We start from the raw sequence: 57,671 nt of genomic DNA on the forward strand, positions 1-57,671 counted from the left end.
TAACTAACGTTAGGGGGTGTTTTTTATGGCGTGGAATTTTCAGACAAAAATAACAGATATTAATGTTAAGCAGTTCACTTTCCTAAGGAATAAAGCTGGTATTACGAATTGATAAAATATATTATTTCGAGTAAATTTTTGTACAAAAGTCTTAATCGTATTGTAAGGCTAAATATTAAATAAGATGGAAATTATTGTTATGACATATTTCAAGGGTTTAAAAAAAATCGGGGTAAATACAACAGTATTAGCAACATCAGTTGCATTGGTTGCTTGTGGAGGGGGAGGGGGTGGATATTATGGAAATAATAATTCATCTGGGGATAATAATAGTAATGGAAATAATACAGGGGGCAATCAGTCGGAAACTGATACTTCGAAAGTAGCAGATAGTCTTAATATTATATTGCAAGATACAGAAGGCAAGACTTTACAAATTGCACAGGACAATAGTCAGGTTAAAGTTGCCGTTAAAGTTCTGAATGTCGATAAAGGTGGTGTTGCTGGCAAAGATGTTCGTTTAAGCATTGCTGATTCTGACAAATTAGGTGTAGCTAGCACAAATTCTAAAGTAACATCTGATGCAAACGGTGTTGCAGTCTTTACTCTGAATATTCCTGTATTACAAGCGGACTCAGGTAAGGTTCAACTCACAGCTGTTGTTGATGGCACCAAGATTTCTATTCCATATACTTTAAATATTAAAAAAACGACTACAATCGTAAGTGATTATAATCTAAGTGTTCCGCAGGGAGCGACCCTAAATTTACCAAATGGTTCTGTTGATCTTCCTGTAGTGGTTACGGATACTAAAGGTGGAGCAAAAGCAGGACAGACAATTGAGTTAAGCCTTCCTCAGGAAATGAATGGTAAGTTTGCTATAGAGCCTGGTTCATCTATTACAACTGATTCGCAAGGTAAAGCAACTTTCAAAATAATTCCAAATGCGGGACTTACAGCTGGTGATATTTCAGCATTTATTGGAAGTTCACAGAAACTCACGTTTAAACTGATTGATGAAAATCGTGCCGAAAAGCAAGAGGTGACTTCTTTAACTTTTAAAGATACTTCTAAAATTGTTAATGTTTTAGAGGTTATTACGCCAGAAGCTTCAATTAAAGCAAAAGCAGGTACGGCCAAAGTTCGTGTCTTTGCTAAAAATAGTAATGGTGATGTTTTATCAAATACTAAAGTAAAGTTAGCTGTTGATGCTATTGCAGATTCTTATGGTGTGAAACTTGATAAGATAGAAGCTATAACCAATACACAGGGTTATGCAGAATTTACGCTAACTAGTAATTCAGATTACCCAATCGCCTTGGCTCAACATGGAATTGAGCTTACAGCTACTTATACTGAAAATAGTCAGAATATTAATGGTAAGGCAACCGTTCAAGTTGTAACTGCAGACGAAACAGTAGAAGATCAAGAGGCGATTCAACGGTTAGAAGTTGCGTCATCATATAAAGTTAATGCCGTTGATGGTGTTGTTGAAGTTAAAGTCAAAGCAGTTAACTTTAAAGGATTAGGAGCTTCAAAGGGTAAAATAACACTAAGTTTAAATTCGGAAGCTCAATCGAATGGGGTAACATTTGAAGGCGCTGCAACTCGAGATATAAATGAAAATGGCTTTGTTACCTTTAAATTAAAAACAATTACTTCAGTCCCAAAACCGACGCAAAAGACAATCGATGCGCTAGTGAATGCTGGAATTATTGCAACATTTAAGGCTGGTAATAATGTTGAGAATAAAATAGAAATTTCTGTAGAGGATGCAGCAATTTCGACAGAGGCCCTACAATATTTGCAGATAGATCCTATTCTTGAATCATTTGATCCAAAAAAAGATCAAACAATTACAGTTAAGGTAAAAGCTATTGGTATTAAAGGTAGCCCTTTAAAGAATGAGAAAATTCTTTTCAACTCCTCAAACGAACAGTTACAAAGTTTAGGTTTGAGCTTGAAGGATCAGGCTGAGAAACAAACTGATGATACAGGTTATACTACTTATACTTTTGAATATAAATATAATACAAAACCAGAGCAACAAAATGCTGCAAATGAAGGGATTCTTTTAACGTTTTCTTCTATTTCTGATTCAGCAAAGACGCAAGCAGTTAAGTTAAATTTTGCTACACGTGATTTACCAGAACTTGATTATCTATCAGTTGATACGGATGGTGTTAAATCTATTGTTTTAGGTGTTGAAAAATTAATTACAGTAAGAGTAAAAGCAGTTAATAAACAAGGTAATGCCTTAACTAATCAAGAAGTTGGTTTAAGCGTAACAGATAGTATTTCACTCACAAAAGGAGTGTCATATGGATCGCCAACAAAGGTTACAACTGACAGTAATGGTACTGCTATATTCAATTTAAAAGTTAAACCTCAAAATCAAAGCGATTTTAATACTTTAATGCAAGGTATTGATATAAAGATTACTCCTACTGGAGCAGATACGAAATCTGTTTCGAGACATATTGAGTTATCTGCTTTAACTGTTGATGCTGAAGTGGATAGCAAAGTTGAACAGTTGATGATTGATCCAATTGTAAATGCATATAGTTCTGTACAGAATCAAAATATCGTGGTTAGAACCAAGGCATTAGACAATAAAGGTAATCCTTTAGTTAACGCACGTGTAAATATTACGCCATCACTATCGAACGCTGACATGAAAACGTTGCAGTTGAGCTTAGTGAGCCAAGCTGAGCAGATAACAGATGCGGAAGGTTATGTGACCTTTACATATAGTTATAAATATGATGGCACGCCAGAGCAGGCAGTATTAGCACACTCTGGTGTGGAATTTACTGTGAGTTCAGCAATTACAAATAAAATAGATAAAGTTGGGATTAAGTTTACTTCATTGCCAAAAGTATTGGATTACTTGAATGTAGCTATATCTAATTATGCTGTAACTTTAAATGGTACGGCAAAAGTAATTACCATTACAGTAGATGCTAAAGATATAGATGGTAATGTATTGCCAGGCCAAGTCGTTGGAATTGGCTTAAATGAAGCAGCTTTGCCAAATGGCGTGACACTTCTCACACCGACTTCAAAGGTCACTGATAGCAATGGTAAGGCAACATTCCAGATTAATATTGATCCAAAAACAGCAACTCAAATAGATAATTTAGATGCAAATGATTTGACAGTTGCAATTGTGGGGAAACGTCCAGATGGTACACAATATTCCGCTGTACAGAAAATTGAGTTATCTAAACCTACTGTAGTACTTCAAGATTTGGCCAATCTAGAAATTACTTCTGTAAATCCGAATCTTTCAGTTTTAGGTGGTGAAACGCGAGTTAAAGTAATCGCAAAAGATGCGGCAGGTAATGCAATTCCGAATACACCAATCACAGTTGCTTTATCTTCTCTAGTTTCTAGTCGTGTGTCATTAAGTGGCGTACCAACAACAACTAATAGTAAAGGCGAAGCTGAATTTACTGTCACTGTTTCTGAAGGTAAATATGATGAGAGCCTGATCAAAAATGGCATTATTTTTGCCATTGTTGGTACCAACTTGAATAATGGTGATCGCCTACAACAAACTAGTTCAATTGGTATTACTGCGCCTGCAAATTCATTAAATCCACGTTTGGTAGCTGATGTAAAAACAGTAACTGCGGGACAAACTGTAAAAGTTTATGCTTCTGTTAAAGATGAAATGGGGCTTAATACTGCAGCAGGCATTCCAATGCGTTTAAGTCTCAATTCAGAAGCGACTGCCGCTGGCGTAAAATTATCCAGCGAAGCTGTAGTTATACAAGCAAATGGTTCAGTTGCAGTAGATTTGATTATCCCTAAAGGGGTAAGTTCAGCAACATTAAGCTCCATTGTAGTGACAGGAATAATTCGCGACCCTCGTGGTAATGAAATCCCAACGAATTTAACGTTCACTGTTCAGGATGCAATCAATCCATATCATTTAACAATTGATAGTAATCGCGTGTCACTTAGCTCTGCAGGAGATACTGCATTAGTCACGGTGAAATTATTAGATAGCAATCAGGGTGGGGTTGCAAATCAACCTGTAACTTTATCTATTGCTGACCCTAGAACGGCTACTTCAATTAAAGGATCATCACAGATTGTGACGAATGAGTTTGGTGAGGCTGTATTTGAACTTTCAATGAAAGCAGTTGCTGGTTTAGTGTCTCCAATTCCAAATATTGTACTGACGGCAACTCATACTAATGAAAATGGTGTGGCGGTTTCACAGAATTCACAGCTTCAAGTTCATACACCGACAGCCCTAGCGCCACAACTTGATTTAAAAATTAAGGCATCTAAAGATAAGTTAAATGTTCGTGGTGATGCTGTAGATGTTTCAGTCCTTGTTACTGATATGAATGGCTCAAGCCAATCAGGCAAGGCGGTTACCTTAACAATTCCAGCTTACCAACAAAATGGAGCGTATATTAAGGGAGCCTCGACGCTTGAGAGTGATACAAATGGTTGGGTGAAATTTACTGTAGTAATAGACGAGTCTTTACGTGCAACTGGTTATGATTTTGTAACGAATGATCTAGTTGTTGAAGCTGTAGTAAAAGATACTCAGAATACTGAACGTCGTCAAAGTTATACAGTAGATGTTGTCCCATCAGAGGTTCCTGTAACGATTGGCTCAATTGATGTTAATGTGAATCCAACACAAATAGGTTCAACCAATAATGGTATTTATTATACCTTAGAAGGTTCGGTTCAATTATTAGATGTAGATGGTAAACCTGTCGCAAATCAGGATGTTGTATTAGACACTCGTCCGACATCATATTCATTAGGTAAATGGTTGTTTGCTATTCAAAAAGATCCTTGGGATCGAACAGTAACGCCATTCAAACTAAAAGGTGAATATCCATTTAATGATTTAAAAGCTTGGGTTAAGCCTGGAGATGATTACTATGCATTAAGTGGAGCTACTCCAGATTTAGGTACAACAAATAATACAGTATACGGTTGTGCAATTAATCCAGCTTCTACTTCATGGGTAGCAAATGGTAAAGCTTTACGTGTTGTCCGTTTGATAGGTAGTGACGCAAATCATCCTGCAACAGCTACTTACCGCACAGATAACTATGGGCGTTTTGACTTCCAAATTGAATACCCTAAAGCAAATGCACATTGGTTGAATGTCCAAATTGGTGCAAAAGCAACTCTTGCGCAAACCCCAGTTCGTGGCTATACCAATTTTACTTTACCTGCATTGAAGTCTGATTTTGCTACGGATGGTAGTTATGCACCTAATGAAATCAGTCCTTACAATACTCAGTCAATGACATGTTCTGACTAAAAAAATAAGAATAAAAAAACAGCACTTCGGTGCTGTTTTTTTATAAACTTGTACCCACACTCACCGTCGCTGTCGGGCGAACTTGGAAAGAGCTACAAGCTGAGATAGAGAGGATACATAACAGGACAATGGCGAGTTTTGACATGGTTCTTGATCTATTGAAAAAGAACCATCATCTTATAAATAGAAAGGTTTCACTATTTGGATCAGGTAATAAAATGTAATGAATTTAGTCGTCCAGTAAATCCATTTGTTTAGCAATCTGATATAAATTATTTGAACGGTTACCGGTACGACAGAACATTAAAATTGGTTTTGGCAGTTCATTATAATGATTGGCGAATGTACGGACATCGAGTTCAGTGATTTGCCCAGCAACAACCGGTTGATAGACATAGTCTAGACCTGCACTGCGCGCAGACTCTTCGATTTGGGCACTTGTAGGTTGTTCAGGACCACCTTCCAGATCTGGACGGTTATTAATAATCGATTTAAATCCTTTTTCAACCACTTGCTCAACATGCTCAGGGCCGATTTGACCTGCAAAACCAACATTCTCTGTCATCTTGTCACTCCAAAAACAAACAAAACATTTTATGCTCTATCATAGCATTAAGCTCGATCTTGAGTTTAAATGTCTATAGTAAATAAGTGATGATAATTAAAAGATAAGGCAATGGAGCGCGCATGCATACCTATACCGTTGAGCCGTTGTATGTTGCAAGTGGTGATGAAACCATCGCTGCGGATTTCTATTTACCTAAAGCCAATACCAAAGCTGCTGTGATTATCATGGCGCACGGCTTTGCAGGTTTGCGTCAATTTAAACTGGTTCAATATGCACAGCGTTTTGCCCAAGCAGGTTATGCAGTCATTTTATTTGATTATCGTTATTGGGGCGGCAGTACAGGGAAACCACGTGAATTGGTTTCACTCAGTGCCCAGCTTGATGACTGGAAAACCATGGTTCAATATGCTTCGAATTGCAAGCTGATTGATAGTCGACGGATTATTTTATGGGGAACCTCGCTTAGTGGTGGATATGCCTTAAGTTTAGCAACAGACCTGAAAAACATTCAGGCGGTCATGGTACAAGTCCCCTATGTTGATGGGGCTGAAACGGCCAAGCTTTACCCTTTGCAACGTTATCCCGAAGCATTAAAGCGTTCCAGTCAGGATTATATGGGCTCTAAGATGGGCTTGGTACCTAAAACCTTACCTGTGGTCGATCAATATCGACTGTGTTTCCTACCGACTTCAGATAGTTACTACGGATATCACTCGATTGTAAATCCAGATTATTACTGGAGTGGGGAAGTTCCTGCACGGGTGTTCTTTAATTTGATGCGTTATCGACCGATTCAGTTTGTACGGAAAATTAATATCCCTGTTTTATTTATTGCCGCCAAGCATGACTCCCTGATTCCAATTGAATCGAGTCGAGAAGCTGCGACCAATATTGCGCCATTTGTGAGCTATCATGAGTGGGAAATGAAACATTTTGATGTTTATCATGGTTCTTGGTTTGAAAAAGCAGTCACAACCCAATTAGAATTTTTACATCAACATATTGGAGTGATGTAGATGATTATTGTCTGTGCATCATGTGGTGCAAAAAATCGCGTACCCGAAGAAAAATTAGCAGTTCATCCTAACTGTGGACAATGCCATAAAGCGTTATTGCCTTTAGAGCCGATTGAACTGAATGAACAGAACTTTAGTAATTTTATCAGTAATTCAGATTTGCCCGTACTGATTGATCTATGGGCAGAATGGTGTGGTCCTTGTAAAATGATGGCACCTCACTTTGCTCAGGTCGCTAAGCAAAATCCCTATGTGGTTTTTGCCAAAATTGATACCGAAGCCAATCCACGTTTAAGTGCTGCATTTAATGTGCGGAGTATTCCGACTTTGGTCTTGATGAATAAAACCACGGAATTAGCGAGAATCAGCGGGGCATTACGTGCACCCGAGTTACAACAATGGCTAGACCAGCAATTACAGCAACACCAAGGACATTAACATGAGCGAACGCCCAACTCATCCAGAAGGGACTTTATCACTACAAAACATTGCCATGCCCGCAGATACCAATTGGAGTGGTGATGTTTTTGGCGGCTGGATTGTCTCTCAGATGGATCTCGCAGGAGCGATTCATGTTGAACGTTTTAGTAAAGGTCGTTGTGCGACGATTGCGATTAATCAGATGACCTTTTTGGTACCTGTTAAGGTCGGGAATGTGATTAGCTGTTATACCAAAATTTTGAAAGTTGGCAGTAGTTCAGTACAAGTCCAAATTGAGGTATGGAACAGTCATGATGATTCTCGTGAACCAGTACGTATTACCGAAGGCGTATTTACCTTTGTTGCGGTGGATGTGAATGGCAAGAAACGTTTGATCTCAGAAGAGATTAAACAGGCATTTGCAGCAAGCTAAGTTCTCTTTTATCGAGTGAATGAAGCCAAGACTATTTTTGATTTGGAATGAAGCATGGCAGAAGAATTAGTTTTGCAGCAAGGCCATAAGGCTGAGCAATATCAAAGTATCCTCCCTCAGATTCAGGCAATTGTTGAAGATGAAAGCGATGTGATTGCCAATCTCGCCAATATCTGCGCGGCGTTAAAACAGCAATTTGGCTGGTTTTGGATTGGTTTTTATTTAGTCAAAGACAATGAATTGGTGTTAGGTCCATTCCAAGGCCCAATTGCCTGTACCCGTATTGGCAAAGGCCGCGGCGTATGTGGTGCGGCATGGCAACAGCAGCAAGTGATTGTGGTACCTGATGTGGATCAGTTCCCAGGACATATTGCTTGTAGTTCTGCATCAAAATCGGAAATTGTTTTACCGATTATGAAGGCAGGGGAGTGTGTGGGCGTGTTGGATATTGATAGTGATGAACTGAATCAATTTGATCAGATTGATGCAGAATATTTGCAAGAGCTGATGCTGATCATTGAAAAATTTATTTAAGTATTTAAAAAATAAAGCCCAAATCAGTTTGGGCTTTATTTTTTTGTGTGCTGTTTAGAACATGGTATTGGAATTCTGGCTCTTTTCAGGAATATTTTGTATGACATCCCAATGCTCTACAATTTTTCCATTTTCTACACGGAATATATCAATAATCGCTCGACCTCGATCGCTGTCATTCTCTGTAGAATGCACATGCAGGACGACTAAATCTCCTTCAGCAATTGCTTTCTTGATGACATTCTTTGCCTGAGGGTTATTGCTAAATTTTTGGCTAAAGAAGTTTACAAATGGTGCCTTACCGTAAGGTACATTCGGATTATGTTGAATATATTGATCCCCAATATAACGATCGGCATATTGTTTCACTTGGTGTTTTAAGAAAACACCTTCATAAAAATCGACCACGATTTTCTTGTTTTGTTCAGCTAAAGATGGGATCTGTTTGGAAGGGATCGAAGCCGAAGCATTAGCGGCGAGCACTTGAGCAGAATAAGTCGCGAGGTTGAGCGCAATAAAAAAATGAGAAAGCAGACGTATTTTTTTCATTTTTAGCATCAGAACACAAAAAGTGATCTTTGCATCCTGATGCTAATACTGTCACTAGAATAGTCTAGGTCAGTTATTATTTTTTACGTTTTGGTAACCAAGCCCAAAGCATTTGGCATTGGATTGGTTGATTGCCTGCATCATCAATCACGGTCACTGGCACCAATAACTCGCCTTTATCATTATCCGCAATAAACTTTTGTTGATCTGCTGATAATGTTGCAGTTGCTGTTAAACCGCCTTGAGCAACTTTTAAATAGTCAACATGCAATGATTTGATCAACAAAATTCGATCATCTGGTACATGTAAACCAGTTAAAAAGCCCGTTGCCGTTTCAGATAATAAAGCCATCGCAGCAGCATGAACGCCTTTAATATGATTCTGCATATTGCGTTGGTTTTCAATGCGAACAGTAACATGGTCTTTATCCACTTCTAAATAGCGAATATTTGCTGTTCCAACCATCGGAACCACACGACCAAAAGCTTTGCTCCAGAGCGTGCTACGGATTCCTTTCGGAAATTTAGACGTGGTTTTAACCAGCTTATAAAGGCGGTTATCTTTTGCCATAGTGAACCTATTGCTTAATCTTTGAAATTATTAAATTGCAGTGGCAGACCAAATTGTTGTTCACGTAAAAAGTTCATGACTTGTTGCAAAGTATCGCGCTTTTTATCCGTGACACGGATTTTGTCTCCTTGGATAGAAGATTGCGCTTTGATGCCACTTTCTTTAATGGCTTTATTAATTTTTTTTGCAGTATCTGAGTCAAGTCCATCTTTCAGCTTGATCACTTGCACCACATTTTTACCAGAAGCTGTGGCTTTTTGCGGATCTAAAGCTTGTACATCAATTTTACGTTTATAGAAGTGATTTTCGAGCATGGTATAAACTTGCTCACATTGGAAATCGCTTTCAGTTGAGATTTTGATTTCTTTATTTTTCTCATTTAACTCAATTGAAACGTCTTGTCCACGAAAGTCAAAACGTGTTGCGATCTCTTTTTCTGTATTTTGTACAGCGTGATTAACTTCAAATAACTCTAATTCAGAAACAATATCAAAAGAAGGCATGGTTAGACCTTTACAAAGGGAAAGAATATTTGAGATGCTAAGGGGGTTTTCTTCATTTGCCAAGTGTTGTTTACATCAAAGGAGTGCACAATGATCCGTAAACAAGAAATTACAACATTTGAGTTCCCAGAAGGCGCTGTCATCTGGGATGTCCGAGATACCAAAGCGTATACAGAGGCTCATGTTAAAGGGGCGGTGAATCGTCCAATTACTGATATCACTGCGGATAGTTTGACTCAAGTTGCAGCGGATCAGCCGATTTATATTTTATGTGGTGGCGGAAGTAAAGCACCGCGTGCAGCAGAACTGTTAGACGGTATGGATGGTTCTCGTGAATATGTTGTGTTAATGGGTGGCACACGCGCAGCGCGTGATGCAGGCTTGCCTTTAGAACAAGGCGCTTAAAGCACTCAAAAGATTGGCCAAAATACAGCTGTATTTTGGCCAATTCAAAATTTTAGATGTCAGTTATTTTAAAATTAAAAGATATTTAACCAGAATAATACGGTTTTTTTGCTTTAATCTTCTTTTGAAAACGCTGTGGATTGAGTTTATCCAATAATGATTGTGGAATTGGACAAAGTTCTCCGAGTACTAAAGCCGCTAATACTTCGCTACACAACGGCGCAAACAAGAATCCCTTTGAACCTAAACCTGCAAAAGTATAGATTTGCTGGTGATTTTGCATTTTTCCAACTAGAGGAAAGTAATCCAGACTTTGTGCACGCACAGATGCACGGCCTTGCCATGTTTCAGTGGATGGAAGCTGTTGCGCATATTCAGGGAAGACACTGTGGATAAGTTCGTAGTTATGCACATGATCTTCTGCTAAAACTTCAACATCGTCTCGATTGGGATAAAAAGATGCACCTAGAATCAATTGAGCGGCATCCAGTTGCATACAATAACCGCCATAACTATAGGCTTGATCTAGAGCTAAAGCGTGCTCGCGATTCTCAACCCAGCTGACTTGTCCACGAATTGGTTTTAACACGGGGTAGTTTTCAAACAGCTCAGCACTTTGCTTGGCACAACACACAATCACATCATCGGCTGTTGCGATGAGCTGTTGATCTTGCCAAAGCTCTGTTTGGTTGTCTGCGCTATTTAAGCGAGAAATTTTTGCCTTTTCGATTTTGATATTCGGATGGTGCAAAATTTCATCACGCAGTTGCTGTGGAGAAACTGCACCAGCCTGATGTAGCGTCAAGCTTGGATAATCAGTTTCAGGTATTGCATCTTGCTGATCTTGAGTGGATAACACGCCCGAAGGATACTGTTCCGATAAGCTGAGTAATTCATCCGCATTTTTTAAAGCCATTTGTTGGACTTGAATGGGTCTAAATGCTTTGAATCTAGGATAAAAATTCAATGCATGTTGCCAGCTTAAGGTCATCAAATGTTCATGTGCCTGTTCAATTGAACACAGCTTAGGATTGAGTAGCGCAAGGGGGTTGCCTGATGCCCCGGAGAGAGGCTCATTTTGCTCGTAGATCGTGACTTGATGACCACGTTGAGCAAATGCCCATGCTGTGCTTAAACCTGCGATTCCAGCGCCAATGATGGCAATTTGACGAGGTCTTGAATTGGAAGCCGTTGGTGCTAGTTTAGATTGAACCTTAATTTCTGGTGCTGCATCAGTAGAATCGGTTAGCGCTTGTGACGAATCAGACCAAATAGCTTTTAACATTTCACGTTTATGACCGAAACCACGTGGACGGCTAATCTGCACACCATGTTGTTTCAGTCCACGTTTCAGCACACCGGCAACACTAAAGGACGCAAAGGTCGTTCCAAACTCAGATAAACGCACGATGTGATTGAGTACATTTTCCTGCCACATATCTGGATTGCATGATGGAGCAAAACCATCGAGAAACCATGCATTCACGGCTTGAGTCTTCGGGATACTTGGAAAAATATCCTGAGCATCACCCAACCATAAATCAATACTAAAACGTTCTTCAGGAAAACTTAAGCGATGGCAGCCTGCGATAGGCAGGGGATATTGTTGAATCAGCTGTTCTGCAAGTGGCTTAAGTTCAGGCCAGACATTCAGTGCACGAATCAGATCAGCTTTATTGAGTGGAAATTTTTCAACACTGATGGTATGTAAGTGGCTGTGATTATCTGGACGAACCTGCTGCCAAAGTTGCCACAGGGTCAGAATGTTTAAGCCCGTACCAAAACCTGTTTCGCCAACACAAAAGTATTGAAAATCTTTTAGTTCTGATAGGCGTTCAGTTAGGTCATTACCATTTAAAAACACATGGCGTGTTTCAAGTAAACCGTTATCTTTGGAAAAGTAGACATCGCCAAACTGTTTAGAAATGGGAACTTCGATACCATCGACCAGTTCCCAGTCTAATTCGGCTGTTTGTAATTTTGCAGATTGAGACATAAATAAAATGTTGGGATTTACCACTGACGACGACGTTTAGTGTGAACATAACTGGCAATTAAGAAGCCGAGAATGACACCCACAGCAATGGTCATTGCGCCATATAAAAACATTTGCGCACTGCGTTCACTTTGTAATACTTGAACTTGTACGGTCAGGTTGTCATTTTTTAACTGTAATTCTTGGTTCTGCGAAAGTGCTTCTAAATTGGCATGTTCCAGTTGCTTCAAGCGGCTGGCTTGATCTTGAATCATGGCTTTGACTTTTGCATCTTGCTGCTGTTTGGCTTTGGCAATTTGTTCAGCGGTCAAAGGTTTGGCTACTGCTGTGGTTGCATTGGTTGGCGCAGCAGTTGTGGCATTGGGTTGCACTGGGGTTGTGTTGGCTGCTGGAGCCGCAGGTGTTGCTGGCTCAACTGCCCATGCAGGAGAACTAAATAAACATAAAGCCAATACGCTTTTTAAGACAACTTGCATGATTTACCCTTTTGGAAAAGCTTTGTTGAAAGGTTTTACCTCAATATTTGAGTAAATCCCTTCTTTTAAAAATGGCTCTTCCTGAATCCAAGCATCTAAGGATTCACGACTATCAAACTCGACAATGATGGTACTGCCCAAAAAACCAGCTTGTGGATCATTTGGATCTTTCGGATGCGCACCAGCCGCAATTAAACGTCCTTCATCATCTAACTTTTGTAGACGTTCAATATGTTGTGGGCGGGTGGCTAAACGTTTTTCCAAAGTACCTTCGCGATCAGTACAAGTCAGCACAAAATATGGCATGGCAGTAGCTCGATGATTTAAAATCTATTCAGTGGTTTTAAAATGCTTTCTTAAGAAAAACAGTATAGCAGCTAGGTAACTGATAGAAACGATAATATCGCCAAAAGCAGTGAATTCGCCCCAATATTTTCCTTGCATGTAGACAAAACCAAAGAAGAAATGCAAAGCCGCAAGTAAAAAGAATTGACCACACCATGCCCAGTTCAACTTTAACCAACCTTTAGGGCTGAGCTCTAACAACGAGCCTAAAAGTTTTTGGATAATTGGCATACGTTCTTTATTGAATAGTGGCGTAACCAGAAAGCCTAATCCGATACCGATATTGATGATGATCGCCTTCATTTTAATATAGGTCACATCACTAAAGATCAGGGTAATTCCACCAAAAACGACCGACATGACGACAATAAACCACTGCATTTTTTCCAATTTAAATTTTTGGAAAAAGAACAAACAGCCATAAACCACTAAGGTTGAAATGAGTAGCGCACATGTTGCAACAAGGATATGATTTTGATCGAGATTTCCAGAGCTACCCACCAACTGTAGCAAAGGATGATGACTATCTTTAGGATCAGTGGTTTTATAGAAATAAAAGAAGATAATAATTGGAAGATAGTCGAGCAACGCTTTCATGTTACAGTACGATGATGAAATAGGTCAGATAGCATAATACAAACCATGTTCGGTGTCGATTTACACACACATACACTCATTTCCGATGGTACCTTCTCTCCTGAGCAACTGGTACAGGCTGCTGTTGATTTAAAAATCCACACCCTTGCCGTGACAGATCATGACACTATGGATGGCTTGGGGCGTGCGCAAGACTATGCACAAGCTCATGATATTAAAATCATTTCTGGTGTGGAAATTTCTAGTCAATGGTCTCGAGCAAATACCAAGAAGAGTTATGGCGTACATATCGTTGCCCTGAATATGCAAGATGAAGCACCGATCAAGGCGATGCTGGAACAACAGAAAAAAGTCCGTGCCGAACGGGCAAAAGTGATTTGTCAGCTCTTAGAAAAATGTATCGATTTTGATATCTATCCTGATGTGATTGCCCAAGTGGAGGGGGAAGCAGATCGTGTCACTCGAACCCATATTGCCAAAGCTTTAGTCGAAAAGAATATTGTCAGTCGCCCACAGCAGGCTTTTGACCGTTTTCTGAAAGAAGGTAAAAAAGCCTTTGTTAAATTTGAGGGGATGGGTTTAAAAGAAACCATTGATGTGATTCATGCCAGTCAGGGTTTCGCCGTGCTTGCTCATCCGACCCGTTATGACCTGTCTGCCACCAATATCCGTTATTTGATTGAACTATTTGCTGAATCAGGTGGCGATGCTGTGGAACTACCACCAAGTATCGAACCTGCTTCGACACGTCAAATGGTCGATCGTATGATTCAACAGTTTGATTTAGCTGTTTCGATCGGCAGTGATTTTCATGGCGAGAATATGCCGTGGATTAAATTGGGACAGACACCACATCTTAAAGAGGGGCAGAAAGGGATTTGGGAAAGCTTTAAACCATCGGTGATATGAAAAAATTAGAACTTTGCCTCATCCTTGTTTTTTTCATGCTGCTTGCATGGGGCGTGCAATGGATGTTTCATGGTTTTGCAGGGGTATCCTAATCAATATTGCAAGGTGAAGATTAGTCTGACGTACTAATTTTTCATCATTCACGCTGCTGAAAGTAATCGACTAAATAATCCAAGAAGCGTTGTACTTTTGGCGCCATCAGCTCCCGATGCGGAAATACTGCATAAATTGCCGTAGCTTCAACAGGATAGTCAGGTAGAACTTGTACTAATCTTCCTGAAGCGAGATCTTCAGCCACATGCCAGATCGAATGATTGGAAATGCCAAGACCTGCTAAGGCCGCTTGCCGAACGCCTTCACCTGAGTTGGTTGCAAAATATCCCTCGACATGAACCTGTTCCACTTGACCTTCTGCATTGATCAAATGCCATTGATCGGTCAGACCATGGCCATGCTGTTGCAAGATACAACGATGTAACTTCAGATCGGACAAGGTTGTTGGCACACCATATTGTTGTAAATAGGCGGGAGAAGCACAGAGTAAACGTTGATTTGTACTCAACCGTTTGGCAATCAAGCTTGAGCTTTTTAACTGACCAATGCGAATGGCCAAGTCCATACCTTGCTGAATAAGATCGATGTTTTGATCATTCAGATCTAAATGAATTTTCAGTTCAGGATGCAATAGTGCAAACTCGGCAATCACAGGCATCAAAACTTTTGTGCCAAAGGTCGCGGAGGTGGTAATCCGAAGTGTACCTGTGAGCGGCCGATCTTTAAGCTTTAATGATTCTTGCAAGTGAATAAAATTAGCAATCCAATGTCGACCATGTTCAAGCAAAACACGACCTTCATCGGTTAAGGTCAGTTTCCGCGTGGTGCGATGAAACAAGCGCAATTGTAGGTTTTGTTCTAAGCGCTGCAATTTCTGACTGGCAACTGACACTGAAATATTAGCGTCCTGAGCGGCTTTACTGATTGAGCCTAAGTCTGCCACTCGAATAAAAAACTCAAAATCTTCTGTATTCATTATCAATAAAATCAGAAAAGTATTTCTTGATTATCGTGGTTTTTCCAACAAATCCCTAGGGGTATTTTTGTATCTAAGCCATCATATGTTTAAGAGACAGATCATGAAATATCATTTTTTAGGAAACTCGGGTTTAAAGGTTTCAGAGTTGGGATTTGGTGCAGGGACCTTGGGTGGGCAGGGACAAATCTTTGCTGCTTGGGGACAAGCCAGCCAAACTGAGGCCAATCAGATGATTCGCGCTGGTTTAGATGCAGGCATTAATTATTTTGATACAGCAGATGTGTATTCAGATGGAGAGTCTGAACGAATGCTGGGTAAGGCACTTGCATCAGAACGGCAGCATACTATTATTTCGACCAAAATCGGTATTCGTAGTTCAGAGCATCTAAATGATGCAGGATTTAGTCGACATTATTTATTGTCCGCAGTTGAACAGTCCTTAACTCGATTGGGAACGGATTATATTGATGTATTACAGCTGCATCAGTTTGATAGTTTTACTGCATTGCCTCAGTTAATGAAAACACTTGATGAACTGGTCCGTAGTGGCAAGGTACGTTACATCGGTGCTTCGAATTTTGCAGGTTGGCAACTGATGAAGGCGCAGGCCATTGCTGAGCAATATGGCTATGAAAAGTTTGTGGTCAATCAGGTTTATTACTCATTGATCGGTCGTGATTATGAATGGGAGCTGATGCCCTTAAATGATGACCAACAAATTGGTGCGGTGGTATGGAGTCCTTTAGGTTGGGGCCGATTGACGGGTAAATTTGATCGGGAGAATCCGATTCCAGCACAGAGCCGTTTACATGATACAGCGCAATTTGCGCCACCAGTGAATGAAGCGCATCTCTATGCTGTGATTGACGTGCTAAAGCAGATTGTAGTTGAAACTGGCTATACGATTCCGCAAATTGCCTTAAATTGGTTATTACAGCGCCCAACGGTATCCAGTGTATTGATTGGTGCGCGTAATCAAACCCAACTGCAAGACAATCTTGTTGCCAAGGATATTCAACTGTCGATTGAACAGACCGAACGTTTAAATCAGGTCAGTGCGGTCTATCCGCCTTATCCTTATTATCCCTATTGGAATGGACAGTTTACCGAACGCTTTAAGTCCATAGTCCCGTCACAATTTATTTAACTGATGTTAAGTTAAAAAATGCCCTCATTGGAGGGCATTGAAATTAGAGCAGGTTATGGTCATGCGCCTGAATTGGCGGTGGGGTTGGTCGACCTAAAGTTCCAAGGAGTTCAATTTCAATTGAACGGACCATCGCATCCAGCGGTAAGTCGTTGCTTTGTGTGCCGAAAGGCTCTTCTATTTCAGTGCTTAAAGCATCCAGACCTAAAAAGGTATAGGCCAAAATACCGACCAATAGTGGTGTCACCAAGCCCAATAAAGAGCCAAGACTGAATGGCAACATAAAGCAGAAGAAATACACAGTACGATTCAGTAAAACCGAATAGGCGAATGGAATGGGGGTATTCGCGATCCGGTCACAACCTGTTTGCATTTCACTTAACGCGGCCACATGGCGGTTCATCTGGGTATAAATAATATCCGAGATTTCGCCTTCTTTCATCGCCTGTAACAGTTCCCATTGAATCAGACTCAAGGTGTACTGCGGCGCATTATGCTGCTGATAGAGTTGGGTCAAGGCTTGTTGGCTCAGACCACTGGTTTCAGTCAGCTCGGTTGGATTGGCGGTTTGATGACGCAGACGATCACGCAGCACATTGGCAAATACAATCACATTTTGAATGATACGTTCACGACGTGCCTGAGTCAGCACGCGGCAATCGCGGTCAAAATGGCGTGCCGTGGCAATCAACACACCCCAGAGTTTACGTGCTTCCCACCAGCGGTCATAACAAGCGGTATTCTTAAATCCCAAGAAAATGGACAGCACCACACCAATCAACGTGAAGCCGACTAATGGAATTTCCGGGAAACGATATAGATTGACATACTCGACCCCGCCAATGATGGCAGAGATCAGCATCACGAAACCGAGAGAGGGCAAAATTTTGGGTAAAATTGTCCCTCGCCATGAGAATAAAACTTTAAAAATACTCGGCTGGTCACGGACAATCATGTTATTTGAATCATTAATTTTATGTCTTGATATTCCTGTTTGATTTAAGCTTTGTCAAGGCGAGATTGCTTGGTTTTAATAGGGTTGAGTAGTTGTTGTTCAGAAAATGAAAAATAGCCTTCTGGTGAAATAATAAAATGATCGATCAAGTGAATTTCCAGCAGTTTACAGGCTTGTTTGAGCTGTTGGGTTAGATAAATATCTTCGGTCGAGGGTTGGGCAGTGCCATAGGGATGATTGTGTGCCACCACGATTTGACAGGCCTGTTGTTGCAGGGCATAGCGTAGGGTTTGATTCAGTGAAACAGCGCAGGAATGATGGGAGCCAAAGAACAGCTTTTTAAAATGCAATTTTCTGAGTTCGGCATCTAAACACAGCACCGCAAAAACTTCCTGTTTTTCACCTTGCAGTTCATAGCGTAAATAGTCGAGCACTAAGGTTGAAGTATCTAGACAAAGCCGTTGTTGCTGGAAATGATTATTCAGATAACGCCGTCCAAGTTCCTTTACCGCCATCAGCTGCGCATATTTGGTGGAGGCAATACCATTAAATTGTGATAAATCTTCAAAATTGGCATCAAATATCAAATTAAGTCCGCCAAAATGTTGAATCAAAAGACGCGCCAATTCCACCGCAGAGTGCTGTTTTGAGCCTGAACGCAGAAAAATCGCCAACAGTTCCGCATCGGATAAGCTTTGCGGTCCTTGGGATAAAAGTCGTTCTCTTGGGCGCTCTTGTTCAGGCCAAGTTTTAATAGATTGATTCAACCGTCAATTTCCTTTTGATTTTATTGTGATTATTTTTTTAACAGGCAAAAATAATTGCGCGTCTTTTCCTTTTATATTGCGTCATGTCAACACGATTTTCGATCATCGTCCGTGCTGAAATGTTGAGGGTGCTACTTGGGTATCCACTTATTTAATGCTATTGTGAGCGCCACTGCAACAGTAAGGTATCCTGTTTGTGAGCTTCGATCTAAGTGTTATTCCCCATAAAAACATTATATTAGCGGTTACAGGTGGTATTGCTGCCTATAAAAGTGCCATCTTGGTGCGCCGTTTAAAAGATTTCGGTTTTGATGTCCGTGTGGTCATGACCCATGGCGCACAAGCATTTATTACCCCACTTACTTTTCAAGCACTTTCAGGCAATCCTGTGCATACCGAATTGCTTGATCCTGAAGCCGAAGCAGGCATGGGACATATCGAATTGGCACGTTGGGCCGATTTGGTTCTGGTGGCACCTGCCAGCTGTGACAGCATTGCAAAATTTGCCAATGGCTTGGCAGATGATCTGCTCAGTACTTTATATCTGGCAACCAAAGCACCTGTATGGGTTGCACCTGCCATGAATCAGCAAATGTGGGCAGCAAAAGCGACACAGCGCAATTTGCAAACCTTGGTCGAAGATGGCGTTCATGTGATCATGCCAGATGCAGGCGAGCAAGCCTGTGGTGATGTGGGGTTAGGCCGTATGCCTGAGCCTGAAGATTTGGCTCGTCAAGTTGCAGCCTATTTCCATAAAGCACAACGTGCCTTGGCCGAAAAATTCGGTTTGTTAGCTGGAAAGCGCGTCACCATTACCGCTGGGCCAACGCGTGAAGCGATTGACCCTGTACGTTATATTTCTAACCACAGCACTGGCAAAATGGGCTTTGCTCTGGCAGCGGCGTGTTATGCAGCAGGGGCAAAAGTCACCTTGGTGGCAGGACCTGTCAGTTTGGATACACCGAATGGTGTGCAACGTATGAATGTCAGTTCTGCAATGCAGATGTTGGATGTCAGCATGAATCAGCTTAAAGAGGGCTGTGACATCTTTATCGCAACAGCAGCTGTGGCGGATTATCGTGTGGCACAAGTGGCTGAGCATAAGATTAAGAAAGCAGGTGATGAGCTCGCGGTGGCTTTGGTGAAAAATCCAGATATTGTAGCGACCATTGCACAGCAGGAACAACGTCCATTCATGGTTGGCTTTGCTGCTGAAACGCAAAATGTTGAAGAATACGCTGCGGGTAAACTGGTGGCGAAAAAACTGGACATGATTGCCTGTAATGATGTGTCACGTCCAGATATCGGTTTTGCCTCAGATGAAAATGCCATGACCGTGTTTTTTGCCCAGTCTTATCACATGAAAAAACGTGAGTTGGAAAAGGCATCAAAACAAGAGATTTCGCAGCAGTTGGTTGAGTCGATTGCCGATGCTTTACGCCGTCGCCTATAAAGTCTGAACCCGAACTTTTTTATCAAAATGCAACGATTCCGTTGCATTTTTTATGTATGCTAAATCAGCAATTGCCATTGGTGCTTTGAAGTCAAAGCACGATGTTTTGCATCAAGAAATTAAGCATAGCCACAGTTTTTGATAGGATATCCTAATGATTAAAAAAACTTTAGCCACCGTTGTGATGTTATCCGCGTTTGCATTTAGCCATACGGCAATGGCTGCGGGTTTAGAAGATGACATGAAAACGCTGGGCAAGAATTATAAAGCGTTTAACCAAGCTGCAACGCCACAGGCCGCTACAGTAGCTTTGGATAATATGCGTGCTGCTGCGACCCATTCAAAACAGTATAAATTGGCGCCGAATACCACTGAAAAAGTGCCAGCCTCTACCGCTTTATTTGACCAAATTATTGTAGAAATTGATAAAGCCAAATTGCTGGTTCAAGCGGGCAAGCTGGATGACGCCAAAAAGCAAGGCAAAAAGATTGCCGAGTTACGTGACCAAGGGCATAAGTATTACACCCACTAATATATAAGTGATAGGTGATAACATGATAGAGCCGTACTTCCAAGAAGTACGGCTTTTTTCATCGGGATTTGAGACGCTAGAAAGACAAAGCTGAGACTGAGCATGATTCAGATTTTCATGGAATGGCAAAGTTGCTACAGTGAAAACATGAATGATGAGAGGTGATGATATGTCCTCACAACAACGTAATTATGAGCGTATTGCTCAAGCGATTCAGTATATTCAACAGAACTTTCAGCAACAGCCACAATTGGATGAAGTCGCTGCACATATTCATTTAAGTCCTGCACATTTTCAGCGTTTATTTACTGAATGGGTCGGTACCAGTCCGAAAAAGTTTTTGCAATATATTAGTGTTGAGCATGCCAAGAAGATTTTAAAACAAGAGCAGGGCAGTATTTTTGATGCAACCTTTGCCACAGGACTGTCCAGTACCAGTCGATTGCACGATCTATTTATACAGATTGAAGGTATGACCCCAGCCGAATATAAACATGGTGGACAGAGCCTGACGATTCATTATCAATTCGCAGAGACCTTGTTTGGTGAAGTACTGATTGCATCCACACATAAAGGCATTTGTGCACTGAGTTTTGTGGACAATCAGGCTGATGCTTTGCAGCAATTAACAGCACAATTTCCTCAGGCTGAGTTTATTCAACAGAGCGATGCATTTCAACAAAGTGCGTTAGCCTTGTTTCAAAAAGAGCAACCACAATTGGCAGAGATTAAACTGCATTTAAAAGGCACCGAGTTTCAGCTTAAAGTATGGCAAAGTCTGCTCAAGATTCCGATGGGGCAGCTCTCTACCTATGGTGAGTTGGCCAAGGCAATTGAGCATCCCAAAGCTGCCCGAGCGGTCGGCACCGCTATTGGTAGTAATCCTGTGGCATTCCTGATCCCGTGTCATCGGGTGATTCAGTCTACAGGGGCTTTTGGTGGCTATGAGTGGGGAACATTGCGTAAAACAGCATTGATCGGTTGGGAAGGTGTGCAAACTCATGCAGCCATCTGAATTGACACAAATCCAAACCGTGATTGATAAGATTCAAACAGCGGATTGGGATGATATTACTGAGCAAATGCACCAACAGGGCTTTGCCCTGATTGAGCAGGTTCTATCGACCGAGCTATGTGAAATGCTGAAACAGTCATATCCACAAATTGAACTTTATCGTAAAACGGTAGAGATGCAGCGTTATCGTTTTGGTCAAGGTGAATATAAGTATTTTACTTATCCTTTGCCAAATTTGGTTGAGCGGATACGGCATGAGATCTATCCCTATTTGGTACCGATCGCGTATGCATGGTTTAGGGTGTTGAAGCTAGAAGGTTCATTTCCATCATCACATTCTGAATTTCTACAGCAGTGCCATCAACAGGGACAAACGTTGGCAACGCCACTGATTTTGAAATATGGACAAGGCGGCTTTAATACGCTTCATCAGGATTTATATGGTGAGGTGTATTTCCCGATACAGTTGGTGATTGTATTGAGTCAGCCGAATGTGGATTTTAGGGGCGGAGAACTGGTCTTCACCCAACAAACTCCTAGGGCTCAATCTAAGGCTATGGTGATGCAGCCACAGCAGGGTGATCTGTTGATTTTCACCACCCAATTTAAGCCTGAAAAAGGCAGTCAAGGCTATTATCGGGTGCAGATGAAACATGGTGTCAGCCCAATTCATCAAGGGGAGCGTTATAGCTTAGGCATCATTTTCCATGATGCGGTGAGTTAGTCTGATGTGGCGGCATCTAGAATTAACGCAGACCGAGCTGCATCTGAAACTAAAACAGCAGGAAATTTTGTATGCTGGAAACGTACAGCTTAAAATTTATGGCAGATTGACCTGTGCTTCAGGGAAGCGCATGCTGAGAAAGAATCGGGTATTTTTTGTCGATGAGCAAGAAGCAATTGCACAAGGTTTCCGACCGTGTGGACATTGTATGCAGCAAGCCTATAAGAAGTGGAAAGATGCAACTATTTGATATTGAAGCTGATCCAAAGCAGAATCATTTGCCTTATGACGGCACGGTACAGTACTACGGCAAAGTGGTGCAGACCGCGGCGGCAGATCATTATTTTGATCAACTGATGCAGACCATTGCATGGGAAAATGATCAGGCACTGATCTTTGGAAAGTTATTGACGACTAAACGTAAAGTAGCGTGGTATGGAGATCGACGCTTTGAATATACCTATTCCAATATGAATAAATATGCCTTGCCGTGGACACAGGAATTACTGGAGTTAAAACAACTGGCCGAAAATTTAACGGGGGAGACATTTAACTCTTGTTTGCTCAATCTTTATCATAGTGGTGAAGAGGGGATGGCTTGGCATAGCGATGGTGAAACGGATTTAAAAAAAGATGGCGCGATTGCCTCATTTAGTTTTGGTGCCGAGCGTAAATTCGCATTTAAACATAAGCAGAGCAAAGAAAAAGTCGAACTTTATTTAGAACATGGTAGCTTATTGGTGATGAAAGACACCACGCAGACCTATTGGTTGCATCGCCTACCGCCGACCAAAAAAGTCAGTATGGCACGGGTGAATCTGACTTTTAGAACCATTGTGGAATAAGGCTACTCAATATTAAACATAGTGATAGAGCTCAACATCTGAAAACGTTGCATTAAAAGCCTCAATCAGGTGATTAATCTGCTGAGTTTGGTCGGGAACCAGCATCCAATAAGGATTTTCATTCGAGATCAGCAGCAAGGCCAGACCATGTTGTTCTGCAACCGCATAGATATTGTCAAATAAAATCGCATAGATATGTTCAGCAAAATCAATTTCATTCTGCTGTTCTGGAGCGCTCTCTGCATATTCAGCGAAGACTTGTTCAACCTCAGCTTCAATACGATTATTCAGTTGTTCAATATCGACTTGGGCTTGTTGTAGTTGATAGCACTTGTCGGTGTCATTGTCATAGTATTCTTTTAACTCAACATATTGAATGTTGGAATGTAAGGTGTTGGCCCAATTGATAAATTGATGAAAATCGTGTGCATGAGCAGGATGAGGAACCTGTGTTAGTTCAGGAAAGACCTGTTGGCATAGCGGATAAAGTGTTGTGGTCATGGTTTATTCTCGTTTTATTCGGATCTTTTTTATTATGATAAAAAAACCACAGCAGTTGCTGTGGTTTTTTTGATTCAAGGCTAAAGCCTTATGCTTGACCTTGCGCATCTGCATCCGCTTGTAGGCGTTGCATGTTTGCTTCAAATTCAGCATCAAAGTTGATTGGTGTAAGCAGCAATTGCGGGAAGCTACCTTTAGTCACTAAATCATTGACCGCTTCACGTAAGAACGGGAACAAGATATTTGGGCAGTAAGCACCTAAGATGTATGGGAGGCGATCTTCTTCTACACCATCAACCAAGAAAATCCCTGATTGAGTTACATCAACGATGAACGCAGTTTCATTTTCGTTGTTTGCTTGAACCACAACTTTTAAAGACACTTCGTAGTGAGTTGGATCAATTTTTTCTGCTGCAGAAGATAAATTGATGTTCAGTTCAGGTTGCCATTGCTTGGTAAAAACTTGTGCACCTGGAACTTCAAAAGAAATGTCTTTGGTATAGATACGTTCTAACGCGAGTTGTGGTTGAACTTGTTCTTCGCTCATTGTTTTTCCTTAAATCTTGGATTTAGATGTTGTTAAGCTAATAATTGGTCGAGTTTCCCTTCACGCTCTAAAGCATAAAGTTGATCAAAACCGCCAATAAATTGGTCTTTGATAAAAATTTGCGGCACAGTACGGTGATTGGTACGTTGCATTAACTCAAGACGAACTTCTGGTGCTTCATTAGAAAGATTAATTTCTTTATAAGCAACGCCTTTACGCTCAAGTAATTGTTTTGCGCGTACGCAATATGGGCAAGAAAGCGTTGAATAAATGGTGACGTTTTGCGTAGTCATTTTATCTCTCCTTAAGCTTTGGTTTTGCTTTTCACTAAAGGTAAGCCTTGAGCTTTCCAGTTGCTAATACCGCCGTCTAAGCGGTAGCTGTCGGTATGACCAACTTTCTGCAATGCTGAGCCTGCAACCTGACCTAAGTTACAAATGAAGACCAGTGGACGATCACTTGCTTTTAATTCATCGATATGACTTGTAATCTGGCTGTATGGAATGTTACGACTGCCACTGATGTGTCCATCACGGAAATCTTTTCCATCACGTAAGTCGATCAAGATGGCATTTTTTGCCTTGACCAAAATACCTAGAGATTGTGGTGAAATTTTACGACCATTGCGTTGCCCTTCTAAAATAAAGAACAACACGATTAACACGCCGAGCGCACCAAATAAGAAGGGGTGATTCCCCATAAACTCTAACCAGCGTTCCACAAGTCACCTAAAGTTAAAATCAAAATTGACCCTGAGTATAACTTATCTCAATGGTGATCAAAATCTTTAGTTCAAGGGCAAGCAGCGAAGAAAATTAACTTTTTTGCTGTGCTTCCTGAATTTCATCCAGTAAACGTAAATAGCTGTCTAAACGGCGCGGCAAAATTTCGCCAGCATCAACCGCTTGTTTCAGCGCACAATTTTTCTCATGGGTATGGGTGCAGTTACGGAACTGGCATAGCCCTAAATGCGCTTCAATCTCTGGAAAACCGGTACGAACCTTTTCTAAACTGAGATGCCACAGCCCAAATTCACGGATTCCTGGGGAATCAATCAACGCACCGTTTGTTCCAAATTTAATCAAACGTGTCGATGTTGTTGTGTGCTGACCCAGTGCCGAGTTCTCAGAAATGATATTGGTTTTCTGGGCCGCATCGGGAACGATGGTATTGATCAGTGAGCTTTTTCCAACACCTGACTGCCCCACGAAAGCCACCGTTTCATTATCAATGCGGTTTGAAAGCACAGATAAGTCACCTTGCGAATGACAAATCAAGGTTTCATAACCTAAAGATTCATATTCACTGAGCAAGGTGAGAATCGGGTCATTTTCAGTCAGTAAATCTGATTTATTCAGGACTAACAGTGCTGGAATATTGGCATCGGCACAAGCGACCAGATAGCGGTCAATCAATGTGGGTGCAGGTTCTGGTAAAGGTGCAAATACAATCACAATCAAACTGATATTGGCTGCGACGGGTTTCACTTTGTGATAACGATCGGGGCGGGTCAGGAGCGATTGTCTTGGATAAATCGCGGTGATAATGCCTAAACCGGTAATCGGATCAGCCTGCCATTTAACTCGATCGCCTGTGACCAAAAGTTCTAGGTTGGTACGGGTATGACAACGCCAAACACTGTCGAGTTCAATCGGTTTCCAGAACGGTTCTGGCTCACCTTCAGCCACTTGTGGTTTTTCAGGGTGCTGTTCAGGCACAGATAAAGCTTGTACTTCGAGTTGACGACCATAATGCTGAACAACCAGTCCATCCAGATCTTGCGATGTGTCAATGTCGTCTTGACGTGATTTATGCTGTTTCTCAATACGACGCTGCTGTTGTTCGGTTAAACGACGCTTACGAATTAAAGCCATTCATATCCCAAAAAATCCACACTTTGAAGACCGCAAAAATAGCACGAAGCCACTATAGAATTACAGCCAAGATGTAATTAATTTGCTACTATTGATGTTTTTAAGCACTTTAGAATCGCCATCCATGAGTAGCACCCCTGATACACGATTAATTTGGATCGATCTGGAAATGACAGGTCTTGATACCGATAACGACAAGATTATTGAAATTGCAACAATTATTACAGATGACCATTTGAATATCTTGGCTGAAGGACCTGTTTTAGCGGTACATCAATCTGATTTGATTCTAAATGCGATGGATGAGTGGAATACCAAGCAACATGGCCAGTCGGGTCTGATTGAGCGGGTACGCCGTAGTAAACTTAAGGCTCAAGATGCTGAACAGCAAACCCTTGAGTTCTTAAAGAAATGGGTGAGTCCAAAATCATCACCAATGTGTGGTAACTCGATTTGCCAAGATCGCCGTTTCTTGCATCGTTTGATGCCTGAATTGGAACAATTCTTCCATTATCGTAATTTAGATGTGTCTTCGGTGAAAGAGTTAGCGAAACGCTGGAGACCTGAAATTATGAGTGGTTTAAAGAAAAATGCATCTCACTTGGCGATGGATGACATCCGTGATTCGATTGCAGAATTGAAATACTACCGCGAATACTTTTTTATCATGAATAACGATAAGTAATCGATTATTGGGTAATACATAAAAGGAGCTGAGGCTCCTTTTTTAATGCGTGAAAAAATTTGGGCTTGCTCAAAAAATCGCTTAAACTCGATGTTTAATTGCAAACTATAAAAAAGAGAGCGTACATGCAAAGTACTAACCCTATTTTAACACGGGTAGAAACCTATCAAGATTTGGCTGAGCCAATGACCATTCAGGGTGCGATTCAAAAATCCGTCCTGTTGACGGTGATTGCAGCTGTTTTAGGCATGGCCTTATTTTTCTACTGTGCGATGACAGCAAATCTTTCGATTGCCTATGCTGCAACAATTATTGGCGCAGTCGGTGGTTTAATCCTTGCCTTGATTACCACATTTAAATCCAATACTGCACCAGCTTTAGCCATTCCTTATGCCTTATTTGAAGGGGCGTTTTTAGGTGGCGTATCGTTTATTTTCCAGTTGAAATATCCAGGTGTTCCTTTACAAGCATTGCTTGCGACTTTCGTGACCACATTGGTTTTATTTGCCTTATATAAATTCCAAGTGATTCGTGCCACTGAAAAGTTTAAAGCGGTTGTGATTTCTGCCTCGATTGCCATTGCCTTGGTATTTGTGGTGCAAATCATTTTACGTTTGGCTTTTGGTTCAAGTATTCCTTATATCTTTGAAAGCAACTGGTTGGGTATTGGCTTTGCTGCCTTTGTTGCGGTGATTGCTTCATTAAATCTGATCTTGGATTTTGACTTGATTGAAAATGCGGCTGCACAACGCGCACCAAAAGCATTTGAATGGATCTGTGCCATCGCCTTATTGGCAACATTGGTGTGGATGTATTATTCATTCTTGCGTTTATTGAGTCTGTTACGCGGTGATGATTAAGTTCTGATCCAAGTAAAAAATACAAATCGTCTTCAAGTGGAGGCGATTTTTTTATGCAAGATTGTAAAAAAGATGGTTTATGCAATTCCGCAATGCGCTGATTATTGGCATCATGTGGTGAAAATTTTTCGAGTGAGAATAAGATGTCACAAGGACTTTTAGCTGGTAAACGTTTTTTAATTGCTGGTATTGCAAGTAAATTATCGATTGCTTTCGGTATTGCTTCTGCGTTACACCGTGAAGGTGCAGAGCTTGCGTTTACTTATCCAAATGAAAAGCTGAAAAAACGTGTCGATGATTTTGCAGCACAGTTTGGTTCAACACTGGTTTTTCCTTGTGATGTTGCTGTAGACGCAGAAATTGACGATGCTTTTGTTGAATTAGCAAAACACTGGGATGGTTTAGACGGTGTAGTGCATTCAATTGGTTTTGCACCAGCGCATACGCTTGATGGTGACTTTACTGACGTGACCGACCGTGATGGTTTTAAAATTGCACATGACATTAGTGCTTATAGCTTTATTGCGATGGCTCGTGCAGCGAAGCCATTATTACAAGCGCGCCAAGGTTGTTTGTTGACTTTGACTTATCAAGGTTCTGAGCGTGTGATGCCGAACTATAACGTGATGGGGATGGCAAAAGCATCACTTGAAGCGGGTGTTCGTTATTTAGCATCAAGCTTGGGTGTAGATGGTATTCGTGTCAATGCAATTTCTGCGGGTCCAATCCGTACTTTGGCAGCTTCAGGCATCAAGTCTTTCCGTAAAATGTTAGATGCCAATGAAAAGATTGCGCCGCTAAAACGTAATGTGACCATTGAAGAAGTGGGCAATGCAGCATTGTTCCTTTGCTCGCCATGGGCTTCGGGTATTACGGGTGAAATCATGTATGTTGATGGTGGTTTCAATACGGTTGGTATGAGCCAAAGCATGATGGATGATGAATAATTAGATTGCTCTAAATTATTTGATAAAGCCGCTTTTATAGCGGCTTTGTTTTTTAGCAACATAGTAGAATTCTAAAAATATAACTCATCTTTTGAACTCATTTATTATGTTTTTCTATACTGTTAAACCATTGTTGCATTTAAATTATATAGGGAAGTCAATTTCATTGGGGATTGTTTAATTTTAATTTAATATCTCATGCTACCTATTTAAATAGCTTTAGAATGAAAATAAATTAGATGAAATATTATTGTTCTAAGTTTCTGATAATGTAATATTTAGGTGGAATAAAATGAATAATTATTAATACTTAGGGGGAATAATGTTTTGGTTAATCGTCGTTTTTGTTGTTGCAATTATGATTTATTGGGGAGTAGACCGAATTGAAAAATCAGAAAAGCAAAAACAAAATACTCAATCAAGTTTGGAACATGAACTTCGACAACAACTTATAGATGCTGATATTGAATATACCGAGGAATCGTTACAGGCTCTAACGCAGAATTATCAAATTTATCACAGCGCATTTGCCTATTTTGATGGTGATGGCGTGCCACAAGATTATAAAAAAGCTTATGAACTCTGGTCTGAGGTCGCTGAAATTTTTCCCTTGTCGAATGTGTTAATGGGTACGATGTCACTGGATGGTTTAGTCGCTGAGAGAAATCCTAAACTTGCCTTGGAATATTTTCATAAAGCGTTGGAATTAAATGAAGAATGTCATGAAGCGATGTTTCAAATTGCTCGATTGTATGAGCTCGGAGAAGATGTTGTTCAAGACAACCAATACGCTTTTCAGTTGTATCAAAAAGCAGCTGATCTAGGTAATGTAGATGCTGAAAATCAGTTGGCGTGGGCTTTTTACGTCGGGTTGGGCGTTACTAAAAATCAGGTTAGGGCGTTTATTAAATGGTTGGCATTAGCCGAGAATGGACATGTAGATGCACAGCGATTAGTTGGAATCTGTTGTTATTTTACGGGGCATGGCACAAACCAAAATTTTGAACAAGCATTTTATTGGATCAAGCGTGCAGCTGAAAGTAATAACCTTGAGGCAATTGCAAATCTAGGTATGTTGTATATGTATGGCTTAGGAACCTCTGTTGATTTTTCGCAAGCTCAGCATTGGCTACAAAAGGCTGTTGATCAAGGGCATATACAAGCCACAATTGATCTAGGTAGTGCATTGCTAATGGAAAATGACTTGGATAGGGAAAATGTTCAACGTGCAATTGTATTATGGGAGAGCATGCTTGACACAGAAGGTCATCAGCAAGTTATAGATAACTTAGGTTTATTATATTTATATGGTTGTCAAAGCATTCAACCAAATGCACATAAGGCGTTCCCTTATTTACAGCAAAGTGCTGAGTTAGGTAGCTTGGCTGGTTCTGTTGGCTATGCAGTATGTTTGGTTGAACTTGAGCCTAGCCCCGAGAATATCCAAAAAGCACAAGGATATATTCAGAAAACATTGCTTGATTTAGAACAGTTCCAAAGTTCTGATATTTCTCAACAATCGATACTGAATTTATTGGGGTTGGTATATATTGAAGGAAAAGTTTTTGACAAAGATATCCATAAAGCACTGGACTATTTTGAAAGAGCCGCGCAATTCAATCATCCTTCATCACAATATCGACTCGCAACACTTTATGCAGAAGGCGTAGATGTTCATCAAAATGATGACAAAGCATTTTTCTGGTATCAAAAAGCAGCGCATGCTGGTGTGATCGAAGCACAAAATAATCTAGGGGCATTCTATGCTTTAGGGCGTGGTGTAACTCAGGATTATGAACAAGCCTGTTATTGGTTCATACAAGCAATGCAAAAAGGGGATGCTTCTGCAATCAATAATATGGGAGAAATGTATGAAAATGGATATGGAGTAGAGCAGAATTATTCAGAAGCTTTTACCTTATTCGAGCAAGCAAATAAGAAAGGCAATATCGACAGTAGTTTTAATCTTGGCAATCTTTATTACTATGGTCGTGGGGTTTTAGCAGACCAAGAAAAGGCGAAAAGCTATTATCAGCAAGCCGCATCTCAAGGTTTTGAAAAAGCGATACAGCAATTAGAACGCTTATGAAGAATATAAAGCCGATATTGAGTATTTAAAATATCGGCTTTATACGTTTAGATGGGATTACTCTTTAACAGGGCTTCCACCCATGGCTTGCATTAATGTCACATAGGCATTGTATTGATTCTGCTTGGTTTCCACCAAGCTGAGTCGTGCATTACGTGTGGTTTCCTGCGCATCCAGTAAGTTCTTTAATGCAATCGCACCATTGCGATAACGCACTTCGGTTAAACGTTCTGTCTTATCTGCCAGCTCGACATTACGTTGCTGTAACTGTACTTGCTGATTCAGTTGAGTGCGATTAGATAGCGCATTTTCCACATCGGCAAAAGCTTGATACAGCGTTTGACGGTATTGGGTAATGGCTTTTTCATACTCAAGATCACTGATCGCAATGTCTTTCTTCATATCATTATATTGAAGAAAGGGTAGGCTAAGGCTCGCACCGAGTGTCAAAGCAGGGTTCTTTAACAGTTGAGTCAAAGACGTGCTTGAAGAACCAACATTCCCAGTCAAATTGATTGAAGGGTAATAGCTGGCTTTAGTTGCATCTTTATTTGCTAAAGTCTTGCGTAGGCGTAGCTCAGATGCTTGTAGGTCTGGGCGACGCGATAAAATATCAGCAGGGAGTCCGACCGCGATATTTGGTAGAGCATTGCGAGGTAACTGTGCAGGTTCTTGAATATTCAGTTGTTGTACAGGTTCATGCAACAGGACTGCAAGGGCAGTACGTGCTTCAACACGCTGCTGTTCAATCTGACTGAGACTGGCTTTTTGGCTTTGCACTGATTGTTCAGCTTGGGTGAGGTCCAAACCAGATACTGCACCTGCTTTATATTGCGACTGTACCAAAGAGTAGGTTTTTTGAGTTGAGGCGAGATTCTGCTGAATAGTTTGATAGCGTTCATTCAGATAGCCCAACTGCCAATACAGTTTTGCTGTTGTGCCAACTAGACTTTGTGCTGTCGCTTGTAAATCTTGCTCAGTGGCTAAAGCTTCCCATCGGCTTGCTTCGGTTTGACTGGCAAGCTTACCAAATAAATCGAGTTCATAGCTGACGCCTACGCTGGTCGATAAACCACGGTCAGAGCCATCGCCAGAACGCAGATCATAATTATGACCCGCAGAGACACTTGAACTGGTTCGAATCCCTTGTTTATTTTCAGCGAGACCTGCTTGTAGTCGGGCTTGTTGCAGGGTGATGCCTGCGACACTTAAGTCGCTATTTTTAGCCAACACTTGATCGACCAATTGATTCAACTGGGTATCGTTAAATAGCGTCCACCATTGATCAGTTAAATTGATACTTTTACTTTTTTGTGCATTGTACTGGAACTGTTGCGGCACTTGGACGGTTGGTGCGTTATAGGGTGTTTTGACGACAGCAGAACAGCCAGCTAAGGAACCAGTGAGTACCAGTGCAAGTCCTAATTTTGTGAATTGAAAAGACATACTCAAATTCCTTATTCTCTCGCTAAAGCAGCAACTGGATCGAGTTGTGCCGCATTTCGTGCTGGCAAGAAGCCAAATACAATACCAATCATGCTTGAGCAGACAAAGGCTGCGACAATCGAGGTGGTTGAATAACTCATCTCAATCACGCCTTTGGCAAAGTGTCCGATGATTTGTCCAATCCCTAAAGATAGCAGTACACCCAAGATACCGCCCAGTAAACAGACCAGAATTGCTTCAATCAGGAATTGCTGCAAAATATCACTTTGACGTGCACCGACTGCCATACGTACCCCGATTTCTTGAGTCCGCTCGGTCACAGAAACCAGCATAATATTCATCACGCCAATACCACCCACCACCAAGGAAATGACGGCAATCGCTGAAATCAGCAAGGTCATGGTTGCAGTGGTTTGCTGGATGGTTTCACGAATACTGTCAGAGTTTTGGGTAAACACATCTTGAGCACCGTGACGTTGTTCCAGCAAGGTTAGAATCGCGTTTTCAGCAGCGCTACTTGGGTATTCATCTTTGATACGCACGATGATGCTACGTACATTGGATTGCCCCAGCATACGGCTCATGACCGTCGAGTAGGGCAGATAAACATTCAGGCTGTCTGAATTCCCCATAAAGCCTTGCTGGGCATCAATCACGCCGATAATCCGACTTGGAACACTACCTAATAGCAGCACTTGACCGACAGGATTGGTGCCATCGGCAAAGAAGGTTTTTTCAGTATTGGTATCAATCACCACATCTTGGGCGCGTTCAGTCACACTTGCCTTATCAAAAGGCTGTCCTGATTTAAAGGTCATACCACGGACATAGAAGAAATCAGAACTGACCCCATTGACCGTTGCTGCTGCCTCAGTATCTTTATAACGCAGGGTTAAACTGGTATTGGCAGAAGGGCTGACCCCATCGACATAGGGCTGTTCAGCCAATGCTTCGGCATCGGCAGGGACTAGTGTTTTGACTTGTGAGGTTCGTGAGTTATCACCAAAGCCACGACCTTGATACACGGTAATGGTATTGGTGCCCAGACTACTAATATTTTCTAAAATTTGCTTTTGTGAACCATTTCCCAGTGCCACCACCGAAACTACGGATGCGATCCCGATAATAATCCCGAGCATGGTCAAAAAAGTACGCATACGGTGCGCATTCATGGCGAGCAATGCCATACGGAAGGCTTCACCAAGACGATCGAAGAACGAACGCCAAGCAGAGGTTTTCTTTTGCGGGTTACGCTCTAAGGTTTGATGCTCCAGTTCGGGGTCATTATGTTCAGGCGTGTTGGCACGGTCGGAAATAATATTACCGTCGCTGATCTCAATAATTCGGGTCGCATTTTTCGCGACATTGAGATCATGGGTGACCAGAATAATGGTATGGCCTTTGGCATTCAGCTCACGCAAAATGCGCATTACTTCGACACCACTGTTCTTATCCAATGCACCTGTGGGTTCATCGGCAAGAATCACATCACCACCATTCATCAACGCACGTGCAATCGACACTCGTTGTTGCTGACCACCAGATAGCTGGCTTGGGCGATGATGCAAACGTTCTTCTAACCCTAGTTCGGATAGTAGTTCAGCAGAACGTTCTTGGCGAAGATGACTGTCTACACCCGCATAAATTGCAGGAACCTCAACGTTACCTGAAGCACTGAGATCACCCAATAAGTGATAACGCTGGAAAATAAAACCAAAATATTCACGGCGTAATTGTGCCAGTTCATCTGGTTCTAATTGGCGTGTTTCTCTACCATTGACCTTGTAACTTCCTGCGCTGGGCTTATCAAGACAACCCAAGATGTTCATCAAGGTGGATTTACCCGAACCCGATTGCCCGACAATCGCAACCAACTCACCTGCATAAATTTTTAAATCAATGCCTTTGAGAATCTGTACGGTGCCTTCACCCGCAGGAAATTCACGGGTGAGCTGACTGACCTCAAGCAGTGGTTGTGATGAATGTGTTTGATTTTGAGTCATATTACATTCTCATTGCACGTTGATTGCTACGTTTGGCTGCTTCATTTGAACTGTCTGAGGCATCTGCAATCACCACTTGATCACCTTGTTTTAAACCTTTAAGCACTTGTGCGGTGACACGGTTATTCAGGCCAATCAATACTGGTTGCGGCTGAGCCGTACCATCAGCTTGTAAGACACGAACCATACCTGTTGAAGCTTTGCCTTGTGCAACCAGCGCTTTTTCTTCTTCACTGAGCTCTAGGCGTTTTGGACGTTGTGTCTTGTCAGCATCCGGTTTTTTCGCTTGATCAGCTGATGAAGCACCATTGGCCTGGCTACCTTTAGCACGGTTACCACGTTGAGTTTGGATGGCTGCCGCAGGCACAGTCAGTGCATTTTTTGCTTCTGCCAACACAATATAAACCTGTGCGGTCATATCAATACGAAGTTTGCCGTCTTCATTCGGTACATCAAATAAAGCGTTGTAGTACACCGCAGCATTCGACGTTGATGAACTGCTGCTACTGCTGGTTTCGGTATTAATCGAATTTGGTGCAGGTTCCACTTGGCGCAATTTAGCGTAATGTTTTTTATCGCTATTGCCTAAAGTGGTGAAATACACGGTTTGACCTTGTTCAACTTTCATGACATCGGCTTCAGAAATCTGTGCCTTGATGGTCATGGTATCGAGTTTTGCTAATTTCACGATGGTCGGTGCAGTTTGGTTGGCGTTTACGGTTTGACCTTCTTCCGTCACAATCGCCACAATGGTGCCATCCATCGGTGCCACGATACGGGTATAACCTAAATTTTCTTTTGCCGTAGCCAAGGTTAGGCGAGATTGCTCGATTTGTGCATTAATCGAGGTAATTTGTGCCTGAGCTGTTTTAAAGTTTGCCAACGCACTTTCGAGTTCAGCACGCGAAGTGGCATCTTGGCTATACATGGCTTGTTGGCGTTTATATTCCGCTTCAACCTTGGCTAAATTGGCTTGCTGTACTGCCAACTGCGCTTGTTGATTTTTAATACTGGCATCTGCTGTTTTGAGTTCGTTCTCTTGGCGAATCGAGTCAATTTGCGCAATCAACTGACCTTGTTTGACTTGGTCACCCAATTGCACATACATTTTTTTCACCTGACCCGATACCTGTGCACCGACACTTACCATTTTGGTGGCTTCCAGTACCCCAGTTGCCAATACCGAATCTTCGATATCGCCGCGAGAGACTTCAGCGCTAATATATTGTGGTGCTTGGGCTTTAGGTTTGAAGAACATCCATCCGAGCGCTGCAATGATCAGCACCCCGATAGCGATCATAATGATTTTACGCGGTTGGATTTTTTTTGCGTTTGTTTTTGGCATGGCAGCAGGTCAAAAGTGAAAAACTGGACTTAGTATAAAAGTGAAATAAGGATAAAGCGTGAATATTTTTAATCTAGAATGAGAATTATTTGCTTTTTTGCCGATAAGTTATTCTATAAAAATCTGATAAATACCACGCACTCCTTGTTCAGCCGTTGTTGCAAGGGCAATACCACCTTGTGCAGGGAGCGTATATTCACGTAGGTTAATTCGAATCAGACCTGACGCAAATTGCTCACTAAAATAACGTACGGTTGGAATGGCTGTACCAGCGCCCATTTCGATCACCACAGGGCGCTGATGATCTTTTAGAAAAGCTTTTAAGTGTTTTGCCTGCAGATCATGTTGGTGGCTTAACCAACCCATATCATTGAACATTAAGATATTCGGTCGTGCCAGACCATCACAGTATGGACATTGTGGCAATTGCCCCAGCCATTGACAGTCCTGATGATCGATTTCTGGCTTTAATTCATCTGCGGGCCAAATGGTCTGTGTACACGCGTCCAGACATTGCAGATGATGAATCGAACCATGACATTCATAAATGTGATCAGGATTAAATCCTGCTTTTTGAAATTGACCATCAACATTCGAGGTAAATACAAAATTAGGAAGCTCTAATATTTCTGCCAGTTGCTTCAGTTGTAGAAAGCCTGAATGGGGTGTGGTCTGACGATACAGTGCCAAGCGATGCCCGTAAAATCCCCAAGCCAAACGTGGATGCCGTTTAAACGCGGCTGGATTGGCAATTTCGGTGAAATCGATGCGTTGTTTACCTAGCTCGGGATAGGCTTGCCACATACCTTGATTGCCACGAAAGTCAGGTAAACCCGAATCGACTCCCATACCAGCACCTGCACTGATGATCAGGCTGTCGGCTTGTTGGAATAGATTTTTGATCTGCTTGATTTGGTCGGGGCTTAAATGGAATGGCATGCGTTGATCCATTATTCTTATTATGTGATGGAGATGAATACTCTAAGCAGGTTGAGCAAACAGTGTAGTACCACACAGTTCAGCTAAGGCTTGTAGCATCAGCTGTTCTGGATTTTCTTTGGACATACCTTTGATCGCTGCATCAATACGCAACAATAAATCAGACCAAGTTAGAAACTGTCTTGGATTTAAACGACGTAGAGCTTGTTGATATTGTGATACTTTGGTTTTCCAGATCCCAAGTTGAATCGCATTATGTGGCTGTTCAAATAGCTGCATCAGTAAGCGCATTTCTTTGCTTAGGGTCCATAAAATCAGACTATCAGGCTCACCCGCAGCGATTAGATATTGGTAAATCTTGACTGACTGTGCCAAGTTTCCAGTAAGCAAGGCATCACTTAAATCATAAGTCGTATAACGCGATTGGTCTTGTAAACAGGAATACAATTGTTCAATCTGAATCTGTTGGATATCGGGGAAAGTATCCGCAACCCGCATTAAACTGTTTTTAGCAGCCAACAAGTTATGTTCATGATGCTGCATCAACCATTGCCAAGCATCATGATTCAGTTGAATCCCCAGTTTTTCGGCTTCGATGCTTAAGATGCGTTGTCGGTCTTGTGGGTAGGTCGCCGTCAGCGCAACCACAACACCATTGGCTTCGACCACTTGGAAAAAAGCCGACTTTAAACTGCTGCTGTCTTGCTTCGGTAAAACAATCAGTAAGAGGTTATGTTCATTATGTTGAATATAATGCTTCAGCAGTTTTAAGCCGTTGGCATCGGGTTTGATATTGCCATGTACTTCAATTGCAAGTTGTTGCGAAAATAGCGATAAACTGTTGAGTGCATTAAAGACATTTTTCCAGTCATTGACGCTACTAATGTCATAACGTTGGCGTTCAACGTCTTGTTGTTGCCAGCTTTTACGAAAAGTGTCGAGCAGATTCTGTTCAAGCAAAGGCTCTTGTCCATGCATAATCCATGCACCGCGAGCCTCATCAACACGTTTTAAGGCTTGAACATAATCTAGTTTCATAATGACAAATTAAGGTTGAGCTTTAGGTAAACGATTGGCTGCGATTTGACGCGTAATTTGCTGCGCCACATCATCAATCACAATACGGTTTAGATAAGCTTCTTGTTGGTTATCAGTGTTGACCGTTGCCACGTCGTATTGATAGGTACGAGAAGCGGTTAAGGTACGGGGTTCGGTAATTTTTTTGCCTTGGCGGTCTTCAATCTGGAAGGTCACTGTTAAACGTAACAACACTTCTGTCAATTTACCATTCAGTAATTGGCGGCGAGGGGTGTAATCCAATATACGAAGTACATAAGCATCATTGGCATTACTCAGTTGAACACCGGTCGCGCTGAGATAAATACTAAGCTTATTTTCAAGTTCGCTGGTACTCGCAGGCATGGCGAGCGTGAGTTTGTTATAGACCAGTGGCGCTGCTGTTGGATTACTTCCCTTTAGATGAAAGCCACAGCCGACTAAGCCTGCACTTAGGCCTAAAGTGAGTACGATAGCAGCTGCACGTTGCGCTAAGTGCATATTTATTCCTCGAATGAAATCTCTTCTAATCCCTTTTCTTATAGAAGGGGGAAACCTCTCTTTTTTAAGAGAGGTTAGAAAGGATTATTAAACTACTAAGTTAACAAGTTTATTTGGTACCACAATTTCTTTCTTGGTAGGGCCAGTCAAGAATTGTTGCACTTCTGGTAAGGCTTTTGCCAATGCCAATAAATCATCTTTTGAGATATCGACTGCGACGTCTAACTTACCACGAAGTTTACCATTCACTTGTACAACAATCGTTTGTGTATTACGGGTTAACGCTGACTCATCCACTTGCGGGAATTCGATCGTCGTTAATTCCAAACCAAACTGAGTTAACAAAGTTTGACTCAAATGTGGTGCAAATGGTGCAAGTAAGGTGAGCAATGTGGTGATTGCTTCACGTGCAACAGCTACATCATTGTCATCTTTTGCTTCGAACTTATTGCTGGCATTGAGTAATTCCATCAATGCGGCAATTGCCGTGTTGAACGCATGACGACGTTCGATGTCATCACCCACTTTTTGGATCGTTTCATGGGTTTTACGACGTAAATCTTGCGCATCTTTTGATAAGTTTGCAGTATCGATCGCTGTTGCTTGATTGCCTTTTTCCAAGAAGCCTGCAGCCAAACGCCATACACGTTTCAAGAAGCGGTTAGCTCCTTCAACACCTGCATCAGACCATTCGAGTGATTGATCTGGTGGTGCAGCGAACATCATGAAGACACGAGCAGTATCTGCGCCGTATTGATCAATAATCGCCTGTGGGTCAATGCCGTTGTTTTTTGACTTCGACATTTTTTCTTGTCCGCCAATCACAACTTCCTGACCATCACCTGAATATTTCGCAGAAAGGATACGACCTTTTTCGTCACGCTCTAATTCGATGTCAGCAGGGTTGAACCAAGTTTTCTTGCCGTTTTCTGCTTCACGATAGAAGGTATCTGCCAACACCATGCCTTGAGTGAGCAAGTTAGTAAATGGTTCGTTACCTTGTACCACGCCTTCATCACGCATCAATTTATGGAAGAAACGTGCATAAAGTAAGTGCAAGATTGCATGTTCAACACCACCGATATATTGGTTCACAGGAAGCCAGCTTTGAGCCGCTTCAGGTTTTACCATACCGCCAGTAAAGTCTGGAGAGGCATAACGTGCATAGTACCAAGAGGATTCTACAAAGGTATCCAAGGTATCGGTTTCACGACGCGCATCGCCACCACAGCTTGGGCATTTGGTTTCGTAGAATTCAGGCATCTTGTTCAATGGGTTACCAGAACCATCTGGAACCACATCGGTTGGTAATACGACAGGTAATTGATCTTCTGGAACAGTGACTTGACCACAGCTGTTACAGTTGATCATTGGAATTGGGCAACCCCAGTAACGTTGACGAGAAACACCCCAGTCACGTAAACGGAATTGAACCTTAGAATTTGCTAAAGCTTGTGGTTCTAATTTTGCAAGGAAGGCATCAAAAGCAGCTTGGAATGCTAAACCATCAAACTCGCCCGAATTAACCAATTTGCCATCTTTCGAGCCATACCACTCTTGCCATTCAGTTGCAGAATACGCTGCATCATCAGCACTTTGGGCATCGATCACTTGTTTGATTGGCAAGTTGAACTTATTGGCAAATTCAAAATCACGCTCATCATGTGCAGGAACCGCCATTACAGCGCCTGAACCGTAAGACATCAATACATAGTTGGCAATCCAAACAGGAAGTTCATCGCCAGTCACTGGATGCTTAACAGATAAACCTGTTGCCATACCTTTCTTTTCAGCCGTGGCTAAATCCGCTTCGGCAACTGAACCCATACGGCATTCTTCAATAAATGCAGCAAGTTCAGGATTGTTTTCAGCCGCTTTCAGCGCCATTGGGTGTTCTGCTGCAACAGCAACATAAGTCACACCCATCAAGGTATCCGCGCGCGTGGTATAAACGGTTAGGCCATCTGCATAGATTGCTGGATTGGCAGAAGGGAAGGTAATTTCCATTCCCGTTGAACGACCAATCCAGTTACGTTGCATGGTCAAGACCTGTTGTGGCCAACCATCTTTTAACGTATCTAAATCGTCTAATAATTCTTGTGCATAGTCAGTAATGCGGAAGTAGTACATTGGAATATCGCGTTTTTCAACTAATGCACCTGAACGCCAACCACGACCATTTTCAACTTGTTCATTCGCAAGTACGGTCTGGTCAACGGGGTCCCAGTTCACGGTTGATAACTTACGATAGATCAAGCCTTTCTTATAAAGTTGTACGAATAACCATTGTTCCCAGTGGTAGTACTCTGGTGTACACGTTGCAAATTCGCGATCCCAGTCGACAGACAGACCCAATTTTTTTAATTGGTCACGCATGTAGGCAATATTTTCAAAAGTCCATTTTGCTGGTGCAACTTGGTGAGCAATCGCTGCATTTTCAGCGGGTAAACCAAATGCATCCCAACCCATTGGTTGTAATACTGTTTCGCCTTTTAAGCGATGGAAACGGCTAATCACGTCACCAATGGTGTAGTTACGCACATGCCCCATGTGCAGTTTGCCACTTGGGTACGGGAACATCGACAGGATATAGCGATGTTTGCCCTCTACAGTGTCTGCAACTTTAAAAACTTTGCGATTGTCCCAGTCTTGTTGAACTTGAGGCTCAATGGCACTTGCTTGATATTCGGAGTCAATGTGAGAAGTCGTCATAGGGATATGCGATACAACAAAAAAGTAAAGTTAAGATTGCTGCACAGCATAGCGCAAAATTGTAGGAAATGTCAGTTTTTAGATCGGGATTTTATCTGCAAGGCCGCCGTGTTGAAGATGACCTTGCAGGTTTAGATCGCTATTTAGCGCTCTGATGATGCTGCGGCAGGCGGAGGGCTTTGTGGTTTAACTGAGTTCGCTGGAGTAGATGGCGCTGTCGGCGGTGTTTGCTGTGTTACATTTGGTGTGACTTCAGGATTCGCTTGATGGCTTTGTTGATTCGTTGGATTGGTGCTTTGATGGCTATTGCCATACGTTGAAACTTTGTCCAAACGCTTTGCACCTTTGGGCGGCGGCGTAGTGGTGTAATGAGTAGAACCATTGGCATCGACCCATTTGTAATATTGTTGCGCATAGTTTTGGCTGGAGCAGAGTAGCAATGTTGTTGTTGAAATTGTGTATAAGATTGTTTTTAAATAAGATATTTTCATATTTGATCTCCCCAAGAGAATGCTGAATATATTCGATCAAAGTGTCTAAATAAGCAGTTTACAATGCCTATTTTAAAGCAAAAAGAAAATAGTTTTTTGATAAATGGGCGTTTAACAAGACCAAATTATTCTGTGAAATGTGTTTAAAAAAACGGCAGCTAAAAAATATTCGTTAAAATCCTTTTCTTTGTTCTTGACATTGCTTATGAAAGAAACAAGAATGCTTTCTCAAGTTTTATATGTGTTTATTTGATCACCCTTCGAATAAATGTCATGGCTTGCAATGGACATTCTTTCTAGCCGAGAGAATGATTTTTTGAAATATGCTTATCCCAGCACATTTTGATTCGAGATGTCATCAAGTTTATACGGCTGATGAGTCTCAGAAAATTTTTCCTATTGCAGCAAAAACGAGTAGAATACGCACACTTATAAGAAGTGCAAAAGTTAATGAATGAACACAATTTATGTCTCCCATAAATTGTGCAAAATACTAGGGTGAATCACGTTGGAACTTTTATCTGGTGGTGAAATGCTCGTTCGTGCGCTTGCGGACGAAGGCGTAGAGCATGTTTTTGGGTATCCAGGCGGCGCTGTATTACATATTTATGATGCGCTATTTCAACAAGACAAAATTAACCATTACCTCGTGCGTCATGAGCAAGCTGCTGGTCACATGGCAGATGCATACTCACGCGTAACAGGTAAAACAGGTGTGGTACTGGTCACTTCTGGACCAGGCGCTACCAATACCGTCACTCCAATCGCAACAGCCTACATGGACTCAATCCCAATGGTGATTTTGTCTGGTCAGGTTGCAAGCCATCTTATTGGAGAGGATGCGTTCCAAGAAACAGATATGGTTGGTATTTCTCGTCCAATCGTAAAACACAGTTTCCAAGTGCGTCACGCAAGTGAAATTCCTGCAATCATTAAGAAAGCATTCTATATCGCTTCGTCTGGCCGTCCGGGTCCAGTCGTTGTTGATATTCCGAAAGATGCGACCAACCCTGCAGAAAAATTTGCCTACGAATATCCAGAAAAAGTGAAGATGCGTTCATATCAACCGCCTTCACGTGGTCACTCAGGTCAAATTCGTAAAGCGATTGATGAGTTGATTACGGCTAAACGCCCAATGATTTATACGGGCGGTGGTGTTGTTCAAGGTAATGCATCTGGCTTATTGACAGAACTTGCACATTTATTAGGTTATCCAGTCACTAATACTTTAATGGGTTTAGGTGCTTTCCCTGGTAACGATCCACAATTCGTGGGAATGTTAGGGATGCATGGTACCTATGAAGCCAACATGGCAATGCATAATGCAGATGTGATTTTGGCCATTGGTGCGCGTTTCGATGACCGCGTAACCAATAACCCTGCAAAATTCTGTCTCAATGCCAAAGTGATTCATATTGATGTTGATCCAGCAACCATTTCGAAGACGATTATGGCGCATATCCCAATCGTGGGTGCGGTAGAACCTGTACTTCAAGAAATGTTGGCTCAATTGAAACAAATGAATGTATCTAAGCCAAACCCTGAAGCAATTGCAGCATGGTGGTCTCAGATTAATGAGTGGCGCAAAGTACACGGCTTACGTTATGAAGCAGGTCAAAATGGTGTAATGAAACCTCAGCAAGTGGTTGAGGCATTAGATCGTGTGACCAATGGTGAAGCCATCATTACTTCAGACGTTGGTCAGCATCAGATGTTTGGTGCGAACTACTACAAATACAAACGTCCACGTCAGTGGATCAACTCTGGTGGCTTAGGCACCATGGGTGTTGGCTTGCCATATGCAATGGCTGCGAAGTTAGCATTCCCAGATCAGCAAGTGGTTTGTATTACTGGTGAAGCATCGATTCAGATGTGTATCCAAGAATTATCGACATGTAAGCAATATGGCTTGAATGTGAAGATCCTTTGCTTAAATAACCAAGCCTTGGGCATGGTAAAGCAATGGCAAGACATGAACTACGAAGGACGTCATTCAAGTTCTTATGTAGATTCATTACCAGACTTTGCCAAGTTAATGGAAGCTTACGGTCATGTTGGTATTCAGATTGATCATGCGGATGAGCTGGAATCTAAATTAGCTGAAGCGATGGCAATTAATGATAAATGTGTATTCATTAATGTCATGGTAGACCGTACAGAACATGTATATCCAATGCTGATTGCTGGGCAATCAATGCAAGATATGTGGTTAGGCAAAGGGGAGCGTACATAATGAGACATATTATTTCTGTACTCGTTGAAAACGAAGCTGGTGCGCTTTCTCGTTTGGTGGGATTGTTTTCTCAACGTAATTACAACATTGAGACACTGAATGTTGCGCCAACCGAAGATGAAACCTTATCTCGTTTAACATTAACGACATATGGCGATGATCACAAAATTGAACAAATCACCAAGCAACTGAATAAATTGGTTGAAGTGGTAAAAGTGGTTGATTTGTCAGAAGGTTCACACATTGAACGTGAATTGATGTTGATCAAAGTGAAAGCCTTGGGTGCAGCACGTGCGGAAATTAAACGTACAGCTGACATCTTCCGTGCCCAAATCGTTGATGTAACACCAACGACCTATACCATTCAGATCGCAGGTACAACGGACAAGATTGATGGTTTTATTGATGCGCTTGCAGAAAATACCATTCTTGAAGTTGTACGCTCTGGTGTATCAGGCATCGCGCGTGGCGAAAAAGTTTTAACAATTTAAGTTTTTAAAAACCCTCATCCCAACCTTCTCCCAGAGGGAGAAGGAGTTCCCTCTCCTTGGGGAGAGGGTTAGGGTGAGGGGGAAATACCCAACATATTTTAAAGTTTTCATGGAGAAAACAGATGCAAATTTTTTACGATAAAGACTGTGACTTATCAATCATCCAAGGCAAGAAAGTTGCAATCATTGGTTATGGTTCACAAGGCCATGCACATGCACTTAACTTGAAAGATTCTGGCGTAGACGTAACTGTTGGTTTACGTGCTGGTTCTACTTCTTGGAAAAAAGCTGAAAATTCAGGTCTTAAAGTTTCTGAAGTTCCAGCTGCTGTTGCTCAAGCTGACTTAGTCATGATTTTGACGCCAGATGAGTTCCAATCTCAACTTTATCGTGACGTGATTGAACCAAACATCAAAGAAGGTGCAACTTTAGCATTTGCTCATGGTTTCTCTATTCTTTATAACCAAGTTGTTCCACGTAAAGACTTAGACGTAATCATGGTTGCTCCGAAAGCACCTGGTCACACAGTACGTTCTGAATACCAACGTGGTTCAGGTGTTCCTGACTTAATCGCGATCCATCAAGATGCTTCTGGCAATGCGCGTAACGTTGCACTTTCTTATGCTTCAGGCGTAGGTGGTGGTCGTACGGGTATCATCGAAACTTCTTTCCGTGAAGAAACTGAAACTGACTTATTCGGTGAGCAAGCAGTTCTTTGTGGTGGTGCGGTTGAATTGGTTAAAATGGGCTTCGAAACTTTGGTTGAAGCTGGTTATGCACCAGAAATGGCTTACTTCGAATGCTTACATGAACTTAAGTTAATCGTTGACTTGATGTTCGAAGGCGGTATCGCAGACATGAACTACTCAGTTTCTAACAATGCTGAGTACGGTGAATATGTGACTGGTACTGAAGTAATCAACGAACAGTCTCGTGAAGCAATGCGTAATGCATTGAAACGTATCCAATCTGGTGAATACGCGAAGATGTTCATCCAAGAAGGTGCGTTGAACTATCCATCAATGACTGCTCGTCGTCGTCAAAATGCTGCACATGGTATCGAAGTAACGGGTAATAAGTTACGTGCGATGATGCCTTGGATTCAAGCGAACAAAATCGTAGATAAAGAGAAAAACTAAGTTCTAGTTTAATCTTTAAAAGCCCTTGTTTGTACAGGGGCTTTTTTATGGGCTGTGATAACAGAGTTATAACAATGTAGCTTGAAAAATAAGCTTATATTGTTTATGTTTTGATCATGTTGCTGCTCATTTGCAGCGATGATTTAAACTAAAAAGTGTTGCATGCTTTGGGGTATCTGCACGATTAAAAACAAACAAATTGAAATAACTTAAAAATTAAAATGATTTAGCAAAATAAAATGAGTCTTTTGGTAAAAAAAATGTAATAAAAAAACAAGATTTTTCATTGGTTTGAAATGAAAATGTGCTTTTATTCTATTGATTTATAAAGTGAAAAAGACTTGACCTTATGCTAGATGATGTTATTGTTAAGGAAAGTTTATGAATACCATATTCATGGCTTCTTTGGGTGTAAAACGTCGTTCGGATTTCGGGCATTTTGCTCATCATATAAAAAAAAGTACTGAATAATCATGGAAGTCCTTTATGGTTCACGTTGATTACGATAGCACATTGGTCATCGTTTCCATTTTGGTTGCAGTCGCGACATGTTACGCTGCAGTTTCGATGGAAGAACTCGTTTTTAAAGGTGCTTATAAAAAGTTTGAAAAAAGCATTTTGATTGCGAGTGGGCTAATCTTGGGGTTAGCGATATGGTCAATGCACTTTGTGGGAATGCTGGCTAGCCATTTGCCGGAAGGCTATCACTTTGATGTTAATTTAACTGTACTTTCTTATTTGATTGGCGCAGCTGCGTCTATTTTTGCTGTTTGGTTGACCTCAAGACCAACTTTGCCTATACCACGCTTAATCCTTGGTGCTGTATTTATGGGACTCGGTATATCGGGGATGCACTATACCGGTATGGCCGCATTGAGCATTGAAAATCATGCCATGCATTATGATCCTTTACTGGTGTTGTGTTCTGTATTGATTGCAATCAGTGGTTCAGGCTTAAGTTTCTTTTTCATTTTTAAATATAAAACCGCAGTTACCTATCGTACTTTACTCAAAGCAGTGGTTGCCATATTAATGGCGCTAAGTATTGTTGGCATGCACTATACGGGTATGGCTGCGACTTATTTTGATGAAAGCCTAGCGCAAATCCTGACTTCTGAGCAGACAGAACAAAGCGTCTTATTATTCACGATTATCTTTATTACCAGTCTAGTGTTAGTTGCAGGCTTTGCGGTTGCCGTACTCGAAGCACGGTTAGAAGAACGCAATGAGCAACTTACACTCATCAACAAAGAGCTTGCTACTCAGTCCTTACATGATGCGCTTACAAAGCTACCGAATCGTTTATACCTGACTGAACATGCCGAAGTGGTGTTTAATCATCATCGCTTAAATGGCCAGAAAGCAGCATTTTTATATATTGACTTAGACCGTTTTAAATCCGTGAATGATGCTTTTGGGCATCATATTGGTGATCAACTACTGATTCAGATGGCAAACCGTTTATACACTAAGCTTGGTGATAATCATAAGCTGTTTCGTATTGGTGGTGATGAGTTTGTTTTAATTTCGGAAGATACCGATTTCAATGAAGCAATGCAGCTTTCAGAAGATATCTTGCATTGCATCCAAGAAACCTATTTGATTGCGGCAAAAGATATTAACATTTCTGCCAGTGTCGGGATTGCCATGTACCCTGAACATGGCACCAATGTTCAAGACTTACTGATTAATGCTGATGTTGCCATGCTGATCTCAAAAGATCAGGGCCGTAATACCTATACCATGTTCCATACAATGTCAGATCAGCAAGATGTACGTAGTCAGTCTAAATTGATCAATGATCTGTACAAAGCCGTCGATGAACAACAATTTGTATTGTTCTATCAACCTAAATTTACATGCAATTATGAAGTCTGTGGTGTTGAAGCCCTGATTCGCTGGAAGCATCCAACACTGGGACTGCTGACCCCGCAAATGTTTATTGAAGGGGCAGAGAAAACGGGTTTGATCATTCCAATGGGGTATTGGGCACTGGAACAAGCCTGTCAGCAAATCCAGAAATGGGAACGAAGTAATAGTCCGTTTTATCCAATTGCTGTTAATCTCTCTGCATTACAATTCGAAAATAAAAAGCTATTTAGTGTCCTCGAGCAATTATTAGAACAATACCAAATCCAACCGCATCATCTCATTCTTGAAATTACTGAATCCACGGCTATGCATCATATTGATTCCAGTATTCGTACTTTGGAGCGTTTGCGTAAGCTTGGCATCCGCATTGCGATTGATGACTTTGGTACTGGATATTCAAGCTTCTTATATTTAAAAGATTTACCTGTCGATGAACTCAAAATTGATCGTGGTTTCTTAATTGATCTCAAGCCAAATTCAAAAGAAGAAGCGATTCTGGAAAGCATTATCCATTTGGCTGCAAAATTAGGTTTAATTGTCACTGCAGAAGGGGTAGAGACCCAACAGCAAGCAGATATTTTGACCAGTCTCGGCTGTAACCAGTTACAGGGCTATTTATTAGGTACACCTGTCAATGTTGAAGGTTTGGTATTGCATCGTTATCAGCATTTTGCATGATTAAGCGAGATCGATATTAAAAAAGCTGCCGATGATGGCAGCTTTTTGTTTTTAGAATGAATTCGCTTAATCAGAACGTGGTGCTAACCATTGTGTGACCACAGGCCAGACCAACTGTGGTGCTTGACTGCCTGAGACCAGACCCATATGGCCACCCGGTACAATTTCAAATTGCTTGTCGCTGCTGCTGATTAAATCCATGAGTGGGCGTACTGCTTCCGCGGTGACGATAATGTCGCTGCTGCCGCCAATTGCCAGTACTGAACAATCAATGTCTTTTAGATTCGCGCTTTGCTCACCAAATTGAACAGAACCTGTCGATAACTCATTATCAATCCAGAAACGCAAAATAATATCGCGCATGACACCACCAGGATAAGCCAGCATATTGTCCACAAAAGAGCTTGAGGTAGCATGGTTAATTACAAATTGGCGATCATCAAGGTTCTTTAACAACTCCCAATAGTTTTTAAAGTTTCCAATCGGATCGGTGAGTTTAAACCCCAAGGTATTTTGCCAGCCATGAATATGAAAGACACGGCTGGGTACTTGGTGAATACGGAATTTGGTATTACTACGAATCCATTGCGCAGGAACGGTAAGACGCTGATAAAACTTGCCCATATAACCTGATTTATGCGTGTTAATCGGTGAGGCTAAAATCATCAGGTTTCGAATATTTTTATCTTGTGATAAGGCTGTATAGCAAAGCGATAACGCCCCACCCAAACTCCAACCAAACAGTGACAGTTGTTGTTGACCACTATGCTCTCGAATCTTTTCGATAAAGTCTGGCATAAAAGTTTTAACGTAAGTGCCAAGGTTATATTTGGCTTGACGTAGACTCGGCGTGCCCCAGTCAATCAGATAAACATCGAAACCTTGCGCTAGAAAATAACGGACTAAGCTACGATTTGGAAATAAATCGTAGATCAGCATATTGGCTGCCAAGGGTGGCACGATCACCAATGGAATACGATGCTTGACCGTGCTGTCAGTCGCAGCTGTGTAGTGACGTAGGCTGATGATTTCACGCTGGTACACAATATCAAAAGGTGTTTTGCCTGAGAGCGCAAGCTGTTGTCCACGTAAAATACGATCTCGCGCATTAGAGAGGATCTTGCGTGCTTGACGGCTCGCAGGGCTATTCAGCATTTTTTGCGCGGTTTGTGTTTTGAGAAAACTGCGTTTAACTTTTGGCGATTGAGTCATGTGAACCTAAAGCTCGAAGGTTACTATTCAGTAGGCGCATATTAGAAGAAAAAGTAAATTTGCTCAGTGACTCATTTGCTTAACTTGTCTTTCAAAATGATCAATTCGACGAGAACCAGATGACCAGTTTTCTGTTTAAGAATGAAAAATATGTAAAGTAAGCTTTACATTGAAGAGTTGAACTCATATATTAATGTAAAGTTTACTTTACATGGTGGGTTATGAAAAACTATCGGAATTTATTTGAGTTGATTGCTGCAATTGCACTATATATCGTGGTTTTGGTGGGATCATTAAAGGCATTAAATTTTATTGAGATACAATGGCTTAAAATTGTTGTTTCATTAATGCCAATATTGCCTGCACTGATGATTGCATTGATCATTATTAAGCAATTCAAACGTTTTGATGAGTTGCAGCAAAAGATACAATTGCAAGCCTTGGGTCTTGCTTTTGTTGGCACTGCTCTCATTAGCTTTAGCTATGGATTTTTAGAAAATGTTGGATTTCCAAAATTAACCATGTTTATCATTTGGCCGATGATGGCAATGCTTTGGTCTATTGCTACAGCGGTTGGAACTTGGAAATATAGATGAAGAATAATTTACCCGATTTAAGAAAGCACAAAGGTTGGTCACAAAGCGACTTGGGGGATTATGTGAGCGTGTCAAGGCAAACTATTAATGCCATAGAAAAGGGTCGCTATGATCCCAGTCTGTCATTAGCCTTTAAAATTGCACATGCATTTGGTCTGAGGATTGAGCAAGTATTTATTTTTGAGCAAGACTCAGCTTAGCTCAAGTTCGTTCAAGCTGTAATTTGTAGATGTAAAAGCGGATAGGGGTTGCCTTGACCATCGAGTTCGGAACGACTCACAGTATGGAATCCCATTTTCTGATAGAAGTTAACCGCTTGCAGATTTTGCTCATTCACATCGACTTTATAGATTTGAAGTTGTTTGACTGCAAAATCGAGTAAGGCTTTACCAATCCCTGATCTTCGATACTCAGGCAGAATAAACAACATTTCAATATTGTCATCACTGGTACCTAGAAATCCTACAATCTGTTGATCAATCATGTATTTATTCAACTGAACATGATGGAAATATTCATTCAAAATTAACGGTTTTAATTCAGCAATCATGGTTTCTGGTAAAAAATCATGGGTCGCTCGGACTGATTTTTCCCATATATTTAATAAAGTAAGATGGTCATCCTGAGACGCTCTGATAATCATGTCGTGACTACATTTAAAATATTTAGAGCTATCAATTTTCTACTATTTGATTCGGAATTTCTATGCTTCGTTTCCGATAGAGAAATGATACTGAAGCTGGGTGATTTAGATTATTCTAACTCGAGTTGGTGATCATCTTTGGTGACTTTAATTTTCAGTTTTTTATATTTACGCTTATTGGGATCAAGGGCTGAGTTTATGACCTCATCGGCAAAACGCTGATCTTGCATCAGTGTACCATAGGTCTTATAACCTAAAATAATTCGGGTCGGCCGATAGCCATTTCTCGTCACATAATAATTAATGATGAGATCTAATTCTGTTAAAAGACATGTATCGTTCATTGTGAGATATCGCTTTTAAGTGGCTTAAGCAGCATAGTCTATACAGGAAAACTTATCTAGCTGATGTTCATTGATTTTTGCTGAAAGTTAGAGCTGTCATAAAAGTGTCATCTAAAAACATTATCGTGATTTATATAATAAAAACTGCAATAACAAAAATTGAGAACGACTTATCCATAGAACTTTAGATTATTTTAAATAAAGGGGCGGGACTTAGAAAATTGAGGAGTTGTTTATATGCAGAATAAAGTGCCCACAATACGAGACCAAAAACCGCTGAATCATCGTTTGAATGTGTTACTTTCGGCTTATCAGGCCTTCTTAGTTGCTAAAGGTTTGGTCAACAGTGAATTTAGTCGTCTCATCTTTGTTGATAATTATACCCAAACCTTAAAATTCAACCTTTATGATGATGAACTAAAGAAGCAACTGATTGATGAGTTAGAACGATTTAGCTCATTTTAGGATGCGTTTTCATCCGTTATCAATCTAAAGCGCTCTTCGCCAAACAGTAATCATTGAAAATTTATAAAATCTTATTCATATGACTTTAATCATATATTTTTAGGTATCTTCATTTTGCTTTAATATATGGATTTACATATATATGGTAAAACATATATATTGGTTTCATTCAATTTATCAGATTAGCACGTCATGTCAGACATCATCATTTATCATAACCCCGCGTGTGGTACTTCCCGCAATACATTGGCTTTAATTCGAAATACTGGGGTAGAACCCACCATTATTGAATACCTTATTACTCCACCAAGCCATGATGAGTTGGTTGGATTGATTCGGGATGCACAATTAACTGTCAGAGATGCAATTCGCCAAAATGTTGAGCCTTATCGTGCGTTGGCACTTGATCGTGAAGATTGGAGTGATGCTCAACTGATCGAGTTTATGCTTGAACATCCCATTCTGATTAATCGTCCCTTTGTGGTTAGCACGTTGGGCACACGTCTTTGTCGACCATCGGAACTTGTACTCGACATTTTACCATTCCCTCAAAAAGGCGCATTTCGCAAAGAAGATGGCGAACAGGTGATTGATGAACATGGTCAGCGAATTCAGTAAATAGGTGCCGTGAGATTACAGATTGAAAGGGGATCGAGAAATGCAAGCTGTTGATTTTTTTAAATGCTTATCAGATGAAACAAGGTTAAATATCGTGATGTTGGTAGCCCAGCATCAGGAGTTGTGCGTCTGTGATCTGACTGAAAAACTACAATTAAGCCAACCGAAAATTTCGCGTCATTTGGCGTTATTACGTGCTTCGGGTTTGTTGCAAGATCGCCGTCAGGGGCAATGGGTGTATTACCGTATCAATCCACAACTACCAGCTTGGGGGCATGAGATTTTATCGGTTTTGGAGATGCAAGCTGTGACCCTATTTCCAGACCTGCACAGCTTAGCACCCAAAAATTGTTGTGATTAAAATGCCATGAAAACACTGTCCTTTTTAGATCGTAACCTAACGCTCTGGATTTTTATCGCCATGGCTGTAGGCATTGCCATTGGTATTTTTATGCCACAAGCCTCAGTCAGCTTAAACCAAATGAGTGTCGATTCAGTCAATCTCCCGATCGCAATCGGTTTGATTTTGATGATGTATCCACCCTTAGCCAAAGTGGATTATGCGACCTTGCCACAAGTGTTTAAAGATAAGAAAACCTTAACTTTATCCTTGGTGCAGAACTGGATTATTGCGCCTGTTCTGATGTTTGCATTAGCCATTATTTTTTTGCATAACTATCCAGAATATATGACAGGACTGATTCTGATTGGTTTGGCCCGTTGTATTGCGATGGTGCTGGTCTGGAATGGTTTGGCTTGTGGTGATAATCAATATGTCGCGGCCTTGGTTGCCTTCAATAGTATCTTCCAGATTCTATTCTTTAGTACTTATGCTTGGTTATTCCTCACGTTTTTACCGCCGTACTTTGGTATTGCAGGGCAAGTGATCCATATTGATTTTTGGACCATTACCCATGCTGTCTTGGTGTATCTGGGTATTCCATTTTTGCTTGGGTTTCTGACTCGTTTGATCTTGGTACGCGCCAAAGGTTTAGACTGGTATCAGCATGTGTTTTTGCCCAAGATCAGCCCGCTCAGCTTGTTGGCTTTACTGTTTACCATTGTGGCGATGTTTAGCTTGAAAGGCGGTGAGGTTGTGAGCTTGCCTTTAGATGTACTTCGTATTGCGATTCCATTGACCATTTACTTTGTACTCATGTTCTTTATCAGTTTCTTTATGAGTAAGTGGATAGGCAATGGCTATGCCAAAACGACAGCCATTTCATTTACCGCAGCAGGTAATAATTTTGAGTTGGCATTGGCGGTTGCGATTGCCACTTTTGGTTTGGCTTCACCAGTCGCATTTACCACGGTAATTGGGCCATTGGTTGAAGTCCCTGTATTGATTGCGCTGGTCAGTGTGTCTTTGTGGCTAAAAAAGAAATATTTTTAAATCGGTGTAATTGTAATGACGCTCCCAAATATTGATGTAAATCTTCTTGATCAACCTACATTGGAAAAAGTTCAAGCTAAAGCGCTGGATCATGCACCCCGTATTTTATTGTTATATGGTTCGAATCGTGAGCGTTCCTATAGCCGTTTAGCGGTGATGGAAGCGGGTCGAATTTTGGAGGCATTTGGTGCAGAAGTAAAAATATTTCATCCCAAAGGGCTGCCTTTACCAGAGGATGCAGATAGTGAGCATCCCAAAGTAAAAGAATTGCATGAATTGTTAGCATGGTCAGAAGGCATGGTGTGGTGTTCACCTGAACGTCATGGTTCCATGAGTTCGATTTTTAAATCGCAAATTGACTGGATTCCTTTGGCTGGCGGCGCAATTCGTGCGACACAGGGGAAAACCTTGGCACTTATGCAAGTGAGTGGCGGTTCGCAGTCTTTTAATAGTGTTAATCAAATGCGTATTTTAGGACGTTGGATGCGGATGATTACCATCCCAAACCAGTCTTCAATTCCAAAGGCTTTTTTAGAGTTTGAAGAAGATGGACGCATGAAAGCATCTTCTTATTACGATCGTATCGTAGATGTGATGGAAGAGCTCTATAAATTTACCTTGCTTACGCGTGGGCAAAGTCTTTATCTAACCGATCGCTATTCTGAACGAAAAGAGTCTGCAGAAGCGTTATCAAAACGTGTGAATCAACGAAATCTATAAGGCGAATAAATAATAAATAGATCGAGTTAAAATTAAAAAGCCCCAGTTGCCTAATTCGGGGTATCGGCAACTGAGGGTAAACTGGGTGCTATCTAAAATAGCGAATTTTATTTAATAATGAATAATGCAATTCATTATTAATTTACTCTTTGAATAAAAAGCCTCAGTTGTCTCATTCAGGGCAAAACAACTGAGGATGAAATTGAGTTTTTATAATGTATCTTCCTTTTTTAAATAATGGAATAGTTTAGGTAAAAAATGCATATTATGTATAATTTTGTGGTTAATGGTGTTGAATGTTAATTTAATCAATATTCAACATACCTTATTCTTTATATAACTTCTTAGATTGCTGTATATAAAAATTTTTAATTGAAACTCGTTGTTCCCGAATATAATCACTCGGTTTTTTTCCTGTCCAACTTAAAAATGCTCTAGAAAAGGCACTGATATGGCTATAACCGAGTAAATCAGAAATTTCTTGAATATTACGATTCGAGTCAATCAGCTTTTTGGCAAGTTCGAACTTCTTTGATTGCAGCAGAGCGGAAAAGGTCGTATTGGCAAGAGATAACTCTCTTTTTAAGGTTCTTTCTGATAATTTTAATTTATCTGCAACATCGGTCAGGCTTGGAAAACCTAAACCTGGAGTAAATTTTAATTGCTGGTTCACTTTTAAAATAATTTTATTATCCTGATCTTGATAGAAAAGGTATTCCTTATTCACCATTTCCATTGCAAGTTGGTAGGCACTATTTGAACTAAAGGTCAGGGGGAGGTCTAAGCATTTTTGGTCAAAGGTAATCTGATTGTAGTCTTGATTAAAATGAAAATTGGGTAAGCGTTTTTCATAAAGTGAATGATAAGCCTCTTTATCCCAAGTCACATGAATATTGACACCAGTTAAATTAAAGTTGGTGACCATTTGTAGGTTATTCACAATATCAATTAAAGCACTTTCAATAAAAAATTTATTTACAGTATTTTTCTTACTTTCATTTAAATGAACAGGAAGTTGATAAAGTGGATTAAAGCGAATGATAATTTTATTATTTTTACTGAGTACCGACAAATCCATTTTATGGATACGCATACTATAGTATTTCTGTAAATCTACCAGTACTTTACCAATCGAGCTATTGGTAATAATGACAAAACCGAGTGCACCATGCGAGGTGAGTTTACAGTTTAAGCCAAACTGATAACCGACCGCTTTGTCGGGTAAAAGTTCTAATAGTCGAATAATAATATCTGTCCATTGGTCAAAACTTATACGTTCATGGTTGTTATTATCAGTCAGTAACGATAACGGGATCTGGCAATAGCGAATGACTTCAGCTTTTGGGACACCAAATGTTGTTGCGGTATCCACAATTAATTTTAAATAATCGTTATGGATGTTAAGTATTTGTTTTTTCATAGCATAGAAATAAAAAGGTTTTGAATGTCGAGATGACACACTTATACCTGAGCCTAAATATACAGTTGTGATTTATTCTTAAAAAGTCCCATTATGTTTATTATTTTTGTTGAATATGTGCTTAATTATGCATTTGAGGAATAATTCATTAAAATTACCAAAAATGTGATGTAATTGTTAAAAATGTAGCATGATTGTTAATTGTTTGTAGGTATTATTTTTTTATATTCGTGCGGGTATGAACTACATAAAAGTACCTATTTATGAATAAAATCTATCGCTTGGTCTGGAACAAAAGCCTAAATATATGGACCGTGGTTTCAGAAAACGCCCGTGGCGTAACAAAAAAACGAAATGTCGCTGCAAATACCTCAATTAAAACAGCAGTTTCATTATCTAACTCTCAATATCAACAGGTTCTGCTTAGACCGAGCTTAATTGCGATTGCACTCAGTTCTGTGTTTTTTAGCACAGGGGCTTTTGCTGCTGTGAATACTGGAGGCGGAGCTTCCAGTAATGGGTCGAGTATGGCCATTTCGCCGTCTAATGACCAATGTAGTGGTATGGGGGGACAGGCCAGTATTACCAATGGAACAACAGGAAATGGTGGTGGGAGTGTTGCGGTGGGATGTGGTAATAACATCTCAGGGACTGACTCAACTTGGCAGCAAGGAGTGGTGAACCGTCGTGGTACGGGAAGTGTTGCTTATGGTGCTGGTGTGCCGACAGGCAATACAGGAGGAGTGCTCACAGGCTCGACTGCAGTGGGGCGCCAAAATACGATTAGGGGGATTGGAGGGGCAACTGTAGTCGGGACTGCCAATAATTCAAGTTCAAGCAGTAATTTTCATAATGTTTTGATTGGACAGGGTAATAGTTCAGCGGGGACGGGTGGTTACAATACCTTAATGGGGGTTGGTAACCAAGTGGTGGATGCAGCAAATGCAACTCCCGATGGAACTGGTGTGGGAACCAATAGTATTGCGATTGGTATCGCTAACCGTGTAACGGGTCAGACAGCCATTGCTTTTGGACGTCAGAGCTATGCTGATGCAGATTATGCTATTGCGCAAGGGAACACCGCTACTGTAAACAAAGGGGCAACAGGCGGTATTGCACTCGGTTATTCAGCAACAACGAGCGGTCAACGTGGTATCGCGATTGGTAGTAGTGATTCACCGTCCAGAGATTATGACCTTGCTGCCTCTCCGCATGCTGCAGGTGCTGATTCTATTGCAATGGGAACCCGTTCCAAGGCAACAGGGAATGAAACCATTGCAGTGGGGCGACAGAGTACGGCTGGCAATACACGTGATATTGCAGTTGGGCAAGGAGCAACAGCACAAGGCGTGACTGATAATGGTGTGGTTCGTGCTGCTGTTGCTATTGGAGACTCTGCTCGTGGAGCAGGAAGAAGCACTGTAGCGATTGGGCAACTCAGCATAGCTTCAGCACAAGGAGCAACCGCACTGAGTGCAGGAGCACAGGCGAGTGGGGAGTATTCAACTGCGACGGGAAATTTATCTAAGGCTACAGCAAACTTTACCACTGCAACAGGTAATCAGGCAGCGGCCTTAGCAGAAGGGGCGACTGTAACGGGTTCAAATGCAACAGCGAGTGGTACATTATCTAGTGCCTTTGGCGCGCAAGCAAATGCATCGGGTGAGCAAACTGTTGCAGTGGGGGCTGGTGCAGAATCTGCGGGTGAGTATGCTGTTGCAATGGGATCAGCGGCCAAAGCCAATAGTGCCAATGATATTGCAATTGGTAATGATGCTGCGACGGCAACGGGCGCAGGAGGGAACAATATTGCCATGGGAAATGGCGTAACAACAGGTGCAACTGGTCAAAATGTATCGATTGGTTCTGATGGAACTACTGCTAATTCAGAGACAGCAGAGGGTGGTGCCGTTGCAATTGGTCGTAATCAGGTGGCAAATGGTGACGGTGCAGTTGCGATTGGTGATCCAAACAGAGCTGTAGGTAGCGGTGCTGTCGCATTGGGTAAAGACAATACTGCGGCAGGTGATAATACTGCATCAACGTTGGCGAGTGGTGCGGTCGCGATTGGTAACACTAATTTGGCCGTTGGTCAGGGTTCAGTCGCTTTAGGGAATACCTCTACAGCAGCAGCGGCAGGTACAATTGCATTGGGTGATACAGCTAATGCACAAGCAGAACGTGGTATTGCATTGGGTTCTAATGCTGTAGCGACTAATGCGAATGATGTGGCGTTAGGTTCTGGCTCAGTCACTTCCACAGCGAATCCAACATCGAATGGTACAGTTGGAGACATTACTTATAACTATGCAGGCACCAGTCCAAGCAGTGTGGTGAGCGTGGGGAGTGAAGGCAACGAACGCCAAATTACCAATGTTGCGGCAGGTCGTGTCAACGAAACTAGCACCGATGCAATTAACGGTTCACAACTTTATTCAACCCAACAAGCATTAGGAAACCTTGCTGAGTCAACCGCAAATCATTTGGGTGGTGGTTCAACCGTGAATCCAGATGGTTCAGTAACTGCACCAAGCTATACGGTAAATGGCAATAATGTCACTAATGTTGGCGCAGCGATTTCAGAACTGGACAAAGGCTGGAATCTGCAAAGTAATGGCACTAACGGAGCACCAATCAAAGCAGGTGATACAGTTGATATCGGTACGGTGAATGGCGAAGAAAATCTAACCGTGACCAAAGATGGTAACAATATCAAATATGGCCTGAATAAAGACCTGAAGGTAGACAGCGTTCGA

Annotated in this window: 58 protein-coding genes (1 of these 58 running past the window's edge); 30 read left to right on the plus strand and 28 right to left on the minus strand. The window is 41.3% G+C overall.

The annotated features are described in order from the left end of the window. Positions 1–199: 199 nt before the first annotated feature. Positions 200–5,302: an Ig-like domain-containing protein gene (locus WA352_RS04855; protein ID WP_033133754.1), complete on the plus strand. Its 5,103-nt coding sequence runs from the start codon at positions 200–202 to the stop codon at positions 5,300–5,302. A 229-nt stretch (positions 5,303–5,531) separates the two neighbouring features. Here the strand turns inward: WA352_RS04855 and WA352_RS04860 are convergent, their stop codons facing one another. Continuing rightward, positions 5,532–5,867: a TIGR01244 family sulfur transferase gene (locus tag WA352_RS04860; protein WP_004804274.1), complete on the minus strand. Its 336-nt coding sequence runs from the start codon at positions 5,865–5,867 to the stop codon at positions 5,532–5,534. Between the two features lie 122 nt (positions 5,868–5,989). On the opposite strand from WA352_RS04860, the gene WA352_RS04865 reads away from it, so the two are divergent. From WA352_RS04865 to WA352_RS04880, 4 genes are read left to right on the plus strand one after another with little or no spacing between them, the layout of a single operon-like run. Beyond that, positions 5,990–6,886, plus strand: a complete 897-nt coding sequence (locus tag WA352_RS04865) for an alpha/beta hydrolase (protein ID WP_033133756.1) — start codon at positions 5,990–5,992, stop codon at positions 6,884–6,886. Then, positions 6,887–7,324 (plus strand): thioredoxin TrxC, encoded by a 438-nt coding sequence (trxC, locus tag WA352_RS04870; protein WP_004655931.1) that lies wholly within the window; start codon positions 6,887–6,889, stop codon positions 7,322–7,324. A 1-nt stretch (position 7,325) separates the two neighbouring features. Next, positions 7,326–7,739 (plus strand): acyl-CoA thioesterase, encoded by a 414-nt coding sequence (locus WA352_RS04875; protein WP_004655929.1) that lies wholly within the window; start codon positions 7,326–7,328, stop codon positions 7,737–7,739. Positions 7,740–7,793: 54 nt separating this feature from the next. Then, positions 7,794–8,273 carry a GAF domain-containing protein gene (locus WA352_RS04880; RefSeq protein ID WP_033133757.1) on the plus strand — a complete coding sequence of 160 codons (480 nt, stop codon included), beginning with the start codon at positions 7,794–7,796 and terminating at the stop codon, positions 8,271–8,273. 54 nt (positions 8,274–8,327) lie between these two features. Here WA352_RS04880 and WA352_RS04885 read toward each other — a convergent pair whose 3' ends face one another. The 3 genes from WA352_RS04885 to WA352_RS04895 all read right to left on the minus strand — a co-directional run bounded on the left by WA352_RS04885 (position 8,328) and on the right by WA352_RS04895 (position 9,896). Next, on the minus strand, positions 8,328–8,831 hold the full coding sequence (locus WA352_RS04885) for a nuclear transport factor 2 family protein (protein WP_033133758.1): 504 nt from the start codon (positions 8,829–8,831) through the stop codon (positions 8,328–8,330). Positions 8,832–8,898: 67 nt separating this feature from the next. Next, positions 8,899–9,393 carry a DUF4442 domain-containing protein gene (locus tag WA352_RS04890; protein WP_005206791.1) on the minus strand — a complete coding sequence of 165 codons (495 nt, stop codon included), beginning with the start codon at positions 9,391–9,393 and terminating at the stop codon, positions 8,899–8,901. A gap of 14 nt (positions 9,394–9,407) precedes the next feature. Further along, complete coding sequence (locus WA352_RS04895) at positions 9,408–9,896, minus strand: YajQ family cyclic di-GMP-binding protein (RefSeq protein WP_004655922.1); 489 nt, start codon at positions 9,894–9,896, stop codon at positions 9,408–9,410. Positions 9,897–9,986: 90 nt separating this feature from the next. Between WA352_RS04895 and WA352_RS04900 the strand changes: the two genes are divergently transcribed. Further along, the gene (locus WA352_RS04900; RefSeq protein ID WP_004804287.1) at positions 9,987–10,301 is read left to right on the plus strand and encodes a rhodanese-like domain-containing protein; all 315 of its coding nucleotides are present in this window, start codon (positions 9,987–9,989) and stop codon (positions 10,299–10,301) included. 85 nt (positions 10,302–10,386) lie between these two features. Here the strand turns inward: WA352_RS04900 and mnmC are convergent, their stop codons facing one another. The 4 genes from mnmC to WA352_RS04920 are packed head-to-tail and all read right to left on the minus strand — an operon-like array spanning position 10,387 to position 13,715. After that, positions 10,387–12,297 carry an FAD-dependent 5-carboxymethylaminomethyl-2-thiouridine(34) oxidoreductase MnmC gene (gene mnmC / locus WA352_RS04905; RefSeq protein ID WP_033133759.1) on the minus strand — a complete coding sequence of 637 codons (1,911 nt, stop codon included), beginning with the start codon at positions 12,295–12,297 and terminating at the stop codon, positions 10,387–10,389. Between the two features lie 17 nt (positions 12,298–12,314). After that, entirely contained in the window at positions 12,315–12,773 is a 459-nt protein-coding gene (locus tag WA352_RS04910) for a hypothetical protein (protein WP_005184992.1), read from the minus strand. 3 nt (positions 12,774–12,776) lie between these two features. Further along, positions 12,777–13,079 (minus strand): YciI family protein, encoded by a 303-nt coding sequence (locus tag WA352_RS04915; protein WP_033133760.1) that lies wholly within the window; start codon positions 13,077–13,079, stop codon positions 12,777–12,779. Between the two features lie 24 nt (positions 13,080–13,103). Further along, complete coding sequence (locus WA352_RS04920; protein WP_004804291.1) at positions 13,104–13,715, minus strand: septation protein IspZ; 612 nt, start codon at positions 13,713–13,715, stop codon at positions 13,104–13,106. 45 nt (positions 13,716–13,760) lie between these two features. Between WA352_RS04920 and WA352_RS04925 the strand changes: the two genes are divergently transcribed. Beyond that, positions 13,761–14,624, plus strand: a complete 864-nt coding sequence (locus WA352_RS04925) for a PHP domain-containing protein (RefSeq protein WP_005184985.1) — start codon at positions 13,761–13,763, stop codon at positions 14,622–14,624. Positions 14,625–14,760: 136 nt separating this feature from the next. Here the strand turns inward: WA352_RS04925 and WA352_RS04930 are convergent, their stop codons facing one another. After that, positions 14,761–15,654 carry a LysR family transcriptional regulator gene (locus tag WA352_RS04930; RefSeq protein ID WP_033133761.1) on the minus strand — a complete coding sequence of 298 codons (894 nt, stop codon included), beginning with the start codon at positions 15,652–15,654 and terminating at the stop codon, positions 14,761–14,763. 103 nt (positions 15,655–15,757) lie between these two features. Here WA352_RS04930 and WA352_RS04935 point away from each other — a divergent pair, with 103 nt between their 5' ends. Continuing rightward, positions 15,758–16,804 (plus strand): aldo/keto reductase, encoded by a 1,047-nt coding sequence (locus WA352_RS04935; protein ID WP_033133762.1) that lies wholly within the window; start codon positions 15,758–15,760, stop codon positions 16,802–16,804. Positions 16,805–16,847: 43 nt separating this feature from the next. Here WA352_RS04935 and WA352_RS04940 read toward each other — a convergent pair whose 3' ends face one another. Further along, complete coding sequence (locus WA352_RS04940) at positions 16,848–17,759, minus strand: bestrophin family protein (protein WP_004655906.1); 912 nt, start codon at positions 17,757–17,759, stop codon at positions 16,848–16,850. 44 nt (positions 17,760–17,803) lie between these two features. Further along, positions 17,804–18,526: a RadC family protein gene (radC, locus tag WA352_RS04945; protein ID WP_033133763.1), complete on the minus strand. Its 723-nt coding sequence runs from the start codon at positions 18,524–18,526 to the stop codon at positions 17,804–17,806. A 196-nt stretch (positions 18,527–18,722) separates the two neighbouring features. Here radC and coaBC point away from each other — a divergent pair, with 196 nt between their 5' ends. The 6 genes from coaBC (at position 18,723) to WA352_RS04975 (ending at position 23,095) form a co-directional block, all read left to right on the plus strand. Beyond that, positions 18,723–19,979 (plus strand): bifunctional phosphopantothenoylcysteine decarboxylase/phosphopantothenate--cysteine ligase CoaBC, encoded by a 1,257-nt coding sequence (coaBC, locus tag WA352_RS04950; protein ID WP_016543077.1) that lies wholly within the window; start codon positions 18,723–18,725, stop codon positions 19,977–19,979. Positions 19,980–20,133: 154 nt separating this feature from the next. Next, entirely contained in the window at positions 20,134–20,511 is a 378-nt protein-coding gene (locus WA352_RS04955; RefSeq protein ID WP_033133764.1) for a cytochrome b562, read from the plus strand. Positions 20,512–20,680: 169 nt separating this feature from the next. Continuing rightward, positions 20,681–21,526, plus strand: a complete 846-nt coding sequence (locus WA352_RS04960) for a methylated-DNA--[protein]-cysteine S-methyltransferase (protein ID WP_033133798.1) — start codon at positions 20,681–20,683, stop codon at positions 21,524–21,526. Then, positions 21,513–22,250 (plus strand): 2OG-Fe(II) oxygenase, encoded by a 738-nt coding sequence (locus tag WA352_RS04965; protein ID WP_033133765.1) that lies wholly within the window; start codon positions 21,513–21,515, stop codon positions 22,248–22,250. The genes WA352_RS04960 and WA352_RS04965 overlap by 14 nt, the downstream gene beginning before the upstream one ends. Before the next feature lie 4 nt (positions 22,251–22,254). Next, on the plus strand, positions 22,255–22,500 hold the full coding sequence (locus WA352_RS04970) for an Ada metal-binding domain-containing protein (protein ID WP_033133766.1): 246 nt from the start codon (positions 22,255–22,257) through the stop codon (positions 22,498–22,500). After that, positions 22,487–23,095 carry an alpha-ketoglutarate-dependent dioxygenase AlkB family protein gene (locus WA352_RS04975; protein ID WP_033133767.1) on the plus strand — a complete coding sequence of 203 codons (609 nt, stop codon included), beginning with the start codon at positions 22,487–22,489 and terminating at the stop codon, positions 23,093–23,095. The genes WA352_RS04970 and WA352_RS04975 overlap by 14 nt, the downstream gene beginning before the upstream one ends. A 12-nt stretch (positions 23,096–23,107) precedes the next feature. Here WA352_RS04975 and WA352_RS04980 read toward each other — a convergent pair whose 3' ends face one another. The 5 genes from WA352_RS04980 to rsgA all read right to left on the minus strand — a co-directional run bounded on the left by WA352_RS04980 (position 23,108) and on the right by rsgA (position 26,017). Next, positions 23,108–23,596: a hypothetical protein gene (locus WA352_RS04980; protein WP_005319232.1), complete on the minus strand. Its 489-nt coding sequence runs from the start codon at positions 23,594–23,596 to the stop codon at positions 23,108–23,110. Between the two features lie 88 nt (positions 23,597–23,684). Next, complete coding sequence (secB, locus tag WA352_RS04985) at positions 23,685–24,143, minus strand: protein-export chaperone SecB (RefSeq protein WP_004655889.1); 459 nt, start codon at positions 24,141–24,143, stop codon at positions 23,685–23,687. A gap of 32 nt (positions 24,144–24,175) precedes the next feature. After that, the gene (grxC, locus tag WA352_RS04990) at positions 24,176–24,436 is read right to left on the minus strand and encodes a glutaredoxin 3 (RefSeq protein WP_004804307.1); all 261 of its coding nucleotides are present in this window, start codon (positions 24,434–24,436) and stop codon (positions 24,176–24,178) included. Between the two features lie 11 nt (positions 24,437–24,447). Then, positions 24,448–24,864, minus strand: coding sequence for a rhodanese-like domain-containing protein (locus WA352_RS04995; RefSeq protein ID WP_005319236.1), 417 nt, complete (start codon positions 24,862–24,864; stop codon positions 24,448–24,450). Positions 24,865–24,958: 94 nt separating this feature from the next. Continuing rightward, a complete protein-coding gene (rsgA, locus tag WA352_RS05000) occupies positions 24,959–26,017 on the minus strand; it encodes a ribosome small subunit-dependent GTPase A (RefSeq protein ID WP_005319238.1) in 1,059 nt (352 codons plus the stop codon). A 124-nt stretch (positions 26,018–26,141) separates the two neighbouring features. Between rsgA and orn the strand changes: the two genes are divergently transcribed. The 4 genes from orn (at position 26,142) to WA352_RS05020 (ending at position 30,598) form a co-directional block, all read left to right on the plus strand. After that, the gene (orn, locus tag WA352_RS05005; RefSeq protein WP_005184949.1) at positions 26,142–26,702 is read left to right on the plus strand and encodes an oligoribonuclease; all 561 of its coding nucleotides are present in this window, start codon (positions 26,142–26,144) and stop codon (positions 26,700–26,702) included. Positions 26,703–26,827: 125 nt separating this feature from the next. Further along, positions 26,828–27,562, plus strand: a complete 735-nt coding sequence (locus tag WA352_RS05010; protein WP_004804311.1) for a Bax inhibitor-1/YccA family protein — start codon at positions 26,828–26,830, stop codon at positions 27,560–27,562. A 143-nt stretch (positions 27,563–27,705) separates the two neighbouring features. Next, positions 27,706–28,509 carry an enoyl-ACP reductase FabI gene (locus tag WA352_RS05015; RefSeq protein ID WP_241345574.1) on the plus strand — a complete coding sequence of 268 codons (804 nt, stop codon included), beginning with the start codon at positions 27,706–27,708 and terminating at the stop codon, positions 28,507–28,509. Positions 28,510–28,831: 322 nt separating this feature from the next. Further along, complete coding sequence (locus WA352_RS05020) at positions 28,832–30,598, plus strand: tetratricopeptide repeat protein (RefSeq protein ID WP_033133769.1); 1,767 nt, start codon at positions 28,832–28,834, stop codon at positions 30,596–30,598. Positions 30,599–30,655: 57 nt separating this feature from the next. Here WA352_RS05020 and WA352_RS05025 read toward each other — a convergent pair whose 3' ends face one another. The 8 genes from WA352_RS05025 to WA352_RS05060 form a co-directional block, all read right to left on the minus strand. Then, the gene (locus WA352_RS05025; RefSeq protein WP_033133770.1) at positions 30,656–32,044 is read right to left on the minus strand and encodes an efflux transporter outer membrane subunit; all 1,389 of its coding nucleotides are present in this window, start codon (positions 32,042–32,044) and stop codon (positions 30,656–30,658) included. A gap of 11 nt (positions 32,045–32,055) precedes the next feature. Next, complete coding sequence (locus WA352_RS05030; RefSeq protein WP_033133771.1) at positions 32,056–34,047, minus strand: MacB family efflux pump subunit; 1,992 nt, start codon at positions 34,045–34,047, stop codon at positions 32,056–32,058. 1 nt (position 34,048) lies between these two features. Beyond that, positions 34,049–35,392 (minus strand): MacA family efflux pump subunit, encoded by a 1,344-nt coding sequence (locus WA352_RS05035; protein ID WP_033133772.1) that lies wholly within the window; start codon positions 35,390–35,392, stop codon positions 34,049–34,051. Positions 35,393–35,500: 108 nt separating this feature from the next. Beyond that, positions 35,501–36,331, minus strand: a complete 831-nt coding sequence (locus WA352_RS05040) for an SIR2 family NAD-dependent protein deacylase (RefSeq protein ID WP_033133773.1) — start codon at positions 36,329–36,331, stop codon at positions 35,501–35,503. Positions 36,332–36,373: 42 nt separating this feature from the next. Next, positions 36,374–37,369: a DNA polymerase III subunit delta gene (gene holA / locus WA352_RS05045; RefSeq protein ID WP_033133774.1), complete on the minus strand. Its 996-nt coding sequence runs from the start codon at positions 37,367–37,369 to the stop codon at positions 36,374–36,376. A gap of 9 nt (positions 37,370–37,378) precedes the next feature. Continuing rightward, positions 37,379–37,888: an LPS-assembly lipoprotein LptE gene (locus WA352_RS05050; protein WP_004804322.1), complete on the minus strand. Its 510-nt coding sequence runs from the start codon at positions 37,886–37,888 to the stop codon at positions 37,379–37,381. A gap of 87 nt (positions 37,889–37,975) precedes the next feature. After that, positions 37,976–40,600: a leucine--tRNA ligase gene (leuS, locus tag WA352_RS05055; protein ID WP_033133775.1), complete on the minus strand. Its 2,625-nt coding sequence runs from the start codon at positions 40,598–40,600 to the stop codon at positions 37,976–37,978. Positions 40,601–40,743: 143 nt separating this feature from the next. After that, positions 40,744–41,091, minus strand: coding sequence for a DUF4124 domain-containing protein (locus WA352_RS05060; RefSeq protein ID WP_033133776.1), 348 nt, complete (start codon positions 41,089–41,091; stop codon positions 40,744–40,746). Between the two features lie 508 nt (positions 41,092–41,599). Between WA352_RS05060 and WA352_RS05065 the strand changes: the two genes are divergently transcribed. From WA352_RS05065 to WA352_RS05080, 4 genes are all read left to right on the plus strand, one after another. Further along, positions 41,600–43,324: an acetolactate synthase 3 large subunit gene (locus WA352_RS05065; RefSeq protein ID WP_004804328.1), complete on the plus strand. Its 1,725-nt coding sequence runs from the start codon at positions 41,600–41,602 to the stop codon at positions 43,322–43,324. Beyond that, positions 43,324–43,815 carry an acetolactate synthase small subunit gene (ilvN, locus tag WA352_RS05070; protein WP_004804329.1) on the plus strand — a complete coding sequence of 164 codons (492 nt, stop codon included), beginning with the start codon at positions 43,324–43,326 and terminating at the stop codon, positions 43,813–43,815. The genes WA352_RS05065 and ilvN overlap by 1 nt, the downstream gene beginning before the upstream one ends. Before the next feature lie 122 nt (positions 43,816–43,937). Then, the gene (gene ilvC / locus WA352_RS05075) at positions 43,938–44,954 is read left to right on the plus strand and encodes a ketol-acid reductoisomerase (protein ID WP_004655853.1); all 1,017 of its coding nucleotides are present in this window, start codon (positions 43,938–43,940) and stop codon (positions 44,952–44,954) included. A 486-nt stretch (positions 44,955–45,440) separates the two neighbouring features. Continuing rightward, positions 45,441–47,504 carry a putative bifunctional diguanylate cyclase/phosphodiesterase gene (locus WA352_RS05080; RefSeq protein WP_005206824.1) on the plus strand — a complete coding sequence of 688 codons (2,064 nt, stop codon included), beginning with the start codon at positions 45,441–45,443 and terminating at the stop codon, positions 47,502–47,504. 66 nt (positions 47,505–47,570) lie between these two features. On the opposite strand, the gene WA352_RS05085 is transcribed toward WA352_RS05080, so the two are convergent. Further along, positions 47,571–48,716, minus strand: coding sequence for an alpha/beta fold hydrolase (locus WA352_RS05085; protein WP_033133778.1), 1,146 nt, complete (start codon positions 48,714–48,716; stop codon positions 47,571–47,573). 221 nt (positions 48,717–48,937) lie between these two features. On the opposite strand from WA352_RS05085, the gene WA352_RS05090 reads away from it, so the two are divergent. Continuing rightward, positions 48,938–49,312 (plus strand): hypothetical protein, encoded by a 375-nt coding sequence (locus WA352_RS05090; protein ID WP_005184912.1) that lies wholly within the window; start codon positions 48,938–48,940, stop codon positions 49,310–49,312. Beyond that, on the plus strand, positions 49,309–49,512 hold the full coding sequence (locus WA352_RS05095; protein ID WP_005206827.1) for a helix-turn-helix transcriptional regulator: 204 nt from the start codon (positions 49,309–49,311) through the stop codon (positions 49,510–49,512). Before WA352_RS05090 ends, WA352_RS05095 begins: the two co-directional genes overlap by 4 nt. 11 nt (positions 49,513–49,523) lie before the next feature. Here WA352_RS05095 and WA352_RS05100 read toward each other — a convergent pair whose 3' ends face one another. Continuing rightward, positions 49,524–49,955 carry a GNAT family N-acetyltransferase gene (locus WA352_RS05100; protein ID WP_033133779.1) on the minus strand — a complete coding sequence of 144 codons (432 nt, stop codon included), beginning with the start codon at positions 49,953–49,955 and terminating at the stop codon, positions 49,524–49,526. A gap of 110 nt (positions 49,956–50,065) precedes the next feature. Beyond that, on the minus strand, positions 50,066–50,299 hold the full coding sequence (locus WA352_RS05105) for a hypothetical protein (RefSeq protein WP_004804338.1): 234 nt from the start codon (positions 50,297–50,299) through the stop codon (positions 50,066–50,068). A gap of 237 nt (positions 50,300–50,536) precedes the next feature. Between WA352_RS05105 and WA352_RS05110 the strand changes: the two genes are divergently transcribed. The 5 genes from WA352_RS05110 (at position 50,537) to arsH (ending at position 53,495) form a co-directional block, all read left to right on the plus strand. Then, a complete protein-coding gene (locus WA352_RS05110; RefSeq protein ID WP_005206838.1) occupies positions 50,537–50,764 on the plus strand; it encodes a hypothetical protein in 228 nt (75 codons plus the stop codon). 192 nt (positions 50,765–50,956) lie between these two features. Beyond that, a complete protein-coding gene (gene arsC / locus WA352_RS05115; protein WP_033133780.1) occupies positions 50,957–51,382 on the plus strand; it encodes an arsenate reductase (glutaredoxin) in 426 nt (141 codons plus the stop codon). A 40-nt stretch (positions 51,383–51,422) separates the two neighbouring features. After that, positions 51,423–51,743: a metalloregulator ArsR/SmtB family transcription factor gene (locus tag WA352_RS05120; RefSeq protein WP_005206842.1), complete on the plus strand. Its 321-nt coding sequence runs from the start codon at positions 51,423–51,425 to the stop codon at positions 51,741–51,743. A 6-nt stretch (positions 51,744–51,749) separates the two neighbouring features. Continuing rightward, a complete protein-coding gene (gene arsB / locus WA352_RS05125; RefSeq protein WP_005319279.1) occupies positions 51,750–52,775 on the plus strand; it encodes an ACR3 family arsenite efflux transporter in 1,026 nt (341 codons plus the stop codon). 15 nt (positions 52,776–52,790) lie between these two features. Then, positions 52,791–53,495 carry an arsenical resistance protein ArsH gene (gene arsH, locus WA352_RS05130; protein ID WP_033133781.1) on the plus strand — a complete coding sequence of 235 codons (705 nt, stop codon included), beginning with the start codon at positions 52,791–52,793 and terminating at the stop codon, positions 53,493–53,495. A gap of 325 nt (positions 53,496–53,820) precedes the next feature. Here arsH and WA352_RS05135 read toward each other — a convergent pair whose 3' ends face one another. Beyond that, positions 53,821–54,915, minus strand: a complete 1,095-nt coding sequence (locus tag WA352_RS05135; RefSeq protein WP_033133782.1) for an AraC family transcriptional regulator — start codon at positions 54,913–54,915, stop codon at positions 53,821–53,823. A gap of 263 nt (positions 54,916–55,178) precedes the next feature. Between WA352_RS05135 and WA352_RS05140 the strand changes: the two genes are divergently transcribed. Further along, positions 55,179–57,671 carry the start of an ESPR-type extended signal peptide-containing protein gene (locus tag WA352_RS05140; protein WP_336141445.1) on the plus strand. 4,722 nt of this gene lie beyond the right edge of the window, so the window shows 2,493 of its 7,215 coding nt (coding positions 1–2,493); it begins with the start codon at positions 55,179–55,181; its stop codon lies beyond the right edge, outside the window.

This window comes from Acinetobacter sp. 102 (assembly GCF_037028485.1).
Lineage (GTDB): Bacteria > Pseudomonadota > Gammaproteobacteria > Pseudomonadales > Moraxellaceae > Acinetobacter > Acinetobacter higginsii.

Coding starts and splice junctions, on each gene's coding strand:
- WA352_RS04855 (WP_033133754.1), top strand. CDS start 200: ATGACATATTTCAAGGGTTTAAAAAAAATCGGGGTAAATACAACAGTA.
- WA352_RS04860 (WP_004804274.1), bottom strand. CDS start 5,867: ATGACAGAGAATGTTGGTTTTGCAGGTCAAATCGGCCCTGAGCATGTT.
- WA352_RS04865 (WP_033133756.1), top strand. CDS start 5,990: ATGCATACCTATACCGTTGAGCCGTTGTATGTTGCAAGTGGTGATGAA.
- trxC (WP_004655931.1), top strand. CDS start 6,887: ATGATTATTGTCTGTGCATCATGTGGTGCAAAAAATCGCGTACCCGAA.
- WA352_RS04875 (WP_004655929.1), top strand. CDS start 7,326: ATGAGCGAACGCCCAACTCATCCAGAAGGGACTTTATCACTACAAAAC.
- WA352_RS04880 (WP_033133757.1), top strand. CDS start 7,794: ATGGCAGAAGAATTAGTTTTGCAGCAAGGCCATAAGGCTGAGCAATAT.
- WA352_RS04885 (WP_033133758.1), bottom strand. CDS start 8,831: ATGCTAAAAATGAAAAAAATACGTCTGCTTTCTCATTTTTTTATTGCG.
- WA352_RS04890 (WP_005206791.1), bottom strand. CDS start 9,393: ATGGCAAAAGATAACCGCCTTTATAAGCTGGTTAAAACCACGTCTAAA.
- WA352_RS04895 (WP_004655922.1), bottom strand. CDS start 9,896: ATGCCTTCTTTTGATATTGTTTCTGAATTAGAGTTATTTGAAGTTAAT.
- WA352_RS04900 (WP_004804287.1), top strand. CDS start 9,987: ATGATCCGTAAACAAGAAATTACAACATTTGAGTTCCCAGAAGGCGCT.
- mnmC (WP_033133759.1), bottom strand. CDS start 12,297: ATGTCTCAATCTGCAAAATTACAAACAGCCGAATTAGACTGGGAACTG.
- WA352_RS04910 (WP_005184992.1), bottom strand. CDS start 12,773: ATGCAAGTTGTCTTAAAAAGCGTATTGGCTTTATGTTTATTTAGTTCT.
- WA352_RS04915 (WP_033133760.1), bottom strand. CDS start 13,079: ATGCCATATTTTGTGCTGACTTGTACTGATCGCGAAGGTACTTTGGAA.
- WA352_RS04920 (WP_004804291.1), bottom strand. CDS start 13,715: ATGAAAGCGTTGCTCGACTATCTTCCAATTATTATCTTCTTTTATTTC.
- WA352_RS04925 (WP_005184985.1), top strand. CDS start 13,761: ATGTTCGGTGTCGATTTACACACACATACACTCATTTCCGATGGTACC.
- WA352_RS04930 (WP_033133761.1), bottom strand. CDS start 15,654: ATGAATACAGAAGATTTTGAGTTTTTTATTCGAGTGGCAGACTTAGGC.
- WA352_RS04935 (WP_033133762.1), top strand. CDS start 15,758: ATGAAATATCATTTTTTAGGAAACTCGGGTTTAAAGGTTTCAGAGTTG.
- WA352_RS04940 (WP_004655906.1), bottom strand. CDS start 17,759: ATGATTGTCCGTGACCAGCCGAGTATTTTTAAAGTTTTATTCTCATGG.
- WA352_RS04955 (WP_033133764.1), top strand. CDS start 20,134: ATGATTAAAAAAACTTTAGCCACCGTTGTGATGTTATCCGCGTTTGCA.
- WA352_RS04960 (WP_033133798.1), top strand. CDS start 20,681: ATGTCCTCACAACAACGTAATTATGAGCGTATTGCTCAAGCGATTCAG.
- WA352_RS04965 (WP_033133765.1), top strand. CDS start 21,513: ATGCAGCCATCTGAATTGACACAAATCCAAACCGTGATTGATAAGATT.
- WA352_RS04970 (WP_033133766.1), top strand. CDS start 22,255: ATGTGGCGGCATCTAGAATTAACGCAGACCGAGCTGCATCTGAAACTA.
- WA352_RS04975 (WP_033133767.1), top strand. CDS start 22,487: ATGCAACTATTTGATATTGAAGCTGATCCAAAGCAGAATCATTTGCCT.
- WA352_RS04980 (WP_005319232.1), bottom strand. CDS start 23,596: ATGACCACAACACTTTATCCGCTATGCCAACAGGTCTTTCCTGAACTA.
- secB (WP_004655889.1), bottom strand. CDS start 24,143: ATGAGCGAAGAACAAGTTCAACCACAACTCGCGTTAGAACGTATCTAT.
- grxC (WP_004804307.1), bottom strand. CDS start 24,436: ATGACTACGCAAAACGTCACCATTTATTCAACGCTTTCTTGCCCATAT.
- rsgA (WP_005319238.1), bottom strand. CDS start 26,017: ATGGCTTTAATTCGTAAGCGTCGTTTAACCGAACAACAGCAGCGTCGT.
- orn (WP_005184949.1), top strand. CDS start 26,142: ATGAGTAGCACCCCTGATACACGATTAATTTGGATCGATCTGGAAATG.
- WA352_RS05010 (WP_004804311.1), top strand. CDS start 26,828: ATGCAAAGTACTAACCCTATTTTAACACGGGTAGAAACCTATCAAGAT.
- WA352_RS05015 (WP_241345574.1), top strand. CDS start 27,706: ATGTCACAAGGACTTTTAGCTGGTAAACGTTTTTTAATTGCTGGTATT.
- WA352_RS05020 (WP_033133769.1), top strand. CDS start 28,832: ATGTTTTGGTTAATCGTCGTTTTTGTTGTTGCAATTATGATTTATTGG.
- WA352_RS05025 (WP_033133770.1), bottom strand. CDS start 32,044: ATGTCTTTTCAATTCACAAAATTAGGACTTGCACTGGTACTCACTGGT.
- WA352_RS05030 (WP_033133771.1), bottom strand. CDS start 34,047: ATGACTCAAAATCAAACACATTCATCACAACCACTGCTTGAGGTCAGT.
- WA352_RS05035 (WP_033133772.1), bottom strand. CDS start 35,392: ATGCCAAAAACAAACGCAAAAAAAATCCAACCGCGTAAAATCATTATG.
- WA352_RS05040 (WP_033133773.1), bottom strand. CDS start 36,331: ATGCCATTCCATTTAAGCCCCGACCAAATCAAGCAGATCAAAAATCTA.
- holA (WP_033133774.1), bottom strand. CDS start 37,369: ATGAAACTAGATTATGTTCAAGCCTTAAAACGTGTTGATGAGGCTCGC.
- WA352_RS05050 (WP_004804322.1), bottom strand. CDS start 37,888: ATGCACTTAGCGCAACGTGCAGCTGCTATCGTACTCACTTTAGGCCTA.
- leuS (WP_033133775.1), bottom strand. CDS start 40,600: ATGACGACTTCTCACATTGACTCCGAATATCAAGCAAGTGCCATTGAG.
- WA352_RS05060 (WP_033133776.1), bottom strand. CDS start 41,091: ATGAAAATATCTTATTTAAAAACAATCTTATACACAATTTCAACAACA.
- ilvN (WP_004804329.1), top strand. CDS start 43,324: ATGAGACATATTATTTCTGTACTCGTTGAAAACGAAGCTGGTGCGCTT.
- ilvC (WP_004655853.1), top strand. CDS start 43,938: ATGCAAATTTTTTACGATAAAGACTGTGACTTATCAATCATCCAAGGC.
- WA352_RS05080 (WP_005206824.1), top strand. CDS start 45,441: ATGGTTCACGTTGATTACGATAGCACATTGGTCATCGTTTCCATTTTG.
- WA352_RS05085 (WP_033133778.1), bottom strand. CDS start 48,716: ATGACTCAATCGCCAAAAGTTAAACGCAGTTTTCTCAAAACACAAACC.
- WA352_RS05090 (WP_005184912.1), top strand. CDS start 48,938: ATGAAAAACTATCGGAATTTATTTGAGTTGATTGCTGCAATTGCACTA.
- WA352_RS05095 (WP_005206827.1), top strand. CDS start 49,309: ATGAAGAATAATTTACCCGATTTAAGAAAGCACAAAGGTTGGTCACAA.
- WA352_RS05100 (WP_033133779.1), bottom strand. CDS start 49,955: ATGATTATCAGAGCGTCTCAGGATGACCATCTTACTTTATTAAATATA.
- WA352_RS05105 (WP_004804338.1), bottom strand. CDS start 50,299: ATGAACGATACATGTCTTTTAACAGAATTAGATCTCATCATTAATTAT.
- WA352_RS05110 (WP_005206838.1), top strand. CDS start 50,537: ATGCAGAATAAAGTGCCCACAATACGAGACCAAAAACCGCTGAATCAT.
- arsC (WP_033133780.1), top strand. CDS start 50,957: ATGTCAGACATCATCATTTATCATAACCCCGCGTGTGGTACTTCCCGC.
- WA352_RS05120 (WP_005206842.1), top strand. CDS start 51,423: ATGCAAGCTGTTGATTTTTTTAAATGCTTATCAGATGAAACAAGGTTA.
- arsB (WP_005319279.1), top strand. CDS start 51,750: ATGAAAACACTGTCCTTTTTAGATCGTAACCTAACGCTCTGGATTTTT.
- arsH (WP_033133781.1), top strand. CDS start 52,791: ATGACGCTCCCAAATATTGATGTAAATCTTCTTGATCAACCTACATTG.
- WA352_RS05135 (WP_033133782.1), bottom strand. CDS start 54,915: ATGAAAAAACAAATACTTAACATCCATAACGATTATTTAAAATTAATT.